The organism is Actinoplanes campanulatus (genome assembly GCF_014647795.1).
Taxonomy (GTDB): domain Bacteria; phylum Actinomycetota; class Actinomycetes; order Mycobacteriales; family Micromonosporaceae; genus Actinoplanes; species Actinoplanes campanulatus.
On record NZ_BMPW01000039.1, the window covers coordinates 1 to 55,056 of the forward strand.

The window sequence follows — 55,056 nt, forward strand, 5'->3', positions numbered from 1 at the left end:
CGGCCGCCTGAATCCGCTCGGCGTCACGCCATACCCGCGCCGCCTTCACCCGCCGCCACCGCAGGTGGCGCCACACCTTGGTCAGCATCATCGCCCTCCGGAGAGTCGGAGAGCGGCGGGCCCGACAGCCCCTCAAGCCTGTGGAGGGAGGCGTCTCACGACCTCGAAGCGCCCGCCGTCGCTTCATTCAGCGTCGCGATCACCCGGCAGGGTTGGAAGCCGAACCGCGTTGCCAGACGGGGCGGCGGCAGGTCGGCAACGTCGGCAACACTGGACGCACGTAAAGCACAGGGGGCACCTGTGGAAACGTTCGGATCGGCCCTACGCCTCCACCGTGAGGCCCGCGGCATGTCGCTGCGCGCCCTCGCCAAACTCGCGCTCATCGACGCCGGCCACCTCAGCCGCATCGAATCCGGCGACCGGCCGCCACCCGGCGCGCCCACGATCGCCATGCTCGACGACAAACTCGGCACCGGCGGCGCCCTGGCGGCCATGCTGCACCAGCCATGGATCCGCGACGGCGGCCGGTGGCGGCCCGAGGACAGCGAACGACTCGCGGAGGACCTGGGCGCCGTGAAGCCGACCGCCGAGAACGCGGCGCAGCTGGCCCACCAGTGGCTCATCGCTGAACCACCGCAGGTCACCGAGTCCCGTAATGGCCGGCGAATCGGCATGGGCATGGTCCGCCGGGTCCAGAAACGCGTGCGGCAACTTCGGCTCCTCGACGACCACGTCGGCGGCACTGACACGTACGCCATGGTCACCGCCGAACTCGCCGCCACCATCGGCCTGCTCCGTACCCGGTCGTACCCCGACGAGGTCGGCCGACTGCTACTCATCGCGGTCGGGGAATTGGCGCAGCTCGCCGGATGGACCAGCTCGGATGCCGGCCGGTACGCGGAGGCGGAACGGATCTACCTTCTCGGCGTACGGGCGGCGCACGCCGGCGGCGACACGGCGCTGGCCGCGAACAACCTCTCGTCGCTGGCCTATCAGGTCGCCAACGTCGGCGACCCGCGTCGGGCAGTCGACCTCGCCCGATCTTCCTATGCCGGTGCCCGCCACACCGCCACCCCGAGGACCCGCGCACTGCTTGCCGAGCGAGTGGCATGGGCGGCGGCCCGCGCGGGTGACGCCCAGGCCGCAGACAAGGCACTCTCCCGTGTCGAGAAGGACTACGACGGCCATCAGCCCGCAAACGAGGATCCGGATTGGGTGTACTGGCTGACGCCGGACGAGGTCGAGGTGATGGCCGGTCGGGTGTGGGCGGAGACTCGGCGCCCACTGCGGGCGGTGCCGATCCTGGAGCGGGCGATTGCCGGGTACGGGGAGGAAACCGGCCGGGAGACGGCGCTGTACCAGTCGTGGATGGCCGAGTCGCTGGAGCAGGCCAACGAGGCGGACCGGGCTGCGGCTGCGGCGACGAAGGCGTTGCGGTTGTCGCGTCAGGCCGGCTCGGTGCGGGCCGATGACCGGATCGGCCTACTCCGCCGAAAGCTGCGACGGCACCGCGGTAACGACCTGGTCGACGCGTTCCTTGAGGAATCCGCCTGACGGGTCAGCGCTGGGCAGGGCGCTTCAGGGTGTAGACGATGTTGCCGAAGCCCCAATAGGCCGACCCGTGTGCCGGGGTCTCGGCCGCCACGACCTCCCAGCCGTGGCGGCCGACCTGGTTGAGTGCCGCGATCGGGTGGTCGGCCTGCATCGGTTTCTCGCCTTCGGCGCCCATCCAGTTGATCGTCGACCGGTTCTTGACGATGATCGCGGCGTACTCCCAGACAACCATCGCGTGATGGTATTACCCGCGGTGGGCGAACACCCGGGCGAGGATCTCGTCGATGACGTCGTTCTTGGACAGGGTGTAGCCGTCCGGGTCGGCGGCGAGCCGGCGTTTGGTGATGGCATACAGATCGCGGTCGGCGGGATGGCTGCGCAGCCAGTCGCGCAGCAGGCGGTGGCGGATCGGCTCGGGGGCGTCCGGTGGCCACACGTGCAGGTGGACGTCCTCGGCCGCGCTGATCAGCATGCGGTGGCCGTGCCACCAGGGTTCGCGTAGCAGCAGGCGGTAGCCGGCCCGCTCCAGGGAGGGCACGTAGGCGCTCTCGTCGCCGGTGTCGGCCAGAAGCAGGTCGACGTCGATGATCGGCTTGGCGGCCAGGCCGGGCACCGAGGTGGAGCCGACGTGGTCGATGCTCAGGATCCGGTCGCCGAGGGCCTGCCGGATCCCGTCCCGGGCGGACGTGTAGCGGTCCACCCAGGACGGATCGTACTCCTCGATGACGATGGTCCGCCACCGCTGTGGTGGCTCGCCGATCAGGGCGGTGGCGGTCTGTTCGGGGGTGCCGTGGAAACGCTCGGTGATCTCTCGCGGGTACTCGGCCATCTCTACCTCCGTCGATAGCAAAGTCCGCCAGAATACGGCTACTCCTCGGGATCCCAGGCGAGGAGGAGGTCGAACACGCCGGCGTCGCCGTCGATTTTCAGCTCGGCCAGCGGGATCCGGCCGTAGAGGGCCAGCACCAGCTCGGAGGCCGTCGCCCGCAGGGAGGCACCGGCCGGGGCCTCATCCGGCTCGACAACACGGACGCCGTCGGCGGCCAGCGTGAGGCGCCAGGTGCGGCCCTCGGTGGCCTGGTAGTCGACTGCGACCGGCTGGTACGGCCACCGGTACGGCCCGGCGCAGCAGGTGGCCAGGAACTCGTCGACCCCGTCGAGCGCCACCTCGCCCGGCAGCGGCTGCGGGGCGCCGGCGGTGAGCTGCGCGTCGTACGTGTGCACCGCCACCTCCTGGAGCTGGTGCCGGGCGACCGCGCCGGCCGTCTGCGGTGACGCGGACACGTCCCACCACGTCCAGCAGCCCCGGTCCGGGCCGGCCTCCCGCAGCGCGTCCGCGAGAATGCGCTTCGAGTCGGCCAGCCAGGACAGCAGAGCCCCGCGCTCGCCGGGCGCCTCACTCTCCCAGACCGAGGCGTCCGGCGGGGTGTCGGCCGGTCCGGCGGCGACGGTCGCGGCCCAGCGGCGGCGCCCCTCCCCCACGTGGCGTGCCAGGTCGAACAGTGTCCACTCGGGGCAGGTCGGCACGGGGGCGCCGAGGTCGGGAGCGGCGGCGATGGCGGCCCGGAACGCCTCCGTGCGCTCGTCGAGCAGGCGGATCAGGTCGGGGAAATCCAAGATCTGGGACACGCCACTTTACTATCAGACGCGCCTCAAATCAGGGCACGCCGGTGGCCGACGGCGGCCGCGGCGAGCAGGAGCAGCCATGGAACGGCGGTGACCGCGAGGCCGTACACGATGGATCCCCCGCCGACCACCGCACCGGCCGCGACCGCCGTGACGTGGGTGAGGAAGTTGCACAGCGCGAGCGCCGCCACCGCGAGCGGAACCCGCGGATCGACGGCCGACCAGGCCAGACCGATCACGATCAGGACGAGCATGGCCTGCTGCTGGATGAAGAAGCTGGTCCACAGCACCGTGCCGGCCCCGGTCGGCAGGATGACGATCGCGAACGGCAGAAGGGCCATCCAGAGGTACGGGCTGGAGCGTTCCCGCCGCGGGCCGAGGTTGACGGCCAGCACCAGCAGCGCGGCGACCGGCGCCGCCCAGAACCCGTCGTTGAGGTAGGAGCCGCTGCGTTCCAGCGCGACGAGCGCGGGGCCGACGGCGAGCACCGAGGCCACGGCCGACAGCCGGTACGCGCCCCGGGCCAGGGCGAACAGCGCCGTCACGTGCAGCACGAGGGCGGCCAGGCCGGCCACCGCGTACTGGGCGAGGCCGAGCGGGGTGCCGACGATCGCGGGCACGTCCAGCGGCAGGGAGGTGAGCACGTCGACCGCGGCGGCGTAGAGCAGCACGGCGAGGGCGGCGAGGCGGATCGGCGAGCGGTCCAGACCGTACCCGGCGCGGGCCCGTAGCGCGCCGAGGACCAGGGCGGACGTCTCCCGCATGGTGGGCGGCTGGCCGGATTGCAGCAGGGTGTCGAGGATCTCGTCGCGGGGCGAGCGGGCCGGGTAGAGGCGGACCAGGCGGGCGTAGCGGCGTTCGATGTGGTTCATGCGGGGCGCACCACCGAACGGGTCAGGGGCACGATGCGGGCGGCTTCGGCGTACACCCGGGCTTGTTCGTGAAGGGCCGCCTGGCCGTCCGGGGTCAGCTCGTAGGACCGGCGGGCTCGCCCGTTGACGATTTCCTCGCTGGCCACCCGGATGTGGCCGGCGGTGGTGAGCCGGTCGAGGGCGGTGTAGAGGGTGCCGGTGGCGAGGCGGACCCGCCCACCGGACAGTTCGGACACCCGTTGGATGATCGCGTACCCGTGCAGCGGCCCGTGTTGCAGGGCGGCGAGGGTGAAGTACGTGGTCTCACGCATGCACGAGACTATACGTAGTTAGACGACATATGACGAGACCCGAAATCAGACGGCGATGGCGGGTAGGGACACCGGGACACGCTCACCGCTGTAGCCCTGCCAGGCCTGCGCCAGCGCGGAGACCGCGGCGGTGATGTCGGCGGGGGAAGCCACGAAGGGCAGTCGCAGCCGGTCGTGGCTGCCGCCGGTGGGGTCGAGCTGACCGCCGGGCAGGACGGCGACCCCGTGGCGGAGCGCGGCCTGTGCGTAGGCGGCGGCGTCACCGTACGGGAGGCGTACCCAGAGGGTCTGACCGCCGGAGGCGGGCTCGAACGTCCACGACGGAAGCCGTTCCCGCAGCTCGGCGCAGAGATGATCGTGGCGGTGGCGGAGCGTTCGGGCGCGGGCGGCGGCCAGCGTGGACAGATCGCCGACCAGATGGGACGCGGCCAGCTGATCCAGCACGCCGCTGCCCAGGTCGTGGACCGCCTTGAGCCGCGCCAGCCGGTTGATCAGCGGCGCCGGGGCTGCCGCCGGACCAGCCGGCCCTCGTCGCGCAGCAGGTCGTAGGCGGCGACCACGGTGGTGCGGCCCGCCGACAGCGCGGCGGCCAGCGCCCGGTCGGTGGGCAGGCCGGTGCCGGGCGGCAGTTCGCCGTCGTCGATCAGGGCGCGCAGCCGGGCGGCGAGCAGCAGGTAGAGCGGGCCGCGGCCGGCGGACCAGCGTCCGAGGCGGGCGGCCAGCTCGGTGACCGAGATTGGACTCATCGGCAAACCAATGTAGCGGCATTGGCTCTGGCCCGGGGACCCGCCCGGAGCACAGGATCGGGGCATGCATCCGGAAACCCGCCTCGTCCACGTCCACGCACCGGTTCCGGCCAGCACCCCGCTGTCGGTGCCGCTCTATCAGACGTCGTCGTTCGCGTTCGACGATCCCGGCCCGCTCGCCGACGGACTCCACCGGCCGGACGGCTCCTACGTCTACTCCCGGTTCGCCAACCCGACCGTACGGGCCCTCGAGGAGACCGTGGCCGACATCGAGGGCGGGGTGGCCGCGATCGCCACCGGCTCGGGGATGGGCGCGATCTCGACGGTGCTGCACGGGCTGCTGCGCACCGGCGACCACGTGATCGCCCAGCACACCCTCTACGGCGGCACGCTCGCCACGCTGCGTGACCTGTCCGACCGGTTCGGCATCGACGTCACCTACGTGACCGGGCACGACCCCGAGGAGGTTCGGGAGGCGATCACCCCGCGTACCCGGATCCTCTATCTGGAGACCGTCGCCAACCCGACCGGCCACGTCAGCGACCTGCCGAACCTGGCGCCGGTCGCCCGGGCCGCCGGGATCACCACGATCGTCGACAGCACGTTCGCCACCCCGATCCTGTGCCGGCCGATCGAGCACGGCGCCGACATCGTGATCCACTCGGTGACCAAGTTCCTGGGCGGCCACAGTGACGTGACCGGCGGCATCGCGGTCTTCGCCGACGACGAGCGCTACCGGACGGTGTGGGGGCACGGTGTCGAGTTCGGCTCGGTCGCCGACCCGTTCGCCGCCTGGCTGACCATCCGCGGCCTCCAGACGCTCGCCCTGCGGATGGCCCGGCACGAGGAGAACGTGACCCGGATCGCCGGGTTCCTCAGCGGACATCCGGCGGTCGAGCGGGTGCTGTGGACCGGCGCCGCGGACCATCCCAGCCACGCGATCGCCCGGACCTTCGTGCGCGGCTTCGCCGCACCCTTCTGCTTCGACCTCGCCGGCGGCTACGACGCGGGGTTGCGCTTCCAGCAGGGGGTACGGCTGGTGCGGCTGGCACCCTCACTCGGCGGTACGCAGACGCTCGTCCTGCATCCGGCCAGCAGTTCCCACCGGCAGCTCGACGAGAAGCAGCTGCGGGAGGCGTCGATCAGCCCCGGCACGATCCGGATCGCGGTCGGCATCGAGCACCCGGAGGACCTGATCGCCGACCTGGACCAGGCGCTCAGCGGATCCTGACCGTCCCGCCGATCCGGGTGGTGCGGCCGTCGGTGCTGGCCAGGACGGTGGACGGGCGGCCCAGGGCGTCACCCTGACGGACCTGGACGGTGTCGCCGCGGCCGGTGGCGTACAGGTGGGCGGCCAGGCAGCCGGAGCTGTTGGCGTTGGCGACGTCCTCGTCGACGCCGATCGCCGGGGCGAACATGCGGGCGGTCACCGCGCGGCCCGGCCCGAACGCCCAGACGAAGCAGCCGAGCAGGTCCCGCTCACGGCAGGCCGCCGCCAGCCGGGCGGACTCGGGCGTCATCGACGTCACGGCCGCCACGTCCGGTACCTCGACGAGCAGGCGCGGGGTGCCGGGCGACGCCACCGACAGCCCGATCACGGCCGGCGCGCCGAGGGCGGCCAGGACCCCGGCCGCCGCGTCCGGGGCCGACAACGACACGGCGCCCTGGTCGTACCACACCTCGATGCCGTCCGGCCGCCACGCCGCGTCGGCCACGTGCGGCCGGTCGCCGGTCCGGTGCCGCAGCCGCTGCTCCGGCAGGCCGCTGCGGGACAGCAGCACGGCGTGCGCCGCCAGGATCCCGTGGCCGCAGTTGCGCAGCTCACCCGTACCGGTGAAGAAGCGCATGTGCGGCACGGAGAGGAACGCGCCGTGCGAGGCCCCGCTGTCCCGGACGATCGCGCATCGGTCCTCGTCGCGCAGCGACGGATCATCGTCGACCACGACGGTCGGGCTGCCACCCGTGCCGTCGCGGGTGCAGGCGTCCACCATGGTGAGCATCCCGCAACGGTATCGATCCCTGGTGTTTCCATTCTGTCCCGATGGGCACAGAACGGGTGGCGGACATTCACGACCGTTTGAGGAGACCCCCCGATGGCAGGCAACGAGCACGAGGTCAACCGCAGCGCCAAGAGCGGGCGGTTCGTCAAGGAGAGCACCGCGAAGCGGCAGCCGGAGACCACCACCACCGAGACCGTGGGCGGCGGCGAGGACCGCGGCGAGCGCGAGGTCAACCGCAGCGCGAAGACCGGCAAGTTCGTGACGGACACGACCGCGGACCTGCACGCCTCCACGACGGAGACCCAGAAACTCTGAATCCTCCCCGGGACGACCGCCCTCCGCGACCTTTCGCGGAGGGCGGTCGTCGTTTGCACTTAGTGCAACGATGCACCTAGTGTAGGCGGCGTGACGAACGTGCCCATCGATCGCCGGGCCGCGCTGAAGGCACGCCACCGCCGCGCGATCCTCGATGCCGCCGACTCCCTGATCGGTGAGGGGGTCCGGTTCAGCGTCGACCAGCTGGCCGAACGCGCCGACGTCTCCCGGCGCACGATCTTCAACCACTTCTCGTCGATCGACGACGTGGTCACCACCGTGTGCACCGAGATGCTGGGCGTGGCGATCGGCCGGTTCCGCAGCACGGTCACGTCCGGGGAGCGGGCGTCGATGTTCGACGACGTGGCCGAGGCGCTGCGCGACACCGACGTGCCGGGCGTCATCGCCTACCTGTGGCGGGCCCTCGGCGGTTTCGCGCCCGGCGACCCACGGGCCAACCAGATCTTTCTCGCCACCTTCATGCGGGCCTCCGAGGAGATGGCCCGCGAGCTGGCCCACCGCTACCCGGACGTGGATCCGGTCGACGCGGCCATCCTGGTCAGCTCCCTGATGAACGGCACCGTCGTGATCGCCACCCACTGGATCGGCGTCACCTCCGCGGCGACCGACGACGAGTCCCGCGACCTGTGGTGCGACCTGCTCGAACGGCTCATCGCAACCGTCCGCACCGGCTATTAGAAGGAACGAAGCACATTGGCCGAGCTTCTCTACCGCCTGGGCAGGTTCTCCGCCCGGCGTGCCGGGATCGTCCTGGCGTCCTGGCTCGTGATCCTGGGGATCGCGGTGACCGGCTACCTCACGGCCGGCGGCGCCCTCTCCCCGATGGTCGACATCCCGGGCACCCCGACACAGAAGGTGAGCGACCGGCTCGCCGAACGGCTGCCGGCCGTCAGCGGCGGCAGCGGCCGCCTCGTCTTCCACACCCCGGACTCCTCGGCGCTCACCGAGGAGCAGCGGGCCGCGATCAGCGCGCTGCTGACATCGACCGCCGAACTGGACGGCGTCCGGTCCACGACCGACCCGTTCGCCATCGCGCAACAGATCGCCGACCGGCGGAAACAGGTCGCCGACGGGGTGCGGCAGATCGACGCCGGCCGGCAGCTGCTCGACGAGGGTCAGGGCCGGCTGAACGGGGCGAAGGGCGTCAAGCTCGACCCGGCCACTCAGGCGCAGGTCGACCAGCAGCAGGCCCTGCTCACCGAGAAGCGCGCCCAGCTGGAGATGGAGAGCGCCAAGCTGGACCGGGGCCGCAAGCTGCTGGCCATGTCGGCGCCGATCCGGACGGTGACGGCCGACGGCTCGACCGCGGTGGCGCAGGTGCTGTTCGAGAAGCCGCAGCTGGACGTCACGCCCGAGGTCAAGAACGGCCTCATCGAGCACGTCGGCGGCAATGTGCCGGCCGGGGTCGAGGTGGAGTTCTCCAACGAGATCACCCAGGAGGTGCCGCAGATCCTCGGCGTCGGCGAGGTGGCCGGCCTGGTGATCGCCGCGATCACGCTGCTGGTCATGCTGCGTACGCTGGTCGGCGCCGCCCTGCCCATCCTGTCCGCGCTGACCGGTGTCGGCATCGGCGTGACCGCGGCGCTGTCGCTGTCCGGTGTGGTGGAGATGCTGTCGATCACCCCGGTCCTCGGCGTGATGCTGGGCCTCGCGGTCGGCATCGACTACTCGCTGTTCATCCTGAACCGGCACCGCCGCCAGCTTCTCGCCGGTGTGGACTTCCACGAGTCGATCGGCCTGGCCAACGGCACGTCCGGAAACGCGGTCGTGTTCGCCGGCGCCACCGTGCTGGTCGCCCTGCTGGCGCTGAACGTGACCGGCATCCCGTTCCTCGGCCTGATGGGCACGGTCGGCGCGATCTGCGTGGCGGTCGCCGTGCTGCTCGCCGTCACCCTGACCCCGGCGCTGCTGTCGCTGATCGGCCGCCGCGTCCTCAACCGCGGGGCCCACGCGCAGGCCGCGTTCGACAACAGGCCGATGAGCACCGGCCGGGCGATCCTGACCGTGGTGGGCCTGACCGCCGCGCTGGTGGCGGTCGCGATCCCGGCGCTGTCCATGCGGCTGGGCCTGCCGGACGGCTCGTCGGAGGCCAGGGAGTCCACCCAGTACCAGGCCTACCACCTGACCGAGGAGCGGTTCGGCGCCGGCGTGAACGGCCCGATCCTGGTGGTCGCCGACCTTGCGGCCCCGCTGGCAGGCGACGCCCAGCAGGCCGAGCAGGTCCGCATCGGCACGCTGCTGCTGGCGCAGAACAACGTCACCGCGGTCGCCCCGATCGGCGCGTCGGCCGACAACACCACGCTCGCCTTCCAGGTGATCCCGGACGGCGGCCCGAACAGCTCGTCCACCGAGCAGCTGGTCCGCGACCTGCGCGGCCTGTCGCCGATCTCCGGTGACGTGACGTTCGGCGTGGCCGGCACCGCGAGCGGCAACATCGACATCTCGGAGAAGCTCGGCAAGGCGCTGCCCGGCTACCTGGGCCTGGTCGTCGGCCTCTCGCTGATCATCATGATCTTCGTGTTCCGGTCGATCCTGGTCCCGCTCACCGCGACGCTCGGCTTCATCCTGTCGCTGTTCGCCACGTTCGGCGGCGTCACCGCGATCTTCCAGTGGGGCTGGCTCGGCGCGATCTTCGGCGTCCACGACCCCGGCCCGGTGCTGAGCTTCCTGCCGACCATCCTGATCGGCATCCTGTTCGGCCTGGCCATGGACTACCAGCTGTTCCTGGTCTCCGGCATGCGCGAGGCGTTCGCCCACGGCGCTCCCGCCCGGGTCGCGGTCCGGCAGGGCGTCCACGCCGGTCGCACGGTCGTCACCGCGGCCGCGATCATCATGATCAGCGTCTTCGGCGGGTTCATCTTCTCCAACACGGCCATCATCCGGTCGCTCGGTTTCGGCCTCGCCTTCGGCGTGCTGGTCGACGCCTTCCTGGTCCGCATGCTCCTGATCCCGGCGATCATGCACCTGCTGGGCGACTCCGCCTGGTGGATCCCCCGCTGGCTGGACCGCATCCTGCCCGACGTGGACGTCGAGGGCGCCGCCCTGGAACGCTCCCACCCGGTCGTCCACCACGCGGAACCCACGGCCCCCTCGTCAGAGCCGGCCCTCCGCTGACCCACTCCCGCGACTTCCCCCTGTGCCGCCGGTCACGGCCGCCCGCTTACCGGTCACCCCGACCGGATGGTCGCCGGTTCCACGAGGGCGGGTGGCCGCACACGGTTACGACATCGGGTGCGCCCACCCGGCACATGGCCGTGGTGGCCGCGCACGCGACGTATTTCGTGTGCGGCCACCACGGCTTCGACCGCCCCGACGTGTGCTCCCACCCACGTTGAAGGCCGAACGTGTGCGCCCGCCCGCCGGGAAGGCCGACTTCGTGCGGGCGCCGGTCCTGGCGGACCGTGGAGCATGACCGGCGGCAGAGGGAGGGTGGTGGCGACCGGCCGGGCCCGCCCGACCACCGATCTGAGCCCGGTGGGCGTGGCAAGGGCGTGACCGGGTACGGCGCGATCCCGTTGCTGCTGACCTTCGTGGTCGTCCCGGTGGCGATCGGTGTGGCGATCGTCCGGTACGAGCTGTTCGACATCCGCCTGGTGGTCTCCCGGACCCTGGTCTACTCCGCGACGGTGCTGGTGCTGATCGGGGCGTACGCCGGCCTCGTCGCCGCCTGTCGCTGGTCATCGCGGAGCGGTCGCACCGCGGGGTTCCGGTCAGTGCCGCGCTGGTGGTGGCGTTCGTCGTCAACCCGGTCCGGCTGCGGATCCGGCGGCTGGTCGACCGGGCCTTCTACGGTGGCCGCGCCGATCCGGCCGGCACCGCCCGGCACGTGGCCGACGGGTTGCGGCGGTCGGACGAGCTGACCGGTGTGCTGGAGCGGGCGCGTGACGCGCTGCGGCTGCCGTGGATGGCGCTGTCGCGGGCCCCGGACGGCGCCCGGCTCGCCGAGGCCGGCGCCCGGGGCCGGGGAGCGACAGCCGCCGTCGACCTCGACTATCGCGGCGGGACGGTCGGTGTGCTGCACGTGGAGCTGCGGCGCGGGGAGACCGTCCTGCACGGCGCCGACCGGGGGACGCTCGAACTGATCCGCATCCCGCTGGCGATCGCGCTGCATGCCACGGCGCTGGCCGGCGAGGTGCGGCGGGCGCGGGCGGCGACCGTGGAGGCGGCGGTGGTGGAGCGGGTGCGGCTGCAACGGGAGCTGCACGACGGGCTGGGGCCGACGTTGACCAGCATCGCGTACCGGGCGGACGCGGCCGCGAACACGGTGCTGCGGGATCCGGCGTCGGCCGGCCGGTTGATGTCGGAGATCGGCGCGGAACTGCGCGGGGCGATCGCCGGGGTCCGCGACATCGTGTACGGGCTGCGGCCCATCGAACTGGACGACCACGGGCTGGTCGGGGCGATCCGGCAGCGGGTGGCGGCCGCCGAGGGGGTGACGATCACGGTGCAGGCCCCGGAGACGCTGCCCGAGCTGTCGCCGGCGGTGGAGCTGGCCGCGTACCGGATCGTCATGGAGGGCATCGCCAACGTGCGGCGGCACTCCACGGCCGGCGGTTGCGCGGTCACCGTGGCGGCGAACGGTCGGCTGGAGCTGACGGTCGCCGACGACGGCGTCCCGCCGGAGTCGTGGCGGCCCGGCGTCGGCATCCGGTCGCTGCGGGAGCGCGCGGAGGAGCTGGGCGGCACGGCGAGCGCCGGTCCGGTCGACGGCGGCTGGGCGGTGCGTGTCGTGCTGCCCTTGACAACATGCAGTCAACTGCCTGCATAATGCAGGTCATGGACCTGGTGTTCAAGGCACTCGCCGATCCGACGCGCCGTCGGCTGCTGGACAGCCTCCGGGAGGAGGACGGTCAGACCCTCGGGCGGCTGTGCTCGCGGCTGGCGATGACCCGGCAGTCGGTGACGCAGCATCTCGAGGTGCTGCGCGAGGCGAACCTGATCAGTGTCGTCCGGCGCGGCCGAGAGCGATGGCACTACCTGAACCCGGTTCCCATTCACGAGTTGCAACAGCGATGGATCGCCCCGTTCGAGCAGCCCCGGCTGGGTGTGCTCGAGGCGATCCGGCGACAGGCGGAGGAGACCCGGATGAAACCCGATTTCGTGTATGTGACCTACATCCACGCCACCCCGGAACGGGTGTGGGAGGCGCTGACCGATGCCGACCTGACCGGCGCCTACTGGGGGCACAGCAACGTGTCCGACTGGAGGCCCGGCTCGCCGTGGGAGCACCGGCGGGTCGACGGGTCGGGGGTGGCCGACGCCGGCGGTGTGGTGCTGGAGGTGGAGCCGCCTCGCCGGCTGGTGATGACGTTCGGGGAGGCGGGCGCGGCGGCCCGGCCGGATTCGTCGACCGTGACGTTCCTGGTGGAGCCCTATCACGACATCGTCCGGCTGACCGTCACCCACGTGAACCTGGCGACCGACGACGACCTGGCGGCCGTGTCGCTGGGCTGGCCGGCGGTCATGGCCAACCTGAAGTCGCTGCTGGAGACCGGCCGGGTGCTGCCGCAGGCGCCGTGGGAGGTGCCCGCGAGCCTTTAGCGCCGCCGTCCTCGCCGCTCACCCCGCCGGGTCTCACGGCCGGTTCCGCGCCTGGGTTCGCCGGGCTCCGCGCGCCACCTGGTGCCAGTAGGCCGCGTGGTCGCTGGTCTCCCGCACGATCACCTCGGGTGCGGGTGGCGCCGGCCACAGCGCCAGCAGATAGCGGTCCGGCCTCGGGTCGTCGTCGAACGCGCTGTTCCGTTCGGCGCCCTCGTCCATCCCCTCGGCGCAGAACCGGACCCGTAGGCTGTCCGCCCGGGGCAGCGTCAGGCGCACGAACTGCTCGAACGCGCACAGCGCGACCTCGGTGCCCGGCGGCTGGTAGGACACCTCCACCACGTCCTCCCACCATGGATCGACCGGTGGCTCGCTGTCATGCCAGTCCACCCGGAACGGAACCCGCCCGGTGTGCAGCCCGGTGATCATCGACAGGATGCCCGGCGCGGCCGCACCGAGGATGCCGTTGCGCTGCCCGGCCCGCGCGCTGATCAGCTCCGGCCAGTCCGACCCACCGACCAGCCAGAGGAACCGGTAGTGAACGCTGATCTCCCCGTCGAACAGCACCGCGGCACCGCTCACCCGATCCTCCCTCCAGAGCGACCCCACCGCATGATCTAGTGGCCCGGCCGCTTCGCCTCATGCTCGCGAACGAGGGCCTCGATCTCCTCCTCGGTCGGCTCCCGGAAGTAGTCGAACGGCGCCACCGACACGCCCTCGACCACGCTCCGCTCATCGTCATCGGACGCGGTCGGGTCGATGTCCCGGGCAGTCCGGGAACCCATCGAGAAGATCGCGAACCCGGGCACGAAGCTGAACCCGATGTCGAACGGCTCGGCGCGCAGCCCCCGCTCGGCCAGCTCGGCGACCACATCGTCCATGAACCGGCCGGTCAACTGGACGCCCTCGAAGAACACCTCCTCGCCGCCGTCGGCGATCTCCACCAGCTCGACGGTGTCGTCGGCGTGGTAGCTGATCACCAGCATCGGGTCGGTGTCGTAAACGGCCCGCCTGCCACGGCCCGGATGCACCGGTGGGCCGACCCGGCTCTCCACCACGTCACGGGTCTCGCCCACCTTGGCCAACGCCACGCCCTCACCCGGCAGAATCTCCATGCCGAGGATGATGGCACCCCCCTCTGACATTCTCGGTCCCGCCGACGCCTGCGCGTCCCCGCACCGGCAACGCCTATGACCCCGTCGGGCCAGCGGCACGGCCCGGAAGCCGTGATCCTGCGCCGAGAAAATCTGGTCTCCCGAGACTAGACATTCTCAGTGGGCCTGGGTAATGTTGCCCCCGTTGACGACAGGAATCGGTTGAAGACGCTGACGTGACACGCCGAGCGCCAAAGAAGGGCCCGGAATTTCTCGCGGCTCGCTCGGTGCAACCGCAGGCAGGGCCGATGCAGGTTCGGGCTCCGCCTGATGCAGCAAGGGATCCGCCGCACATGTGCGGGCCGTGAAGTCGCGTGTGGTTCCGACATCGGCGGATCTCACCGTTGGTAGTGAACGAAGAGGAAAGGGAGGGCTGGACGCCGTTGGATCGCCCGCCGTCAGGACGTAGTTCCAGTTCTGAGGTGGACACCGTTGTCCCATCGAATGTGAGGTGGTCTCCGGTCACGCTTATGCGATCCTCGCGCCCGACGTCGCCGATAGCGGCACGGTGCGGAAACGAGAACCCGACGAACCTGTCGGTAGATGGTGTGTTCAACCCGTAACCCTGGGCCCCGGCGCAAGTTGCGCCGGGGCCCTCGATCATGAAGAGGTATGTATGGCCCAATCCGACGACATGCTCAACGACGACGACTACCCCGCCTACACCATGGGCCGCGCCGCCGAGATCGTGGGCGCCTCGCAGGACTTCCTTCGCCGCCTCGACGAGGCGAAACTGATCATCCCGTTCCGCTCGGCCGGCGGACACCGCCGCTACTCCCGCTACCAGCTGCGCCTGGCCGCACGTGCCCGGGAGATGGTCGACCAGGGCACCGCCCTCGAAGCCGCCTGCCGGATCATCATCCTCGAGGACCAGCTCGAAGAAGCCCTCCAGCACAACCGCGACCACCAGTGCCGCCAGCAGGCCGGCACCGCCTGACCCACGCCGCACGGTCCTTCTCCACCATGAGAAGGGCCGTCTGTCACACCCGAAGACCCGGAGCCGCCATCCGTTCTGTGCTAGGGTCTCCTCGTTGCAGTTTTGATTTCCGTAGACGTTGCCGGCGCCTGATGGGGTTATCTGAACCCGCCCAGGCGCTTTTTCGTTTGTCGTGTCGGTTCCGGCGCGGGTGATCAACGCGGCGGCGTAAGAGTCCGTACACCGCGGTCTCCAACAGCCTTCGAAGGAGCAGATATGGCTACCGGTATCGTGAAGTGGTTCAACAGCGACAAGGGCTTCGGCTTCATCGCCCAGGACGGCGGCGGCCCCGACGTCTTCGCCCACTTCTCCGCGATCGCGTCGAGCGGCTTCCGCAGCCTCGACGAGAACCAGCGGGTGGAGTTCGACATCACCCAGGGTCAGAAGGGCCCGCAGGCGGAGAACATCCGCCCGCTCTGATCCCCGTTCTACGGACGCACCGGCCCGACTGGTTCAGCGGGCCGGTGCGTTTCGTTTTCAGCCGGTGGTAGGCCCGCTGATCTGCTCCCCGTGAGCGGGTCAGCGGGCCAGCCATCCCCCGTCGACCGGGATGACCGCGCCGTGGACGTAGCGGGCGGCGTCCGAGGCGAGGAAGACGACCGCCCCCTTGAGGTCGTCCGGGGTGCCCCAGCGCCCGGCCGGGATGCGGTCCAGGATGCCGGGCGCACGCTCCGGGTCGGCCCGGAGTTCGGCGGTGTTGTCGGTAGCCATGTAGCCGGGCGCGATCGCGTTGACGTTCACCCCCCGCCCGGCCCACTCGTTGGCGAGCGCCCTGGTCAGCCCGAGGATGGCGTGTTTCGACGCGGTGTAGGCCGGCACCCGGATGCCACCCTGGAAGGACAGCATCGACGCGATGTTGATGATCTTCCCGTGTCCCTGGGCGAGCATCACCCGCCCGGCCGCCTGGCTGAGGTGGAACGCCGCGTCCAGGTTGACGCTGAGCACCTCGTCCCAGTCCGCGCCGGTCACCTCGGCGGCCGGCGCCCGCCGGATGATCCCGGCGTTGTTCACCAGGATGTCCAGCCGCCCCAGCTCCGATACGTAGGAGTGCAGGTCCGCCGTACGAAGATCAAGGGTCTTGCTGTCGACGGCGACGACCGAGGCGCCCGCGGCGGTGAGGGCCTCCGCGCACGCCCGGCCGAGACCGCGGTTGCCGCCGGTGACGAGGGCGACCCGCCCGTCCAGCCGGAAGCTGTCCAGGACCATCAATGCCCCAGGTCACGCAGCATCGGCACGGTCTTGGTCACCCAGGACAGGTCGGTGTCCTCGTGGGCGCCCTGGGTGCGCTGTGTCCCGGCGAGGAACCACAGGTAGTAGGTGGTGTAGCCGGGCGCGCTGACCACGGTGTGGTATCCCTCGGGCATCATGTGGACGCCGTGGTCGCGGACGGTGAAGTTCTCCTCGTACCCCTCGTCGGTGTACATGCGGCAGATCCCGAAGCCGCCCGCCGGGGCGACCCGGAAGTAGTACATCTCCTCGTGTGCGGCCTCCGCGGGCAGGTTGTCGTTCTTGTGCCGGTGCGGCGGGTAGGTGCTCCAGTTCCCGGACGGGGTGAAGGTCTCCCCCACGATGAGCCGCCGCGCCGGCAGGGTGGGCTGGGCGATCTCGGTGAGGATCTGGTGGTAGCCGCGCCCGAAGTTGGCCGCGCCCCACCGTCCGGAGGCGACCTGGCCGGGTTCGATGACGTACGGCGCGGTGGCCAGGTCGCTGGGCGCGCTGGGCAGGGCGATTTCGACCGGTGCAACCGCTTCGATGGTGACGTCGCTGCCGTACGGGATGTAGACCGAATGGGGTTTGCCGGAGAACACGTTGGCCCGGCCCCCGACGGCGGCGAACTTCTCCCCGGCGACGGTGAAGTGTGCGGTGCCGCCGAGGATGACGGCGAGGATCTCCCGGCCGCCCGAGTGTCCCGACCAGGTCTCGCCGGCGCCCAGTCTGAGCAGCTGGAAGTCGAGCAGCGAGCACGGGTTGAACGGCAGCGAGTTCGCCCCGTTCTCGGCCGGGACGTAGCAGTGGTAGCGGTAGTCCATGAGAGAGGTGCTCCTTACCAGGGGTGGGTCCAGCCGGGACGGGTGGCGCGGGTGAGGGCTTCCAGGTAGAAGTAGTCGCCCCACAGGTTGCCCTCGTCGACGCCGACGTCCTTGGGCTTGTCGTAGACGCCGTGCAGCAGCAGCGCGTTGGAGTCGGGCCGGGTCAGGGTCGAGTAGCCGTCGATCAGCGACCGCAGGATGCGCCCGGCCTCGGCGCGGTAGCGGTCGGCCCGGTTCGGGACGGCGGCGGCGAGTTCGAGGAGCCCGTTGACCGCGATAGCGGCCGCGGAGCTGTCGCGTTCCTCGCCGGTGGCCGGGTCCTTCGAGAAGATCAGATCCCAGTGGGCGACGCCGTCGGCGGGCAGGTGGGCGAGAAAGTAGTCGGCGCAGCGGACCGCGGCCGCCAGCAGGGTGGGGTCGCCGGTGTACTGGTGGTTGAGGGTGAAGCCGTAGATGCCCCACGCCTGCCCGCGCGCCCAGCAGGACTCGTCGGCGCTGCCCTGTTCGGTCTCGCCGCGCAGGGGTTCGCCGGTGGCCGGATCCCAGTAGAAGGTGTGGTAGGTGGTGTCGTCCGGGCGCAGGATGTGATCCCGCAGCTGGGCGGTGTGCCGGCGGGCGGCGGCCGCGTAGCGCGGGTCGCCGGTGGTGCGGCTGGCCCAGAACAGCAGAGGGGTGTTCATCAGGCTGTCGACGATGGTGCGGCCCTGCTGTCGTGGGTCGGCGAGGTCGCCCCACGCCTGGATGATGCCGGCCGACGGCAGCACCCGGCTGAGCAGGTGGTCGGCGGCGGCCAGCGCGGCCCGCTTGGCCTCCGGGTCACGGCCGCGCCGCCAGGCGGTGACGCACGACAGCGTGTAGAGGAAGCCGAGGTCGTGGGTGTCGAGGTCGACGCCGCGGTCGATCCGGTCGGTGAAGCCGCGCACGTGGGCGGCCGCCGCCTTCCGGTAGGTGTCGTCGCCGGTCAGGTCGTGGGCGAGCCACAGCATGCCGGGCCAGAAGCTGGTGGTCCACCCGGTGTTCGCCGGCCGCGGACTGTACCGGCCGTTCTCGGTGGTGTCACCCGGGTAGCGGTCGCCGAAAGCGGCGAGGTTGGCGTCGATGGTGCGCAGGGCGGCGGTCACGGCAGTTCCGGTCTGGTCGGCGATCGCCGTCATGGTGTCCTTCCGTTCGGTGGCTCATGCGGTCAGGGCGGGGGCCAGCGTGAATCGACTGTTGGCCCAGACGACGTACAGCAGTGGGGCGGCCGCGACACCGATGGCGAGCGCCGGGCGGGCCGCCAGCAATGCCTCGAAGACGGCCAGCACGGTGAGTGAGAAGAGACTCAGATACCAGCGGCGCACCGCGAGGTAGACGCCGACGCGGGCGGCGTCGCGCAGCCGGACGGCTGGTCGTTCAGCGAGCAGGACCAGCACGAGCAGTGCGGTGACGGCGATCAGCGTCATGGCGACGACGATCAGCGGCAGCACTACCGCGCCGATCGGCCTCCCCCAGGCCCACCGGGCGTCCACGCCGAGGACCAGCAGCGCGGCCGTGGCGACACCTCCGGCGGTCAGCGCGCGCCGCGCCGACCCGCGCCAGGCCCGCCAGAATCCCAGGACCACACCATCGGGGTACGCCCTGAGCACGGTGAACGTGGCTACCAGCGCGGGAGCTCCGAGCGGCGCGAGCAGCACCAGCAGCGGCCACGTACGCCCGGGGTCGCTGGCCAGCAGCACCGCGAGCAGCGGCGAGCAGGCCACCGCGAGCAGCAGGTTCGTCGTCAGCGCGAGGTGGGCGCCCCGCAGGATCCGGGCGGCGGTCATCCTTTCAGCCCCGTGGTCGCGATGCCCTCGACGAAGTAGCGCTGCCCGGCCAGGAAGATCACCAGGATCGGCAGGACGGACAGCACCGAGCCCGTCATGATCAGCGCGTACTCGGCGTTGTACTGGTTGATGAACGACTTGAGGCCGAGCTGGATCGTCCACAGGTCGGGGCTGCGCAGGTAGAGCAGCGGCCCGAGGTAGTCGTTCCAGGTGGTGACCAGCGTGATGAGGGTGAGGCTGGCCAGCGCCGGAACCGACAGCGGCAGCATGATCCGGCGGTAGATGCCGTACTCGCTCATGCCGTCTATGCGGGCCGCGTCGATCAGCTCGTCCGGGACGGTCTCGTAGAACTGTTTCATCAGGAACACGCCGAGCGCGCCGAACGCCTGGAGGGCCACGATCGCCCACAGGGTGTCGGTGAGCTGGAGTTTCGACATCATCACGAACTGCGGAACCATGTACGACTGCCAGGGCACGGCGAGGGTGCCGATGTAGGCGAGGAACAGCACGTCCCGGCCGGGGAAGCGGACCTTGGCGAAGCCGTAGGCCGCGAAGCTGCCGGTGAACACCTGGAGCAGGGTGACCACCGCGGACAGCAGGACGGTGTTGCCCAGCCACGTCGTCATGTCGGACTTGGACCAGATGTCGAGGTAGTTGCTCCACACCGGATCGGTGGCGATCCACTGGACCGGGACGGTGAAGACGTCGTTGTTGCTCTTCAACGACGACATGACCATCCAGTAGAACGGCAGCAGCACCACGACGGCGGCCACGCCGAGGGTGAGGTAGCCGAGGACCCGCCGGCCTCCGGACAGCCGCCGGACCGGCTGGAGCTCGTCGTCGGCGACCCGGGACGGCGGGGTTTGCAGCAGGGTGGTCATCAGGCGCTCCGGCGTTTGTTGACGACGAACTGGACGACCGTCACCACGAAGCAGATGGCGAACAGCACGACCGAGACCGCGGACGCGTAGCCGAACTGGTTCTCCTCGAAGCCCTTCTGGAAGATGTACTGCGACAGCACCAGGGTGGACTGGCCGGGGCCGCCGTCGGTCATCACCAGGATCAGGTCGAGGACCTTGAAGCTCTCGATGGTGAGCAGCACGGTGATGAAGAAGGTGGTGTGCCGCAGCCCGGGCAGGGTGACCGCCCGGAACCGCTGCCAGGCGCCGGCGCCGTCGACGAGCGCCGCCTCGTACAGCTGGGCCGGGATGGTCTGCAACCCGGCGAGGAACAGCAGCATGTAGTAGCCCATGTAGCGCCAGGTGCCGACCACGATGACGGCCGGCATCGAAGCGTCCGCCGAGGTGGTCCAGCCGGGCGGATCGTCCACGCCGATCCACCGCAGCACCTCGTTGACCGGCCCGAACCCGGGGCTGAACAGCATGTTCCAGATCTGGGCGATGGCCACGATCGAGGTGATGTAGGGGAAGAAGGCGACCGTCCGGAAGAAGGCCACCCCGCGCAGCCTCCGGTTGAGCAGCAGCGCCAGCCCGAGGGAGACGCCGAGGGTGAGCGGGATGTGGAAGGCCGCGTAGTAGAGGGTGTTGCGCAGCGCCGTCCAGAAGCTGGCGTCCCGGGCCAGCTGCCGGAAGTTCTCCAGCCCGGTCCAGGTGGCGCCGCCGAACACGTCCCACTCGGTGAACGCGTAATAGAACAGCAGCGCCACCGGCACCATCGTGAGGATCACGAAGCCGGCGAAGTTCGGCAGCAGGAAGGACCAGCCCACCGCGGTGTTGCGCGCGACGACCCGGCCGCGCCGGCGGCGGGTATCGGCGATCGTCGTCATAGGTGTCGGCTCCCGTTGTCGGACCGTGGGCCCGGCGCGTGTGCCGGGCCCACGGGAGGATCACTTGCTCAGGACCTCGTTCTTGGCCCGGTCCTGTGCCTCGGTGATGGCCGCGTCGATCGGCTTGCTGCCGGACAGCACGGCGGTGTGCAGATCCTTCAGGACGTTCTGCAGCGGCGCGGTGTACTTGGAGACCGGGTTCTCCGGCTTGGTGTCGTGGGTGGTGAAGGTGAACTTCGACAGGTCGTCGGTGGGCGCGCCCTTGAGCGTGAAGATGGTGTCCACGGCGGTGGCGGTGTCGGCGGGGGTGACGCCGATGCCGGCGAGCGCCTTGGCCGCGTCGGCCGACGCCGCGTAGGCCAGGAAGCTCTTGGCCGCCTCGATCCTGCTTTCGCTGATCTTCGGGTTGATGCCGAGGCCGGTCGGGTCGGCGAAGGTGACCGGGGTGGCCGACGTGCCGGTGGTCGACTTCGTGGCCTGCGGGGCCGGGGCGATGCCCCACTCGAAGGTGTCGGCGTCGCCCTTGGCCTGCTGGCTGAGCAGGGTGGCGATGTACCAGGTGCCCATCGGCATCATGGCGGCCGACTGCTTACCGAACTGGGCCTGGTAGGTGAGGCTGTTGGTGGTGGCGTCGCCGAAGCTGACCTGCGCTCCGGCGGCCTGGAGGGCGAGGGCCTTCTCGTAGTAGGGCTTGAGGAACCCGAAGTCGCCGCTCTGCAGGTCGGCGCCGGCGGTCTGGCCCAGCGCGAAGCCCTGCGAGGTGGACTGCCAGGTGTGCTGGTAGGTGCCGAGCGCCTTGTCGCCGGCCGCCTTCAGCTTGGTGGTGAGCTCCTTGGCCACGGTCCCGTAGTCGTCCCAGGTCCAGGAGCCGTCCGGGTGCTTGACGCCGGCCTTGTCGAACAGCGCCTTGTTGTAGAACAGCACCCACGAGTCCTGCCGGTAAGGGATGGCCCACGTCTTGCCGTCGACCTGGTAGGAGCTGAGGCCGCCGACGCCGGAGCCGAGCTTGCCGGCCACGTCGGACACGTCCAGCAGCTGCTTGCCGTTCTGGTAGGTGTAGAAGTTCTTCAGGTTCTTCTGCACGTAGATGTCGGGCGCCTTGCCGGCGGCCAGGTCCGCGATCATCTGGGTGTCGTAGTTGGCGGCGTCGTACTCCTTGAGCTCGACCGCGATGTCCGGGTGGGCGGCGCGGAAGCCGTCGGCGAGTGTCTTGAACTCCGGGGTCGTGGCCAGGCTCCACCCGGCCAGGGTGAGGGTGACCGGGCCGGACTCCTCGGCGTCGTCTCCGCCGCACGCGGAGGCGGAGAGGGCCAGCAGGAGCGCTGAGAGGGCGGCGAGGGAGCGCTTCATTCCTACTCCTCTATGTCGATACGGGTGTGTGTGAGGACGGCGTCGGGCCAGACGGCCCGCACCTGTTTTCCGTGGATCTCGACGCGGCAGGAGGTCTCGTGCCGCTCGCCGCTGAGCTCGACCAGGACGGCGATCCAGGTGCCCGGTCCGGGGACCGGGAGGTCGAGCCACGGCACCCGGACCGGATCACCGAGCGGCCCGGCGTCGTGGTGCTCGCTGATGCCGGCGATCGCGTCGTCGCCGGTCAGTGGGGTGAGCCGGGAGATCAGGGTGCCGCCGGTGACCGGCCAGCCGCCGATCCGAAGCCGCACGGCCGCGGGCTCGGCGTCGTCCACGTGGACGAGCCGGATCTCCCACGGCCCACGGACCAGGGAGAACGTCGTGATCCGGCCGGCCCGGCGCAGCTTGCCGGGGCGGCCGCCACCGTGGTCACGGCCGGGCGGATCCGGATCCAGCCAGTGCGCCTCGGCCACCGACCCGGCAACCCCCAGACCCTCTTCGATCCGTACGCCGAGCGTGCGCATCCCGGTGCGGTGTGACCGGCGGCCGGCCGGGTCGGCCAGGACGACCGACTGGTCCTCCGGGTCGGTCCAGCCGCTCTCGTCGAGCACCGGGGCGGTCGCCGTCGAGTAGCCGAGCCGGGCGTACAGCGGTGAGTCGCCGCCGGGCACGCCCGGCTCACCGTGGTCGGTGCCGTGGTTGACGACGCGGACGATGCCGTCGGCGCGGGTGCCGGCGATCAGCCAGCCCGGGGCGCGGACGGCGTGCAGGACGTCGCCGGTGTCGATCGGCAGCGGCTCCGCGGGCGCGGCCCACACCGGATGGTCGGCCGGGAGGGCGACGCCGAGCAGGCCTTTGCTCGCCCAGTACGGCGAGCCGGGGCCGGAGTAGGACTGGGCCAGCCGGGGCCACGGCCGGCGCCAGCCGAGGGTGAGCAGGTCGCCGTCGCCGGTGAAGTGCCCGACGACGCGGCCGGCGGCGTGCCGCAGCCGCCCCGGCGCGTGGGACGGCACCCCGGCCAGGACACCGGCCCAGAACGGGGCGGCGGCCGCGAACCGGTAGATCAGGCTGCGGCCCTGCAGCAGCGGGGAGCCGTCGCCGCCGGTCAGGGCCAGCGCGTCGGTGAGGAACCGGTCGAGACGGGCCACGTCCTGCGGGCGGGGGCCGTCGACGCCGGCCATCCGCGACCACAGCACCGGATAGAGGTGCAGCGCCCAGCCGGCGTAATGGTCGAACGCCCGCGAGGAGCCGTCGGAGAGCCAGCCGTCCGCGCGCCGGAACGTGTCGTGGGTGGCGAGGTCCTCCTCCATCTCCGCCGTCGAGTGCGGCCCGCCGACCGACCGCAGGAACGTCTGGACGACCAGGCGGAACCAGACCCAGTTGATGCGCGGATAGGTGTCGTCGCCGACCGCGGGTGACAGGTAGTCGACGATCCGCTCCTGGACCGCGTTGTCCAGCCGGTCCCAGATCCAGGGGCGGGTCATGTCCAGGATCAGGGCGATCGAGGCCGCCTCCACCTTGGCCTGCCCGTGTTCGTCCAGGCGGACCCATCGCTCGGTGGGCGGCGACGCCGGATCGGTCCCGGCGGCCAGGCCCTCGGCGTAGCGCTCGGCCAGGTCGCCGAGCCCGCGGCCGTTCTCCCCGGCCAGGCGGAACCCGGCCAGCAGGAAGGTGCGGGCGAAACCCTCCAGGCCGTCGATCGCGCGACCGTATCCGCCCTCGGCTCCGGGCAGGGTGATCAGCGCGTTCCGCGGCGAGGAGTGCCGGGAGGCGGCGGCGAGGAGGCGGTCGGCGAACCCGGTCCAGTCGGAACGGGTGACGAGGGCAGCGGTCGAGGGTGGCACGTCACGCTCCGAAGTCGGTCGGACGGAACCTGTGATCGGTTTCCGGGAAGTAAAACGCTCACAAACGAGCATGTCAATGAGTTCTTCGCTCACCGATCGCCAAAAGTGATCGGACATGACCCTGACCTGCGCTTATCCGCAAAGTGGCGGCGCTCATCGTCCACCGGGAACGCGAGGACGGTCACGGCGGGACCGCCGAAGTGATCTGATACGATCGCGTTCGATCACAGGGGAGGTCAGATGCGCGTTCCGTCAGCCGACGATCGCGACGCCTGGACGGCGGTGGACGCGGCCACCCTCCAGGCGCTCACCGAGCGCGCCCGGGCCACCCTCGGCACGCCATGGCCCACTCCCCTGGCCCACGACTTCGCCCGGTTCTATCGCGACGGCGACCGCGACACCTACGAGCAGGCCGTCTGGGCGCGGCACGAGCGACTGGCCCGCGCCACCGCCCTGGCCGCCGTCACGCTCGATCCGGTGTGGCTGGACGAGGTCACCGACGGCGTCGTCCTGTTCTGCGAGCAGAGCACCTGGTGCTGGCCGGGCCACGACGACATGCACGCACGGCACGGCTCGGTCCTTCCGGTCGTGACCGATCCGTGCGTCGATCTCGGCGCCGGTGAGGTCGCCGCCGATCTGGCGTGGATCGACCACGTGCTGGGCGGACACCTCGACGGGCACGTGCCGGGCCTGCGCGCCCGGATCCGGCACGAGGTGGACCGTCGCGTCCTGACCCCGTTCACCGAGCGGCGCGACTGGCACTGGCTGGGCCTCGACGGCCGCGTGCACAACTGGAACCCGTGGATCCACAGCAACGTCCTGATCGCCACGCTCGCCCTGGTCGACGACCCGGCCCGCCGGCAGCGGCTGATCGGCCTGATCACCGAGGGCCTCGACCGGTTCGGCGCGGCGCTGCCCGCCGACGGCGCGATCGACGAGGGCGTCCACTACTGGTGGTATGGCGCCTGCCGCTACCTGGAAGCCCTGGAGATGCTCGGCGCCACCACGGCGAGACCCGGCGTCGTCGCCTTCCCGCACCGGGTCCACCTGGGCGGGCCGTGGTATGTCAACCATGCCGACGGTCCGGCCCGCCCGTCGTACGAGCAACCGTGGCACGTCCTGCACCGGCTGGCCCGGCTCCATGGCGACAAGGAGGCCGAGGCGCACGCCGCCGCGCATCGCCGCCCCGGCGAGCCGGTCGCCCACGAGGGCCCGGGCCTCGGCTATCTGCTGCTGGCGCTCACCGACCGCGACTGGGCGGCGGTCCGGCCCGGCGGGTCGCCGCTGCCCCGCGACGTCTGGTTCCCGTCCACGCAGGTGCTGGTCGCCCGGTCCGAGGCGGGCAGCCCGGCCGGGCTCACCCTCGCCGTCAAGGGCGGCCACAACGACGAGAACCACAACCACAACGACGTCGGCAGCTTCATCGTGGCCCGGGACGGGGCGCCGGTGCTGGTCGACCCGGGGCGGCCCACCTACACGGCGCAGACGTTCGGGCCGCACCGCTACGAGATCTGGACCATGCGATCCACCTGGCACAACACACCCACTATCCGGGGTGTGGAGCAGGCCGCGGGCCGTGCGTTCGCGGCGCGGGCCGTGGTCGCCGGCGACGCGTCGCTGACCATGGACCTCGCGGCCGCCTACCCCCGCGACGACATCCGTTCCTGGATCCGGGTCGCCCGGCTGGACCGCGCGGCCGGCACGGTCACCATCCGGGACTCCTGGGAGCTGGCGCCCGGCTCCGCCGATCCCACCGTGATCCACCTGGTGGTGGCCGGAGACGTGACCGTGTCGGAGGGCCGTGCCGAGGCCGGCGGCGTGCTCATCACCTGGGCGTCCGTCGAGGCAGACGATTCCGGCGCGATGCCGCCGAACGCGGCTGCCGGCCCGGCCAACACCGACCGAAGGCCGGAAAGAGCGGAAGCTGACCCCGCGAACACCGACCTGAGGCCGGCAAGGGCGGACGCCGACCCCGCGAATACGCACACGGAGCCGGCAAGAGCGGACGCTGACCCGGTTGATGCGGGCACGGGGCCGGTTGATCCGGACGTGCGTCGCGGCGGATCATCGCCCGGTCTACCGTGCACCATCGTTGTGCGGGAGCTGGACGACCCGGTGCTGTCCGACGTGTGGGGCGACCGGCTGACACGCCTGGACATCGACGTCACCGCGCTCGGCCCCGTCGGTACTCTCGAACTGACCGTCAAGGAGACGCGGTGAGCACTTCTGACAAACGCGGGCCGTTGCAGGTGGCCCGGCGGGCGCGGCTGCTGGAGCAGTTGCAGCGCGACGGCGTGCTGCGCGTCTCCGACCTCACCGACGCGCTCGGCGCCTCCACCGTGACGATCCGCCGCGACATCGCCCAGCTCGCCTCGGAGGGCCTGGTCCGGCGGGTGCACGGTGGTGTCGCCCTGCCCAGCGCCGACGACCTGCGCGACCCGGAGCTGGACGGGCCGTCCGGCGGCAGCGTCGGCATGCTGGTGCCGTCACTCGACTACTACTGGCCGCATGTGGCCCGCGGCGCCGAGGGGGCGGCCCGCGAGCTGGATCTGAAGATCGTGCTGCGCGGGTCGTCGTACCAGACGGAGGACGACCGCCCCCAGCTCAACCGGCTGGTCGACCAGGGTGTCGACGCGCTGATCGTGGCCCCGCGGATGGACGTGCCGACCGCCCGGCTCACCATCGAGTGGCTGGCCGGCACCGGCCTTCCGGTCGTCCTGCTGGAGCGCACCGCCCACGCCGGGCCGCATCACGCCTTCCTCGAGTCGGTCGTCACCGATCACGCGCAGGGCGCCGGCATGGCGGTCCGGCACCTGACCGGCCTCGGCCACGAGAAGGTGGGCGTGGTCCTGGCCCAGCCGAGCCCCACCCGCCCGCACGTGCGCCGCGGCTGGCTGGAGGCGGCCGACGACTGCGGCCTCGACGTGACCGGCACGGTCGACATGCTGGTCCCGGACGCCCAGTCCCCCGACTGCCGGGCCGCCCTGGACCGGGTGATCGACCGCTGCCTGGAAACCGGCACGACCGCCCTGCTGGTGCACGCCGACGCCGAGGCGATCGCCCTGGTCGAACGCTGCGAGGAGCGGCACCTCTCGGTGCCCGGTGACCTGTCCGTGATCGCCTACGACGACGAGGTGGCCGGTCTGTTCAGTCCAGCCCTGACCGCCGTGCGACCACCCAGGGGGTCGATCGGCGTGGCCGCCGTCCGGCTGGCCGCCGATCGGCTCGCCGACCCGCGCCGCCCGGTCCACCGCGTCATGATCAGCCCATCGCTCCAGGTGCGCGATTCGGTCGCTGCATTGCGCCGGCCACCGGCCAAGTGACCGCAGCCGGCCTACCAGCTGCGCGATCGGTCGCCACGCCACGCCACGCCACGCCACGCCACGCCACGCCACGCCACGCCACGCCACGCCACGCCACGCCGACCATGTGACCACAACCGGCCCACCAGGTGCGCGATTCTTTCGCCGCGCTACGCCGGGCACCGGCCAGGTGACCGCAACCGACCTACCCGTCGCGACGCGCGCACCGAACGCCGGTGCAGGGGTGAGGCGTGGACCGTGGACGGCGTTCGTTGCGCGCAAGCCTGGACGCACCGGCCGAACGGCGCGAAGCCGCAGGTCTGAGGTCGCGTCGCCGACGAGCTGCGCCGGCTTCTGCCGTCACACCGGTTGGTGGCGGGATCAGCGATCCGGATGGACTGATCCGGCCAGGAGGCGGTCGCCCAGGTCGGAGCGGCGGTACAGGACCGAACGGCCGTGACGGGCACTGACCAGGAGCCCGCCGGCGCGGAGAGCGCGTAGGTGCTGGTTCACCGCGGTGGTGGTGACGCCCAGGCGGGTCGCGAGTTCGGTGGAGGACGCGGGTGTGCCGAGGCGGGCGAGCAGCCCGGCCCGGTGGACGCCGAGGAGGGCGGCCAGGGCTCCCGGGGCGGGCAGGGGTTCGGGTTGCCACAGGGTGCCGCTGCCCCGGGCCAGGTAGATGATCGTCGGCGGCTCCTCGGGGGAGATCGGGGCCGCCACCGCGGGGGTCCACATCGTCGGGACCAGAGTGAGGCCGCCCAGGGTCGGGCGGGTGTAGTGGACGTTGGAGTGCAGCCGTACCTCCACGGTGTCGCCGGTCATGGCGACCCGGTCGGACAGGCCCGCGAACATCGTGGCCAGACCGTGCTGGGCCATCTCCCGGCCGCGGTAGGTGACGTCGCCTTCCAGCAGGGCCCGCATCCGGGGCCAGTGGGCGGCGAAACACAGATCCCAGTAGCCGGCCAGTGCGGCGACGATCCGGGTGAGCGCGTCCGGGGCGCGTAACGGTGGCGGGAGACGCTCGCCGACACGGTAGAGCAGCCGCAGGTCCCGGTCGACGACGTCGGACGGGGTGGCCGCGACGGTGGCGAGTTCGTCCTCGATGCGGGTCAGCGGTGAGCGTGGCCGTGGGGTCAGGAAGTCCGGGGTCCACCGCCGTTCGTCGATGAGGGCCAGCAGCATCTCGGTGTCGAGAGCGTCGCGGGCCTGCCGCATGCGGCGGATCCACGGCAGGTGGATCGGGTAACGGCCCGGATCGCGCCAGCTGCGCAGCGACAGGACCAGCTCGTTGAGGGGTGAGACGGCGAACCGGACGCTCGCCAGGTCGGGACCGACCAGCTGGTATCGCACCGGCATGAAGCAGAACGCTACATCAATCGTTTCCTCCGGCCGGAACCGGTGAACTCCTGCCGTGTCTGTGAAACAAGTCCTCATCTGGGCCACTGTGGCCACCTCGACGGCCAAAGGGGTGATGTTCAGCGTCAGCGCGCTGTTCTTCACCACAGCGGTCGGGATCAGCCCGGCGACCGTCGGGACGGGCCTCACCGTCGCCGGGGCCTGGGGAGTGGTGACGGCGTTCGCGGCCGGGCGGCTCTGCGACCGGTTCGGGCCGCGGCGGGTGCTGCTCGTCGCGGCCACGGCGCAGGGCGGGGCGCTCGCGGCCTATTGCCTGACCCGGGGCGCCGGCATGTTCGTGCTGGTCGCCTGCGTGGCGGTCGGCGCCGAGAACGTACAGCGGACCGCGCGCGTCGCGCTGCTGGCCCGGACGTTCACCGGTCCGGACCGGATCGGGGTGCGGGCCCGGCTACGGGTCGTGGACAACGTGTCCATCGCGGCCGGAACCGGGTTCGCCGCCGTGGCGCTGGCGGTGGGCAGCCGGTCAGCCTATGTGACGGCGGTGCTGGCGGCCGCCGTACTCACGCTTGTGGCTCTGGTGCCTCTGCGGGCTCTGCCCGCTCTCCTGGAAGGCGGCGGTGACCGGCCGGCGCGGGGCGTCCGGTCACCGCTGAAGGATCGCCGGTATCTGACCGCGACCGCGCTGCACGCCGTGGTGAGTATGCAGTTCCTGTTGCTCACCGTCGGGATGCCGCTGTGGGTGACCGGCCACACCGCCGCACCGGACGTGACCGTCGCGTTGCTGTTGTTGCTGAACACCGGCCTGGTCTCGGTCCTCCAGGTCTGGTCGACCCGGCTGGTCGGCGACGTGCCGTCGGCCGGCCGTGCGGTCTTGCACGGTACGGTCCTGCTGCTGGCGGCCTGTCTCTGCTACGCGGCCGCCGGATACCCCAGCGGTGCCGGGTTCGCCGTCGCGCTGCTGGTGGCGGCGGTCGTGGCGCACAGTCTCGGCGAGATCGTCTCCGAGACCGGCGGATGGGAACTGGCCTTCGAATGGGCCCACCCGGCCGACTCCGGCGCCTACCAGGGCGTCAGCCAGGCCGGTGTGGCCATCGGCCGGGCCGTGGCCCCGGTCGTCGTCACGTCGACGGCCATCGGGCTCGGGCTGCCCGGCTGGCTGCTGCTCGGCGGCGTGTTCCTGGCCGCCGGCGCCGGAACCCGGGCACTGAGCGCTCGGCGGCAGGTGTCGCAGCCCACGCTGAGCGCTCGGCAGGCGCCGCGTACCACGCCGAGCGCACGGACGATGGTCGGCCCACGCCGGCGGTGAGGGGTCAGGCTCGGACGCGCCGGGCCAGGGAGGACTGGCGGACCACCAGTTCGGGGGCTACCAGGACGCCCTGGACCGGGCGGCGATCGCCGTCGATGAGGCGGGAGACCATCAGTTCCACGGCGGTTCGGCCCACGTGGTTCTTCGACGGGCGGATCGCTGTCAGTGGCGGGGAGGCGAGGTGGGCCACCTCGTCGTCGTACGAGACGATGGCCAGGTCGTCGGGGACCCGGATGCCCTGTTCGGCGCAGGCCTGGGCGACCGCGATGGCCTGCGGGTCGCTGTGCACGATCAGCGCGGTCAGGCCCGAGCCGACGGTGTAGCGGGGGTTCACCGCGTCGTCGGGGATGCCCAGGTCGGCGCAGGCCCGGTGCCAGCCGCGCAGCAGGTAGGCCGACGTGGGGCTGCCTCCGGACAGGACCAGGCCGATCCGGCGGTGGCCCTGGTCGTACAGGTGATTGACGGCGATCTCCAGCCCGAGAGAGTGATCGCTGCGCACCCATTCGACCTGCCGCGGAGCGGCGGTCCATCGTCTCGGCTGGCGTTCGACGAGGATGGTCGGGACCGGCAGGCGGGTGATCCAGCCGATCATCCGGTCGGCGTCCTCACCGTCCAGGCTGGGCGCGAGCAGCAGGCCCTGCACCTGCCCGGCGTCGACGAGCCGGGCGATCTGCCGCCGGTCCTCCTCCGGGTCGTAGCTGGAGCCGCGCAGCTGCACGTTGACGCCGAGCGCCGCGCCGGCCGCGCGGGCGCCGGCGACGATCGGCGGCCAGTAGAAGTCGAGTGACGGCACCACCATGCCGATCGTGAACGTGGCCGGGCGGGTGGCCCGCGGTGGCAGCGGGCGGGTCGCGGCGGGCAGCGTGGCGCCGCCGTGCACCCGATGGACCAGGTTGCGGGCGGCCAGGGCGGCGATGTCCCGGCGGATGGTCAGTTCGCTGACGCCCAGGTCACGGGCCAGATCACTGACCCGTACGGCGCCGCTGCGCCGCAGTTCGGTGAGCAGGTGCTCGTGCCGCTGCACCGAGAACAGCGTTGTTCGATTGGTTGCGTTTCCGACCGAGCGGGATCGCACCATGGCCTCACCGTTTCCGACCGTTTACGAAGACGTTACGCACATTCTTACGCATCGATCGGAGAGTCGGATGAGATTGTTCGCCGCGGTCATGGCGGCACTGGTGGCGCTGCTGTTGATGCCACCCGCGCCGGCACAGGCAGCACCGGTCACCATCACGAACGGCGTCCAGTTCACCGACACCAGCGGCGCCGGGGTGCACGCCCACGGCGGCGGGATGATCAAGGTGGGGTCGTACTGGTACTGGTTCGGCGAGAACCGCAACGCCGACGACACGTTCCGGGCCGTCTCGGTCTACCGCTCCTCGGATCTGCGGACCTGGGAGTTCCGCAACAACGTGCTCACCTCGTCGTCGGCGGCCGAGCTGGGCAGCTCCAAGATCGAGCGGCCGAAGGTCATCTACAACGCGTCCACCGGACGGTACGTGATGTGGATGCACAAGGAGAACGGCACCGACTACGGCGAGGCGCGGGCCGCGGTGGCGTCCTCGGCGACGGTCGACGGCGCCTACACCTATCACGGCAGCTTCCGGCCACTGAACCAGTACATGTCCCGGGACATCACCATCTGGGAGGACGGCGGCACCGCCTACATGATCTCGGCGGCCGACGAGAACCGGGACCTCCAGATCTACCGGCTCACCGCCGACTACCTCCAGATCGCCGCGCTGGTCGGCAATTTCTGGGACAACGCGACCCGTGAGGCGCCGGCCATGTTCAAACGCAACGGCGTCTATTTCCTGATCACCTCGGGCACGTCCGGCTGGAATCCGAACCAGGCGAAATACGCCACCGCCACCAGCATCAGCGGGCCGTGGTCCGGTTGGACGAACGTCGGCGATTCGACCACCTACGGATCGCAGCCCGCCTATGTCCTCCCTGTTCAGGGCACCTCCGGAACCAGCTATCTCTATCTCGGCGACCGGTGGGCCGGCGCCTGGGGCGGGCCGGTCAACGATTCCCGTTACGTCTGGCTGCCGATCGGCTTCCCGTCGAACACGTCGATGTCGCTCTCCTGGTATCCGACGATCACCGTCGACGCCGCCGCCGGAACGGTCACCGGGAACGCGGCCACCTATTACCGGATCACGAACCGCAACAGCGGCAAGGTCATGGACGTGGTGAGCGCCTCGATGGCCAACAGCGCCGAGATCAAGCAGTACACCTGGAACAGCGGCGGAAACCAGAGATTCGAATTCCGTGACGCCGGGAACGGCTACTTCCAGATCGTCGCCCAGCACAGCGGGAAATGCCTCGACGTGGCGTCGTCGTCCACCGCCGACGGGGCCAACATCATCCAGTACACCTGCGGAACCGGCACCAACCAGCAGTGGCAGTGGGCCGCGACCGGCAGCTATTACCAGATCAAGGCCCGGCACAGCGGAAAATGCCTGGACGTCGTCTCGTCGAACACCGCCGACGGCGCCGACATCCAGCAGTACACGTGCGGTTCCGGCAACAACCAGCAATGGTCGAGGACAACTTCATAAAGCCTTTCACCGTACGGGTAGGGCCGTCCCGCCACCTCCGCGACCGATTGCCCGGTCCCGGCCGTAGCGCCCGCTGCGGCCGGGACGCGCCGGCGTGGGGTGAGGGTGAGTGGGCAGCTCAGCCCGGCGGGCGCGGCAAGAAATTGCCGAACCCGGCCGGAATCACCCCGATCGAGTGGTCAATCCAGGATCCCGGCTTCGTGGGCGATGATCGCGGCCTGCACCCGGTTGCCGACGCCGAGCCGGGTGAGAATAGCGCTCACATGCCCTTTCACGGTGCCTTCGACCAGGTGGAGGCGCCGCGCGATCTGCGCGTTCGAGAGGCCGGCCCCGACCAGGGCGAGCACTTCCCGTTCCCGTCCGGTGAGTTCCTCCACCCGCGCCCGCGCTTCCGAAACCGGATGCAGACCATTGAGACGATCAATCATTCGTACGGTCAGGGCAGGCGAAAGGAACGCCCCACCCGCCGCGATCGCGTGCACCCCGGCGAGCAGTTCCCGCGGATTCCCCGATTTGAGCAGGAACCCCCGCGCCCCGAAGGACAGCGCCCGGCTCAGGTATTCGTCCTCCCCGAAGGTGGTCAGAACGGCCACCCCGGTCGACGGAACCGCCCGCAGGATCTCCGCACCCGCGGACAATCCGTCGAGCCGGGGCATCCGGATGTCGACCAGCGCCACATCCGGCCGATGCGCCAGCGCCAGATCCACGGCTTCCCGCCCGTCCCCCGCCTCAGCGATCACGGTCAATTCCGGATCGGTGTCGAGAATGGCGCGAACCCCTGCCCGGATGAGCATCTCGTCGTCGGCCAGCAGAATCCGGATCACCGCGCCTCCGTGTGCGGCAGCCGCGCTTCGACCTCGAAATCGTCGCCGTTCGGGCCGGCCCGCAGCGTGCCGCCGGCCAGCCGGGCCCGCTCCCGTAGCCCGGTCAGCCCGGCCCGCGCGCCGGGCGCCTTCCGTCCCCGCACCCCACAGCGATTACTCACGGTCACCGTGGTGACCCCGTCCGCGGTGCGCAGACACACCCGGACCGGCGCTCCCGGCGCGTGCTTGACCGCATTGGTGAGGGCCTCCTGGACGATCCGGTGCGCGGCCGTCCCGGCCATCGGCGGCAATGCGCGGCTGCCGTGCCACTCCAGGGTGACCGGCGCGCCCGCCCGGGCCGCGCGCTCGACGAGATCCTCGATGCTGTCCGGTTCCAGCGGCGCCGGCTCGCCGTCACGCAGCACGGTGACGATCCCGGCCAGCCGCGCGATCGCCGTGGCCGCCCGTTCCCGCAGGTCGGCGGCCGCCTCACGGTACGGTTCGGCGACGGTCAGCTCAAGGGCGCCGGCGCGCAGCGCGAGCAGGCTCAATTCGTGTCCCAGGGTGTCGTGCATGTCGCGGGCGATGCGGTTGCGCTCGTGCAGGCGGGCCTGTTCGATGCCGGCGGCGGCCAGCCGGGCCTGCTGGCACAGCGAGCGGCCGGCCGTCCACGGCAGGACCACGGTTACGGTGAGTAGCAGGGCGCCGGTGGCCGGTTCCACGAAGAGGCTCGCGACCAGGGCGACCGCGAAGACGGCCAGCGCGGGCCGGGCGTGCGGCATCCGCTGCCCGGCGAGCACGCTGATCACCACGGTCGCCGCGCCGAGCGCGGCGGTCCACAACGGCACCGCGGTGGTCAGGGCGAGCGGCAGGGTCACACTCGCTGCCGCTCCCAGGATCAAGGACACGAGAGGGTACGCCCGAAGCACGGCAGAACTCACCACCGGCCCGAGCAGCGCACCGCTCGCGACCGGCCACGGCAGCACCCCGAACCCGGTGGCGACGGCGACCAGCAGCACGGCGAGCAGGCCGATCACCCAGGCGGGCGCTGGACCCCGCCAATCCCGCCACACACGCGTCATGCTTTCACGTTCTCCTCGGCCCGGGCCACCCGGCGCCGGCGGAACACGGCCGCACCCCTGGCGACGATCGTGGCGGCGTTCATGCCGGCGGCCGCCGCGCTCCACAGCACCAGCATCGGGACCACGTACACCACCTGGAGGAACGTGATGTCCCGCCCGCCGCCGACACCGGCTCCCAGGATGTACGGCAGGCTCACGAACAGGGCCACCGGCAGTGCTCGCGGCACCAGGCGCAGCAGGGGCAGGCGACGGTCCGGCCAGGTGGCGGCACCGCGCAGGCGGCGGATCCCGAGCAGCACGGTCCCGGTGGTGAGGGCGAGCAGCACCAGGTCGGTGATCAGCCGGGTCGGCGCGGGGGTGCCCGGATCGCCGCCTTCGAGCAGCCGGGCCAGGTCGCGGGCGAGGGCCGGGGTGCCCCCGGTGGCCAGGCTGAACCCGCTGTCTCCCAGGACCGCGACCCCGTACCCGGACGGCCTGATCAGGGCACTGGCCGTGTAGGTGAACCAGATGCCGTCGTGCTTGATCGTGCCGTCGTCGTCGGTGTTCCAGCCCATCGCGTACGAGTGGTCCGGCCCGGACGGCGTGCGCATCGCCGCCATTCCGGTCGCCGACAGCACCCGCGTCCCGTGCTGGGCGGCCAGCCACCGCCCCATGTCACGTGCTGTGGTGATCACGCCGTCCGATCCGCCGACGAACCGGGTCGGCTCGACCGCGCGCATTGACACGCCCACGGCGTACACATGTCCTGTCTTGACTTGATTCGGCAAGTCACGCGGCGTCTGATCAATGTTGATGGTGTCGGTCATGTCAAGTGGTGTGAACACGTTGCGTGTCAGGTGGTCGCCGAACCGCTCCCCCGTGACGACCTCCACGAGGCGGGCCAGGAGGTGGTAGTTCGTGTTCGTGTACGAGTAGTCGCTACCCGGCTCGCTCGCCGGCGTCGCGGCTTTCGCCCGCTCCGCGGCCCCGGCCGGCGACGACGGCTGCGGCAGGCTCTTCTCCCGCAGCGTGCGGTCGGTGATCCCGGACGTCTGATGCAACAGATGACGTACGGTGATGCGCTCCGGAAGCCCGGGAAGGTGCTCGCGGATCGGCGTGTCCAGGGTGAGCCGCCCCGCCTCCACCAGCCGCATGACGGCGAGGGCGGTGAACGACTTGCTCAGCGAGGCGATCGGCATCAGGGTCCGGTCGGTGACGTCCCCGTAGCCGGCCGTGTGCAGCACCCGGTCACCCTTCGTGATGGCAACCGCCACACCCGGGTAGCCGGACCGGGCCGCGAACCCGGTCACGAGCCGTTCCACCGCACCGGTGTCGAGGTCCGGGACGGCCGAGGCCGGTGCCGCGGGGACGGCCAGCGTGACGGCGGTGATGACGAGGATTCTGTTCAGCCACATGCCGGTAGACGCTAGGAATCCGGGCGGTCCGGCACAGGACCCGATCGACACCTACGCACCCCTGACCTTCGTCAGGTCCACCGCCGAGGCCGGCGCTAGATCATGCGGCGCCGGACCCGCCACACCACCACGCCGATCAGGACCGCCGCGACGGCGGCGAACAGGGCCGCCTCGATGAGCTGGAACGTCCAGAACCGGTCGGCCGGGTGGTAGACCGAGAACTGCTGGATGCCCCGCGCGTGCAGGAACTGGTTGAGGTGCGTGCCGGCCCGGTCGGCGGCGGCATCCAGCTCGTAGTACTCGGTCCAGCTCAGCCTGCGCCCGGTGGCGTCTGCGTAGCCGTGTTCGATCATCCAGTCAGCGAAGCCGGCCACCGCCTGGTCCTTCGCGCCGCCGACAGGGACCGGCTCCATGGTGGTGAGCGGCGTGGCGTACGCGGGACGGGCCAACAGCGCCACCGACATCCGGGCGGCGAGGAACGCCCCGAACGCGACACCGAACGCGGGCAGGCTGCGGCGCAGGATCGCCCCGGCGGCGGTGGCGACGCCGAACGCGAACAGCGCGTACGCCACCGGGACAAGGCCCTCCAGGTCGAAGGCGTCGTACTGGAACCGCCCTTCCCACGCGTCGAACGGCTGACGGAACCAGGTGAGCACCGCGGTGAACAGCGCGGTGAGCGTGACGGTGACGCCGGCCAGTGCCCCGAGCTTGGCGGCCAGCCAGCGCATCCGCGGCACGGCCTGCGTCCAGGCGAGCTGCCAGGTGCCGTCCTCCAGTTCGCGCGCGAGCAGTGGCGCACCGAGGAACGCACCGATGACGACGGGGACCAGGTAGAAGCCCGCCAGGAGGTTCTCGACGTACCCGTACTCCTCGTCGAGCCGGCGGAAGGAGGCCACGCAGGCCTCGTTGACACCGGCCTCCCCCGCACACCGGGCGGGACCGCCGGGGAACAGGTCGTGGGCCTGCGTCCCGAGCACGAGCAGGGCGATGCCGAACACGCCGACGAGCAGACCCAGGACGCAGACCTCGGTCCGGTGCTGGCGCCAGATCAACCACGTCATGCCGCCACCCCCGACGTGACCGCGGCGCTCGGCTCGAACGGCCGGCGCAGGTACGCCAGCACCAGGTCCTCCAGCGCGACCGGCTGGGCCTGCCAGCCGGGTGCGGCCGGGAGCGCGCCGTCGCGTACCAGCAAGGTCGTGTGCCGGTCGCTGTGGACGGCCTCCACGACGGTGCCGGCCCGGTCGAGGTCGGTGGCCGTGCGCGGGCCGACGAGCAGCCGGTGCTCGGCGAGGAGAGTGTCGATGTCACCGGCGAGCGTGACCCGGCCGTGGTTGAGCACGATCAGGTGGTCGCAGACGCGCTCCAGCTCGTGCACGAGGTGGGAGGAGAACAGGACGGTCACCCCGCCTTCGGCGACCGCGCCCATGAGGACCTGGAGGAACTCGTGCCGGGCCAGCGGGTCGAGACTGGCCACCGGCTCGTCGAGGACGAGCAGGTCCGGCCGCTTCGCCAGGGCCAGGGCCAACGCGACCTGGGCCTGCTGCCCGCCGGAGAGCGTGCCGGCCCTGCGGTCGAGCGGGATGCCCAGCTTCGCCAGCCGGCGCTCGGCCAGCCCCTGGTCGAACCGCAGGTTGCAGGCCCGGCCGAAGCGGAGCATCTCGGCGACGGTGAAGCGCTTGTACAGCGGGTGGTCCTGGGCCAGGAACCCGACCCGGGACAGAGTCTGCGGGGTGCTGGCGGTGACGTCGTGGCCGAGGACCTCCACCGTGCCGGTGCTCGGCGCCAGCAACCCGACGACCATGCGCAGCAGCGTGGTCTTGCCCGCGCCGTTCGGCCCGACCAGGGCGATCACGCCGCCCGACGGCAGGGCCAGGGTGCAGTCGCGCAGCGCCCAGCCCTTCCGGTACCGCTTACCCACACCGTCGGTGCGCAGCGCGAACTCGGTCGCTGTCACGCCACTTCCTCATTCCTCGTCTGCTGGTGGACGGAGGTAAAAAGCGCGTCGACCGCCTGCTCGTCGAGGCCGGCCGCGTAGGCGCGGCGCAGCCAGGTCGTCAGGCCGCGGCGCAGCGACGTGTACGTCGAGGCCGACATCACGGCCGACTGCTGTTCGTTGACGAACGTGCCCTGGCCGGGCCGGCCGGTGACCAGGTTCTCCTGCTCCATCTGCCGGTACGCCTTGGCGACGGTGTTCGGATTGATCGCCAGGTCCTCGACCACCTCGCGGATGAGCGGGAGACGGTCACCGGGTTGGAGAAAGCCCAGCAGCACCGCCTGGCGGACCTGCTGGACGAGTTGCAGGTACGGCGGCACGCCGGAATGGGTGTCGAGCCGGAAGACGAACACGGAAGCCCCTTACTGCTTTGCTAGTACCCTAGTAAAGCAGTAAGTCGCCGGTCAAGAGCGCTGCCGTGGCACTGGGCCGGGGTGACCGAGGGCAGGGGTGCGGGCCGCGCACGAGTGGACCCGGAGGCACTCTGCGCGAATCCGGGTCGCGGGCGGCCGGGCGGGATGACGATGGGGGTATGGACGAACCAAGGCCCCAAGGGGAATCACTCAAGATTCACGGGGACAAGCTGGCCGGGGCGTTCCGGCGGGAGAAGCCGGCCGACGCCGAGCGGGAGGTGACCCGGATGCCACGGCACCCGGCGAGCCGGGCGCGCGGCTCGATGGACACCGCCGCCGGACGGAGCTGACCACCGGGTGAGTGGGCAGCTCAGCCCGGCGGCGGCCCGCGGGCCGGACCCGGCAGAAAGGCCGTGCGGTAGGGCGGGACTGATCAGTCACGTACGAAAATAGGTGTTGAGAACGCGCAACCGACCAGGCCGGACGACCGGCCGGGGATCCGCCGCCGGGTGGCCGCCCGGGCGGTGCCGCCACCGTGTCCGGTTCCGCCCGCCGCCCGAGGATCATTCACAAATCCTGAAACCCCCTTTCTCGTACGTGGTGGGCGGAGGAGCCGCCGGACACCGCGAGCCGAGCGCGCCGGCACGGCCGTGCCGCGCCCGCCGGGCGTGAGCGCGCCGTCGCGCTCACGGCGTTTACAGTGGAGCTCCGCTTGCCGCCGCACGACGGGAGGGCCTGTGAGCGTACTGACCGATCTTGCCCGGAAGCTGCTTCCCCGGCTGGGCCTCCTGGTGGACCATGCCGAGGCCACCCGGCTGACCGACGCCATCGAGCAGCTCCTGCGCGAGCACGACAAGGGGGTGGACGTCGACACCCGCCTGGCCGAGTTGTTCTCGTCCGTGCCGGCGATCGAGCGCCACGTCTCCGACGCGCTCTCCGACCCGCGCATCCCGCAGAAGACGCCCTACGAGCCGCTCGCCGGTGACGGAGCCGGATCGTCCCTCCAGCGGTACGAGTGCCCGTACGGCCCGCATTCGACCTGGTTCCGCAGCTCGCTCTCGCAAGAGGTGCCGCTCTGTGCCGAGCACCAGATCCCGCTGCGGCTGGTCCCCGGCCGATGATCGACGCGATCGGCGAGGCCGTGGCCGGGCACGTGGTCGAGCGGGCGCTGACCAGAATCGGTCCCGCCCTGATCTTCTGGACCGGCGGGGCTCTGGCCTGGCTGTCCACCAACGGCGGCTGGGAGAGGCTGCTCGCCCTCGGCGCCGACGCCGCCGAGCTGCCCGTCCTGGCCGTGCTGGCCGTGGTGGCGCTGGTGCTGGCCGGCGCCTACGCCTCCACCGCGCTGGTCACCCTGCTGACCCGCCCGGTCCTGCGCCTGCTGGAGGGTTACTGGCCCCAGCCGCTGCGCCGGTCCCTGGTCAACCGCAAGGTGAAGCGCCACGAGGCTCTCACCGACCGGCTGAGCGAACTGGAGGCCAAGCGGCAGGACCCGCCGGCCGCCGGCACCGACCTCGATCAGGTCCACGCCGACTACGCCCGCTGCGAGCAGCGGCTGCGGCGGCTGCCCAGTCCCCGGTGGATGATGCCGACCCGGCTCGGCAACATGCTGCGGGCCGCCGAGACCCGGCCGTACGAGAAGTACCGCCTGGACACCCCCGCCGTCTGGCCGCACCTGTGGCTGGTGCTGCCGGAGACGGCCCGCACGGACATCGGCGCCGCCCGTACCGGCCTGGACCGGGCCGTCGCGGCCGCCGTCTGGTCGCTGGCGTTCGTGTCGTTCACCGGCTGGAGCATCTGGGCGCTGCCGATCGGCCTGGCCCTGACGGCCTGGGCGGTCCTGCTGTGGGCGCCGTACCGTGCCGCCCGCTACGCCGACCTGCTGGAGGCGGCCTTCGACCTGCACCGCACCACCCTCTACCAGCGGTTGCGCTGGCCGCTGCCGACCAACCCCGACGACGAACGGAAGACCGGCGCGGCCGTGACCAACTACCTGGTCCGCGGCCTGGACGGCCCGCAGCCCACCTTCACGGCGGCCGCCCCATGACCGAGATCGACAAGATCGCCTGGATCCACCTGGTCGACGGCCGGGTGCTGAGCACCCGCTCCCGCGGCAGGGACGTGTACTACCTGCCCGGCGGCAAACGCGACCCCGGCGAGACCGACATGGACACCCTGGTCCGCGAGATCCGGGAGGAGCTGAGCGTCACGATCGACCCGGCCACCGCCCGCCACCTGGGCACCTTCCGGGCCCAGGCGCACGGGCACGCGGCCGGCGTCACCGTCCGGATGACCTGCTACACCGCCCGCCACGAGGGCGCCCTGCACCCCGACAACGAGATCGAGGAGATCGTCTGGCTGGCCCACGACGACCGCCCCCGAGTCTCCCCGGTCGACCGGCTGATCCTCGACCACCTGCACACCGAGGGCCTGCTCCCGTAGCGGTGAATTCGGTGTCGCCGCCGCTCGCTGTCGCGTATGAAGGGGCGGTGAGCGAAACGGAACTGCGCGGTGGGAACACCGTCGGGGCGGCACGGATCGGCGACGTGGTGCACAAGCGGGCGGCACCGTGGACACCGACGGTGCACGCGGTGCTGCGCCATCTGGAGGCCGCCGGCTTCGACGGCGCCCCGCGGGCCACCGAGGTCGAGTCCCTCCCCACCGACTTCTGGCGCCCGGCACCGCACCCGGGAGCTCGCTGACGGGCGCCTCGCTCACCCGCGCCCGGCTCGACCTTGGACGTTCGACCACCGAAGGCGGTGGGCGAACGTCCAAGATCTGGGGACGCGGCGGCGGACGGTGACCCGCCAGCCGTCGCGGAGGAGGTGGCGGGCGACGGCACGGCCGATCAGGCCGGTGCCGCCGATGACGAGAGCGGTTCGCACCGTTTAGGTTGTACCGGTGACCGATCACGTCGCGCCACGTTGGGGATCCTCGGCCCTCGTCGTCATCGACATGCAGGCCGACTTCGCCGCGATCGGCGGCACGGTCGAGGTGGCGCCCCGGGTGGACGAGCTGGCGGCCGCGTTCCGGCGAACCGGGCGGCCGATCGTGCACATCGTGCGGCTGTACCCGCCCGGTTCGTCCGATGTCGATCTGCCCCGCCGCGGGACGACCACGATCGTGGCGCCGGGCACGCCGGGCGCCGGGCTGCTCGCCGGACCGGCCGCACCGGTGGGCCTGGACACCGGGCTGCTGCTGAGCGGACGGCCGCAGGAGATCGGCGATCACGAGATCGTGCTGTTCAAGCCACGATGGGGCGCCTTCTACCGGACCGTTCTCGAGCAGTGGCTGCGCGACCGCGGGGCGGACACGCTGGTGGTGTGCGGTTGCAATCTGCCGAACTGCCCGCGGGCGACGCTGTTCGAGGCGAGCGAGCGCGACTTCCGTACCGTTCTCGCCACCGACGCGGTGTCGCAGACCAGCGCCGAACGCCTCGCCGACCTGGCCGGGATCGGCGTCACCCTGACCACCACCGCGGAGATCACCGAACGGCTGAGCGCGACCTGAGCGCGGCTCAGGCCGATCACAGCGCCTTCCCCGAGGATCGAGAGACAACGATCCCTTTGGTACGGAGGAAGCGATACCCCGGCCCCAAAGAGCCCCGGCCGCCGGAACATTGCCGGTGCTTTGCCTGCCGACCGCACCGGCGCCGAACCCGAGTCGCACGTCTTCCGTCTGCACGGCTCAGCGCCGGACGACGTGGTCCGCTTCACGGGGGGACGCCATGCTCTGGTGACGTAGGTGGTCGGCGACACCGGCGGACAGGACGGCCGGAATCGCGCTGCTCCGGCGTACCGAAAAGGTCGATGAGCGCGGATCGGAAAATGATTTGACGTCGCCGATATTCTGATCCTCCGTGCTTGCGGTAGGTGAGCCGGGAGGGGCCCTGCCCTTCTCGACACACAGGAGCCGCAATGCGCCGGGCGCCCGCCCTCTCCTTCCTGCTCGTCACCGTCTTCCTCGACATGCTCGGCCTCGGCCTGGTCGTGCCGATCCTGCCCGCCCTGATGACGGCCGTCGCCGCCGACGTGACGGCGGCCGCGTTCTGGTCCGGGCTGCTCGGCTCGGTGTACGGGCTGCTCCAGTTCGTCCTGTCGCCGCTGCTGGGGCGGCTCTCCGACCGGTACGGGCGACGCCCGGTCCTGCTCGTCTCGCTGGCCTGTCTCGGCGCGGACTGGCTGGTCCACGCCGTCGCGCTGAGCCCGTGGCCGTTGCTGCTGTGCCACGCGCTGGCCGGGGCATTCGCCGGAACGAACACCGTTGTCAACGCGTACATCGCCGATGTCACACCGCCGGATGAGCGGGCCCGGGCGTACGGGCTGATCGGCTCCGCCTTCGGTCTCGGCTTCGTGGCCGGGCCGGTGCTCGGCGGGCTGCTCGGCGCGGTCGACGTGCGCCTGCCGTTCTTCGCGGCGGCCGCCCTGTCGCTGGCGAACGTCGCCTACGGCTGGTTCGTGCTGCCCGAGTCACGGCCCGGCGACCGCACCACCGCGCTGACGCTGCGGGCGAGCAACCCGGTCGGGGCGATCGCCGTGGTGCTGCGGCGGCCGGTGCTGGGACGGCTCGCCTACGCACGGCTCTGCTCGGACGTCTCCCGCATGATCTTCCAGTCGGTGTGGGCGTTCTTCCTCACCTACCGGTTCAGCTGGAGCACCGCGCACGTCGGCACGGTGATGGCGGCGTCCGCGCTGGCCGGGGCGCTCTTCCAAGCCCGGGCCGTCGGCCCCGTCGTCCGGCGGCTCGGCGACAAACGCGCCGCGGTGGGTGGCGGCCTCGTCAGTGCCACAACCCTTCTGGGTACGGCGTTCGCCGCCGAACCGTGGCAGCTCTACACGATCCTGGCCGTCGGGGTGCTCGGCTCGGTCGGCGGGGCGGCCGCCCAGTCGTGGATCTCCCGCACCGTGGGCGACGACGAGCAGGGCACCGTGCAGGGCGCGCTGACCGGCATCGGGGCGGCCGCCGAGACGGTGGTGCCGGTGGTGGCGGGAGTCGTTTTCGGATCGTCACTGGCGTACGGATCAGCGGGTTTGATCTTCGTGGTGGCCGCCGCGTTCGCGGCCTGGTCCGTGCTGATCACCGCACGTTGCTGATCATTTTCTGCAGCACCCGCAGCGTGGTCACGTAGTCGGCGTCGTCGATGCCCTCGTGGATCCGGGCGCGGATCGCGGGGGCGTGGCTCTTCATCCCGACGCGTGCCGCCTCGCCCGCACCCGTGATCCACCAGCGGCCGTCGCCGTCGACAGTGAGATGGCCGCGGTCGCGCAGCACCTCCGCTTCGGCGGCGAGATCGTCCTCGGGCCGTAGGTAGTCGCTCATCGCCTGCCGCAGCTCGGGGACGGTCCGGCCGCGCCCGTCCGGGGACAGATCGTTGACGGACAGGTTGCGCAGGAGCCAGAACTGCGGCTGGGTGAATCCGGCCTCGGCCTGCCGGGCCCGGGTGAAGGCGATCAGCGCCTCGTAGGCGACACCGGTCCAGTAGGCGGCGGGCTGAGCGGCCAGTTCGGCATCGGTGCGGTACATGTTGACGACGCTATGACCTCAACCATGATTCAAGTCAACGCTCGTGCATGATTCATACATGGATCTTCCCCTGCACGATCCGCTGTTCTGGGCGCGGTACACGTTCGCCTACGAGGACGAGGACCGCATCGGCGAGCTGGCAGATCAGATCGACGGCAGCCCCGACCTCGATGACGACGACGAGGACATCGAGGGTGTCGAGGTGGTCTTCGACGTCGGTGGCGGCTGCCGCCTGATCCTCGACGTGGCCCTCGAACTCGACTCCCACTCGCTGGAGCTGATCGTGCCCGGCCTCACCAAGCCCGCCGAGCTGGGCTGGGACGACACGGCACAGTGGCATCCGCACGCGCTGCGCTGGTCCGAGCTCGACCTGATCTGCCGCGCCGTCGACCCGGAGCCCGGCCCGGCGCTGGCGCTGCTGTGCCGGTTCGCCGCGGTGTTCGAGGACGACGACGTGGACGCCGCCGCGGCCGCGGTCGACGCCGCCTACGCGTCGCTGCGGCCGGAGGGCTGGACCGGCTACTGGCCGAGCGCCGCCGAGTGGCTGGAGCGCAACGACCTGCGCGGGCAGGCGGTGACCTGGCACACCGACGGGCAGGGCCGGCACTGGGCCCGGCAGAAGGACTGGAACCAGGAGAAGGACTTCTACAGCATCCGGCAGGGGCCGGACAGGTTCCCGCACGACGAACTGCGGACCCTGCTCGAGGCGGCCCGCCGGTGATCCGGGCCGTCATCATCGACGTCGACGACACGCTGTGCATGACCGAGGCGGCGTCGTTCGTACTGGAAAACGAGGTCCTGGCGGCCATGGGCCGTCCGCCGATGACCCGCGAGCTGCACCTGGCCACCTGGGGTGACCCGCTGCTGGAGGCCATGCCGAAACGCTCCCCCGGCCTCGACCTGGACGTGTTCGGCCCGCTGTTCCAGACCACCATGGAGCGGTATGTGGCCGAGGGCCGCCTCGACGTCATCCCGGAGGAGAACCTGCGGGCGCTGGACGCGCTGATCGAGGCCGACCGGTCGGTGCTGCTGCTCACCTCCCGGGCCGAGTCCGAGGTCCGGCACATGCTGGAGCCCGGCCACGCCGTCGCGAGCCGGGTGTCCGGCGCCTACCACCGGGGCAACACCCGGTACGGCAAACCCGACCCGCGCGCCTTCGACGAGTTACTGGCGCACACCGGGCTGTCGCCGGCGCAGTGTGTCTACGTCGGCGACTCGCCCGGTGACGCGGTGGCGGCCGGTGGCGCCGGGATGGCGTTCATCGCCTGCATGCAGAGCGGGGTGCGCCGCCTCGAGGACTTCGACGACCGTCATGTGACCGCGGCGATCGACGCGTTCCCCGAGGTGGTGCCGGTGGTGGAGCGGCTCAGCCGAACTCCAGGCTGACCCGATGCCCGCTGGACGGCCAGGCAGGCACGCTCAGCCGGGTCCGCCCGGCGCCGCGCTCCTGCGTGACCACCTCCACGGTCCTTCCCGCATGCGCCCTTCCCGCCCTCCCGGCCTCCGTTCCCGCCCGCCCGGTGTACGCCGGGATGAACAGGTCGACGCCGGAGATGAACGGCTGGGCGATGAACTCCGGCAGCGGCGCGGTCAGGTCGGTGACGCCGTCGCTGTCGTCGTCGAAGGCGAAGACGCCGATCACCCGCCGGTTGTGCGGGGCGGTCGCCGGGTTGAGGATGTCCTGCCCGTTGATCCACAGGTGGTCGCCCTCGCCGCCCCACCACTCCTTCTGCCGCTGGAACGTCAGCGCGGTGTGCCGGTCGCTGGTGTCGACCAGGGCGCCCAGGCCCTCGCCGGGCCGGCTGGTGAGCAGGCGGACGAACGTGTCCGTACGGCGGAACGGCTCGAAATAGAAGTGGTGCACCGACTGCCCGGCCCGGAGCAGGGCGAACTCGTACCGGGCGTGCGGGTCGAGCGGCACCGGGCCGAACGCTCCCCCGGCGCCGACCGCGATCCGCGCCACCGGCCGTCCGCGGAGTCGCCGCCCGGTCGCGTGGTGGACCGGGTAGATCTCCAGCTCGGCGTCGGCGACCCCGGCGTTGCTGGGGAACAGTACGGCGCGGCCGGAGACGTACGCGGTCCGGGTGGATCGGACCTCGGTGATACGGGGATCGCAGCCCCGCAGGAAACGGTGGATCGCCGTGAAGGACTCGGCCGACGACACGGTCTGGGTGTGTGACTGCTCCGGGAAGGAGACGTTGGTGGCGCCGGCCACGGTACGGGCGGGGTCGCCCTCGCCCCAGATGGCCAGCGTCGGCACCCCGCCGGGCAGCGCCGCCGCGGGCCGTCCGTCCAGGTTGACGTAGTGCGCGACGCGGGCGGCCCGCTCGGGTGAGCTGTTGAGATAGCCCTGGGTGACGTAGGTGCCGAGCGAGTGGGCGAGCAGGTCCACCCGGTCGGCGCCGCTGGCGGCGAGCAGGCGGTCGATACGGGCGTCGAGCCCGGCCCACACGTCGGCGAGGATGGCGACGATGTTCGGGGAGTCGTACTCGTGCGCCTCGATGATCCCCGCCGGGTAGCCGTTGCCGGCCAGACGTTTGGCCTGCACCCGGAACTGCATCGCGGAACCGGCGCTGCCGTGGATGAAGACGACCGGCCGTGGTGCGGCCGGGTGCGCGGGCGCGCCCGCTCCGGCGGCGGCATGTGCGGGCGTACCTGTTCCGGCGGCGGCGGGCGCGGGCGTGCCCGCTCTGGCGGTCGCGTACGCCGGTGTGCCTGCTCCGGCGGCGAGCGCGGCTCCGGCGGGCAGCGCGATCAGCGTTCGGCGAGTAATCCCCATCGACTCTCCAGATAGACAGCGGTGATTATTGCACTGTGAGTGCGATTATTGCCGCTGTCTATCGGTCACGCCAGAGCAGGGGCTCCGGAATCGCAGCTCACCGTCATCGTGACCCGCCGGTTGCCGTGCTTGAAGGTGACCGATGGGGCCGCCGCCGGGCCGGGATCGGTGGACTGCACCTTGTACGAGCCGGCCGCCTTCCAGGAAAGGATCTCCGCATCCCCGCCGGGGTGGCAGGTGGCCACCACGGTGCCGCCCGCCGACGACAGGGTGCGCTGCACCGGCGCCGCCGTGGTGGTCGTGGTGGTGACCTCGACGGTCGGCGTCGGAGCGGCGGTGGTGGTCGTGGCCGTGGGCAGCGCCGTCGGCGGGGCCGTCACCGTCGGGGCGACTCCGGCCGGCGGCGCCGGTTGCGGGGTCCCGGCGCCCGGCGTCACCTCCCGGGTCGAGATGGTCCGCGTGCCGGTCGCGGTGGTGTGGGGTACACGGCTGTCGCCGGGGTTCACCGCAGACGGTTGCGCGGCATCGGCGGATTCCGCCGCGACCACGGTTCCGGCTCCACCGTCCGCGCCGCCCTCTCGCAGAAACAGCCAGCCCCCGGCCCCCGCGGCGATGAGCAGCACCGCCGCGGCCGCCCAGCGGGTCACCCGAGCGCGGTCGCGGGGCGCCGGCTTCTCAGCTTGCGATTCCGGTGCAGGCGGTCCGGCCAGGCCACCCTCCCCCGGATCCACCACCGCCCTGAACGGCTTGAGCGAGTGGGCCGGGTCGACCAAACCAACCGCATCGACTGCATCGACTGGGTCGACTGCATTGACTGCATTGACTGCATTGACTGGGCTGACCGGGCTGACCGGGTTGACCGGGTCGAGGGCATTGACTCGGCTGACCGGGTTGACTGCATCGATCGGGCCGACCGGGTTGATCGGGAACACCGGACGATCTTCCGGCAACGGCCGCAATCCGGCGCTCTGCGAGAGGACCGCGGCCGCCTCCTCGGCGCTGGGCCGCTCGGCCGGGTCCTTCGCGAGACACCGGTTGCACAGGTCGACCACCCGGTCCGGCACCCCGTCCACCGGCGGCAACGGCAGCGGCGGCACGTAGAGATGCGCCTCCAGCATCTGCCGGGTGTTCTCGCTGTTCCACGGCGACCGCCCGGACAGCATGAGATAGAGGACGACACCGAGCGCGTAGACGTCCGAGGCCGGCACCACGGCGTCGCCGACGAGCCGCTCGGGCGCCAGATAGGCGGGCGTCCCCAGCAGCTCACCCAGGGCGCCGTCATCCGCCTCGTCCCCCGCCCCGGACGGCGCCGGCCACTCGGCCCGCGCCGCCGCGGCGATCCCGAAGTCGACCACCTTCGCCCCGGTCGGCGACAGGATCACGTTGCCCGGCTTGATGTCGCGGTGCACCAGTCCCTCGCCGTGTGCCGCCGCCAGCGCCGCCGCGATCTCCGCCCCGACGCGCATGGCGAACCCCGCCACCACCGGCCCGGCGGACAGGCGCTGAAGTAGCGTCCCGCCGGTGACCAACTCCATCACCACGTAGGGAAGCACCTGCCCGGCGATCTCGACCTCGCCGTAGTCGTGCACGTGGGCGATGTTCGGATGCGACAGCGCCCCGGCGGCCCGAGCCTCGAGACGGATCCGTTCCCGCGACCGGACGTCCGCAGCTTGTCCTGGTTTGACCATCTTCACGGCGACGGACCGGGCCAGCACCGAGTCGCGCGCCTGCCAGACCACCGCCATCCCACCGGTCCCGATCGGCGCCAGCAGACGGTACCGTCCGCCCAGCACCAGTCCTGCTCGCGCACCGTTCTCCGATGCACCGCCGGGATCTTCCATCAGAGTCCTTCCGTGGACAGCGGGCTGTGAAGCAGAAAACCGGCGGGCGACCGCCGGAGTCCCCATCCTTCAGGACGGGGAGATGTCAACCCCGGCATCCTGCCGTGATCCGCGCCGATTCGCATCCCACGTCGAGACAGCCCTTGGCCGTACGGCCGCTGTTGGCATTGATCGGGCGGTTTCCGGATCGTCCGGGCACCGGCAGGCAGAAGCGGCCACGGCGCAGCATAGCGATGGCGATCAGTGCGTCCACGAAGTGGTGCCGGAGTCATGCCGACCGGTTCGCCGGCCGGAATTCTCGGTTCGGGTGCGCCGGCCTATCGCAGGGTTGCCACCGTGGCGGCGGCGTTGTCGGATGGCGGCATGGCGTCGACGTGGAGGATCTTCGATCGGGTGGCGGCCGACTACGACAGCGTGGTGCCGTTCTTCGCGGAGTACGGCGCGGCCATCGTCGACGTGCTCGGCCCGGCCGCGGGCAGCCGGTTCCTCGATCTCGGCGCCGGCCGGGGCGCTCTCACCGCGGCCGCGCTCGCCCGGGGATGCGTGGTGACCGCCGTCGACGCGGCGCCCACCATGGTCGCGCTGCTGGCCACCGACCACCCGGAGGTGGACGCCCGGGTGATGGACGCGGAGGCCCTGACCCTGCCGGACGGCTGTTTCGACGAGGTCGCGGCGTCCTTCGTGATCCATGTGCTGGACTCGCCACCGGCCGGGGTGGCCGAGGCGTTCCGGGTGCTGCGCCCGGGCGGCCGGTTCTCACTGACCGGCGGCAGCGCACGCCACCACGACGCCGAACCGGCGGTCTGGTCGTCCCCACTGGCCGACCGGGTGGATTCGCTGTTCCTGGAGTTCGCGCCACACATCCCGCCCGGTGGCAGCATGGGCTCCCCGATCGACGCGGCCGACCTGCTGGACGGGGCCGGTTTCGTGGACCTGCACGAGGAACACGCCACGGTGGAGATCGTCTTCGAGGACACCGCGCAACTGTGGGCGTGGGCACTCTCGCACGGCTACCGCGCCTTCATCGAGGACCTGCCGGACGCCCACCGCCCCGATTTCCGCGAGCGGCTGCTGACCCTGCCCCTCTCCGACGGCCTGCTGCGCCGCCGGACCTGCGTCTGGTCCGGCCGCCGCCCGCCACCCTGACCGTCGCACGGCCCCCACCGGCCCACGACAACGTCCGCCAACCGCCGACTCCCCCACCAGCCCACGAGAGTCTGTGCTCCGGTGAGAACGCCACCGAGGAGGCCACCCGGTCCCCGGTCACGCCGCCGGCCACCACGGCCACGGCCAGCCAGAGCGGGTGCGGCGAACCGGCCGCGGACAGGGCGCTCAACCCGATCACCACGGCCTCGGACGGCACGACGGGCAGGAATCCGTCGATCGCCACGGCCAGGAAGACGATCACATACAGCCATGGCGAGCAGATCAGCGGCATCAGATGGGCCGCCATGGTTTCTCCTCCCCGTCGGTGTGCTGCCATCGACCGTACGAATCGGAGAGACTCTGATCCATGGGGTACACCTCCCCATGGAGGTAGTGCTGGCACCACCAGGAGACGGGGAGACATGGTGACCGAATTCGCCGAACAGGACCTGCGGGGCGCCCGGTTCGAACGCTCGACGCTGGCCGGCGCCGTGATGCGCGGCGTCGACGTCCGCGGGCTGGACATCGACGCGCCGTGGCTGGCCGACGGCCCGCTGCTCGTCAACGGCGTGGACGTCGCGCCGCTGGTCGAGGCCGAGCTGAACCGCCGGTTCCCGGGCCGTGACCTGCGCACGGCGACCGATCCGGACGGGTTGCGGGCGGCGTGGACGGCGGTCGAGGCGGCTTGGCGGTCCGCGGTCGACCGGGTCGAGGCGATGCCGCCCGGCGCCGCGGACGTGCCGGTCGACGGCGAGTGGTCGTTCGCACAGACGCTGCGTCACCTGGCGTTCGCCACCGACGCATGGCTCGGCAAGGGCATCCTGCGACGTCCCGAGCCGTTCCACCGGTTCGGCCAGCCCCACGTGGAGTACGAATCGGACGGCTACGACCTGTCCATCTTCGTGAAGGAGCCGCCGACCTACCCGGAAACCCTCGCCTTCCGCGCCGAACGCCAGGCGATGGTCCGCGACTTCCTCGCCACCGCCACCGCGGACCTGCTCGCCGAGCCCCGCGTCGTCCCCTGGTCCCCCGACCACGAGGAGCCGGTCCTGCACTGCCTGCACGTGATCCTCGCCGAGGAGTGGGAACATCTCCGCTTTGCCCTACGGGACCTGGACCGTGTGTAGCACGTCCGACATGGACGATACGACATCTCACCCCCGGCGGATGAGGATCGGCCCACCCGGGCGGCCGACCATGGGTGCATGCGGTTCATGGCGAACTCCCGTCCGGCGGACGGCATCACGGCGGGCCAGCTCGCCGAATTCTTCGACGAGCACGGATTCTCGGCGGCAGCCTGGAACCTGGTGCGTCACCGTGTGGTGACCGAATATGCCCTCAAGGTGGGCGACGTCCCCGGCGTCGTGCTGTTCCTGGAGACGGAGTCGGCCGACGAGGCCACCGCCGTCCTGGCCGGCCTCACCGCCGTCCAGCAGGGCCTCATCACGTTCGATCTCGACCCGATCGGCAAGACCATGAGCCTAGGCGTCGGCTCTTGAAACCAGACTATTCCGGTACGCCCGACGCCGTCCCGAATCCTTTGGACCGTTCCGCCCTGCCACGCGATCTCCCTGCCCACTCTCGCCTTTGCCGCCCCCGCCGGGCATAGATCGGTGGCCGGGCAGGCCGGCCCGGGTGCCCACACCGGCCGCTGCCGCCGCTCCCCGAAAACCACCACCGGCCCCGGCTGGCCCTGGGAGCTGTTTCGTGACCCTTGAGACAGCCCCGAGATCCAGCCGGACCCAGTGACCCGTGCGGCGCCAGCCGCCCGGTCAGGCTGGACCACCGAGCTCAGCCCGGCGGGCGCGGCAAAGGCGGGAGTGGGCAGGGAGATCGCGTGGCAGGGCGGGACTGTCCTGATGCGGTTGGGGGCGGCGTCACCCGTACAAGAGAGGTCAGATTTTGATCTTGTAGGTCCTGGTGTTGCCGGCCCTGTCGGTCGCGGTGACGGTGACCGGGAAGGTGCCGCGGCGGCCGGCCGTCTTCCACTTCATCGTCCACGGGCTCTTCGACGAGGTCAGTGTGTACCGCTTCGAGCCGGCCGTGATGACCGCCTTCACCTGCTTCAGGCCGAGGGCGTCCTTGATCGTCGGCCGAATCGTGACGGCGGTCCGGGTTTTCGACAGTTTGACCTTGGAGATGGCCGGCGCGGTGTTGTCGAAGAGCAGCGCGCGGCTCGCCGATCGGGTGTGGCCGGCCGGGCCGGTGGCGCGCAGGGTGAGCGTGTGCGTGCCGTTGAGCCCGGCGCTGTTGACCGTGAACGACCATGGCGCCCTGGTGTCCGTGCCGATCACCTTCCCGGCGCGGATCAGTTCGACCCGGGTGGCGCCGGTGGCGGTCGCGGTGACCGTGACCGTCCCGCGGCGCGGGGTCCTGGAGGTCGCGGGCGCGGTCCAGGCGATGGTGGGACCGCTGGTCAGCGCCTTGACGGTGGCCTCGGCGTCGATCCGGCCGGCCGCCACCCAGGAACCGGCCGGGCGGGCGGCCGCCTCGATGGCGGCGCGGACCTGCGCGGCCGTGACGCCGCTCTTGGCGGAGAGGCCGAGCGCGGCCACCCCGGCGACCACGGGCGCGGCCGACGACGTGCCGGTGAACCACCAGTAGTCGCCGTCGTCGGCCTGTGCCGGGTTGTCGCCGGGGGCCGCGACGTCGACCCAGCTGCCGCTGTAGTTGGACCAGTCGTAGCGGCCGTCGGTGGCGGTCGATCCGGCCACCGCGATCGCCTTCGGATAGGCGGCCGGGTAGACCGGGGTGGTGACGCCCTCGTTCCCGGCGGCCGCCACCACGACGACGCCGTGCCCGGCCGCGTAGGTGACCGCCTCGGACAGGATCGTCGAGCCCTCCGGCCCGCCGAGCGACAGGTTGATGATGTCGGCGCCCTGGTCGACGGCGTAGACGATGCCCTCGGCGATGTCGTCGTGGCCGCCGCTGCCGTCCGCGCCGAGGACCTTGACCGGAAGGATCCGGCAGGTCCAGCAGAGCCCGGCGATTCCGGTGCCGTCGTCGCCGGCGGCGGCGATCACGGTCGCGGCCATGGTGCCGTGGCCGTGGTCGTCGGCGGGGTCGGCGTCGTCGTTGACGAAGTCGTAACCGGGCAGGACGCGGCCGGCGATCTCGCTGACCGCGGTGACGCCGGTGTCGACGACGGCGACCGTGACGTCCGGGCTTCCGGTGGTGACGTTCCAGGCGGCGGGTGCCTTCACGACGCCGGCGCCCCACTGCTGGGGGTACAGCGGGTCGTTCGGGGTGAGCAGCGCCGACGCGGTGGGGGTCGGCTCGACGTAGGTGACGTCCGGGTTGCCGGCGAGCGCGCGGGCCGCGTCACCGGTGACGGTCACGGTGACCGCGCCGAGCTGTGGGGTGGCGTCGCTGTCGATGACCCGGACACCCGGGGTGGCGTCGAGGTCCCGGATCGCGTCGGCGGCGGTGGCGCCCGGGCGCAGGCCGATGGTGACGGTGCTGGGGTTCGTCGCGGCCTGGGCGGGACTCGCCCCGGAGAGGGTGCCCGCGACGAGAGCGACGGTCAGAGCTCGATACCACATACGTACAAAAGGTACGTATGTTCGATCCTTTCGACCGTCGGCCGCATGCCCGGAAAAGTCCGGCTACCGCACGCCACTTGAGCAGATTTCGGTCAGACCCTTACCCGCCGCGGTGGTGCTTCTTCACGAAGGTGTAGCCCGGTTCCAGCGTGAACCCGTCGATCTCCTCGGTCTCCATGGCCTGCTGATGCAAATTGAGCTGCTTCTTCGACGCGTGGGCGCCGGCCGGCAGCCGCCGGACGAACCCGCTGACCCAGTGTGCCCGGTGCTCGCCCCCGGTGCCGTCGCCGTGCTCGCCGGACTCCCCCGGCAGCGATGCCGGCTCCACCAGCGGCGCGTAGAAGAGCAGGTCGAGGGTCTGCTCACCGTCGACGGCCGGGTAGTTGAGCTCCCCGTCCGGCCCGGTGCTGCCGGTCACCCGGGTGACGTAGCCCTCCCGCAGCAGTTGGTCGACGGCGTTACGGAGCAGGAACTGCCCCTTCTTGCCGCGCCCCAGCCCGCAGTGCGCCGGCAGGTCGACCTCGGCGAAGACGGCGCTGCCGTCCTCGAAGACCCGGCCGAGCCGCCGCACCGCGTTGAGCACCTGACCGCGATTGGACACTCCCGGGTCGAACTCGCGGGTGATCACCCGAGGGTCGTACTCATGGAAGTAGTCGACCCCGTCCACCCGCATCGGCTCGTCCAGCGTGACCGTCCGCAGATGCACCTGCCGGTCCTTCACGCTGATGGTGACCAGCACCCCGGCGTGCAGGTCGGCGGGCCAGGCGATCCCGGTGAGCCGCCACCCCGGGTCCTGGACGACCCCGGCCTCGAACGTCTCCCGGCCGGATGTCATCCCCAGCGCCCGATGGTCGAGCACCACGGCGACCGTCTCCGGCAACGCCTCGCCGAGATCGTCGGGCAGCGGGCAAACGGCCTGATCGAGGTCGGCCCGCACCAGGGGAAACCTGCGCGTTCTCACGCAGAGAAAGATACCTCCCACCTGGTCAGGGCAGCCCGTCCGCGTCGTGGCGCCGGTCGCCGAGCAGCCCCCATCGCCGGCACCGGGAACACCTCGCACACCGCCCTGGCGACCCGGCTGTTCGCGAGCGCCCGCATCGGTCCCGCCAGGAGACCGCCGGGGTGGACCCAGTCGGCGTAACGGCCGTGGGCGGTCCGCGGCCGGCGGCGGCGCAGCCGGATCTCGGCCAGGCCCACCCCGGCGGCCACCATCGTCACGGCGGCCACCATCGTCACGCGCGAATCCACCAGAGGATTGTCCTCCAGCGCCGAAACAGGGCAGGATGACCAGAAGTAGAACGCGTTCTACCTCGAGGGGTGCACCATGACCATCCGTGACCTGGCACGACGATCGCAGGCGGCGGCCGGCGTGAAGGACCGCGAGGGCTGGCTCGGGCTGTTCGCCGACGATGCGATCGTCGAGGACCCGGTCGGGCCGTCGCCGCTCTGCCCGGACGGCCGCGGGCACCGTGGCGCCGAGGCCATCGCCCGGTTCTACGACACCGTGATCGGGATGGTCGACGGGATGCGCTTCGAGATCGAGCGGTCCTACCTGTGCGGCGAGGAGGTCGCCGATGTCGGCAGCATCCACATCACCCTGCCCGGCGGTCAGGCCGCCCGGGTGAACGGCGTCTTCACCTACCGGAGCGACGGCGCGGGCCGGATCGCGGCACTGCGGGCCTACTGGGAGTTCTGACCCGCTACTCGACGGACTGGGCGAGCTGCGTGGTGACCAGGCCCCAGCCCTCGAAGAAGCCGAGCTTCTCGTGCTGCTCGCGGGCGGACGGGTCGCCGTGCCGGACCACGACCCGGTAGTCGGTGCCCTCCGGATGGTCGGCCAGCACGATCTCGGCGGTCATCGGCACCGGCGCGGGCAGGGCGGGGCGCCAGGCGCTGTCGATCGCATTGGTGAAGACGATCCGCTCCGGGTCGTCGACGACCAGGAAGATCGCGTCGACGTGCGGGACGAACGCCACGCCGTCCTCGCTCATCCGGGTCACCAGGGCGCCGCCGGGGCGCGCCTCCAGCCGGTCGACGCGGCAGACCATGGGCGCCGGAATGAACCACTTCGCGAAGCGGTCCGGGTCGGTCCAGGCGGCCCACACGGCGGCGCGCGGGGCGCGGATGGTCCGTTGCAGGGTCAG

59 protein-coding genes and 1 pseudogene (1 of these 60 only partly in view) are annotated in these 55,056 nt (G+C 71.4%); 26 read left to right on the plus strand and 34 right to left on the minus strand.

Annotation, left to right across the window (positions count from 1 at the left end; genetic code table 11):
- Positions 1 to 300 precede the first annotated feature (300 nt).
- The gene (locus IEZ13_RS43555; RefSeq protein WP_183227551.1) at positions 301 to 1,554 is read left to right on the plus strand and encodes a helix-turn-helix domain-containing protein; all 1,254 of its coding nucleotides are present in this window, start codon (positions 301 to 303) and stop codon (positions 1,552 to 1,554) included.
- Between the two features lie 4 nt (positions 1,555 to 1,558).
- On the opposite strand, the gene IEZ13_RS43560 is transcribed toward IEZ13_RS43555, so the two are convergent.
- From IEZ13_RS43560 to IEZ13_RS47300, 7 genes are read right to left on the minus strand one after another with little or no spacing between them, the layout of a single operon-like run.
- Positions 1,559 to 1,786 carry a DUF4177 domain-containing protein gene (locus IEZ13_RS43560; RefSeq protein ID WP_183227550.1) on the minus strand — a complete coding sequence of 76 codons (228 nt, stop codon included), beginning with the start codon at positions 1,784 to 1,786 and terminating at the stop codon, positions 1,559 to 1,561.
- A gap of 12 nt (positions 1,787 to 1,798) precedes the next feature.
- On the minus strand, positions 1,799 to 2,383 hold the full coding sequence (locus IEZ13_RS43565; RefSeq protein WP_183227548.1) for a GrpB family protein: 585 nt from the start codon (positions 2,381 to 2,383) through the stop codon (positions 1,799 to 1,801).
- Between the two features lie 38 nt (positions 2,384 to 2,421).
- Positions 2,422 to 3,183 (minus strand): maleylpyruvate isomerase family mycothiol-dependent enzyme, encoded by a 762-nt coding sequence (locus tag IEZ13_RS43570; protein ID WP_183227546.1) that lies wholly within the window; start codon positions 3,181 to 3,183, stop codon positions 2,422 to 2,424.
- Positions 3,184 to 3,206: 23 nt separating this feature from the next.
- Positions 3,207 to 4,052 carry a hypothetical protein gene (locus IEZ13_RS43575; RefSeq protein WP_183227544.1) on the minus strand — a complete coding sequence of 282 codons (846 nt, stop codon included), beginning with the start codon at positions 4,050 to 4,052 and terminating at the stop codon, positions 3,207 to 3,209.
- The gene (locus IEZ13_RS43580) at positions 4,049 to 4,363 is read right to left on the minus strand and encodes a PadR family transcriptional regulator (protein WP_183227543.1); all 315 of its coding nucleotides are present in this window, start codon (positions 4,361 to 4,363) and stop codon (positions 4,049 to 4,051) included. Before IEZ13_RS43580 ends, IEZ13_RS43575 begins: the two co-directional genes overlap by 4 nt.
- Before the next feature lie 45 nt (positions 4,364 to 4,408).
- Positions 4,409 to 4,807 carry an aminotransferase-like domain-containing protein gene (locus IEZ13_RS47295; RefSeq protein ID WP_229795754.1) on the minus strand — a complete coding sequence of 133 codons (399 nt, stop codon included), beginning with the start codon at positions 4,805 to 4,807 and terminating at the stop codon, positions 4,409 to 4,411.
- A 47-nt stretch (positions 4,808 to 4,854) separates the two neighbouring features.
- A complete protein-coding gene (locus IEZ13_RS47300) occupies positions 4,855 to 5,109 on the minus strand; it encodes a GntR family transcriptional regulator (protein ID WP_229795755.1) in 255 nt (84 codons plus the stop codon).
- Between the two features lie 64 nt (positions 5,110 to 5,173).
- Between IEZ13_RS47300 and IEZ13_RS43590 the strand changes: the two genes are divergently transcribed.
- A complete protein-coding gene (locus tag IEZ13_RS43590; protein ID WP_183227541.1) occupies positions 5,174 to 6,340 on the plus strand; it encodes a trans-sulfuration enzyme family protein in 1,167 nt (388 codons plus the stop codon).
- On the opposite strand, the gene IEZ13_RS43595 is transcribed toward IEZ13_RS43590, so the two are convergent.
- Positions 6,327 to 7,109, minus strand: a complete 783-nt coding sequence (locus IEZ13_RS43595) for a PhzF family phenazine biosynthesis protein (protein ID WP_183227539.1) — start codon at positions 7,107 to 7,109, stop codon at positions 6,327 to 6,329. The two genes, IEZ13_RS43590 and IEZ13_RS43595, sit on opposite strands and share 14 nt — an antisense overlap.
- A gap of 93 nt (positions 7,110 to 7,202) precedes the next feature.
- On the opposite strand from IEZ13_RS43595, the gene IEZ13_RS43600 reads away from it, so the two are divergent.
- The 5 genes from IEZ13_RS43600 (at position 7,203) to IEZ13_RS43620 (ending at position 12,986) form a co-directional block, all read left to right on the plus strand.
- Positions 7,203 to 7,424 carry a hypothetical protein gene (locus tag IEZ13_RS43600; RefSeq protein ID WP_183227537.1) on the plus strand — a complete coding sequence of 74 codons (222 nt, stop codon included), beginning with the start codon at positions 7,203 to 7,205 and terminating at the stop codon, positions 7,422 to 7,424.
- 90 nt (positions 7,425 to 7,514) lie between these two features.
- Entirely contained in the window at positions 7,515 to 8,123 is a 609-nt protein-coding gene (locus IEZ13_RS43605) for a TetR/AcrR family transcriptional regulator (protein ID WP_183227535.1), read from the plus strand.
- 15 nt (positions 8,124 to 8,138) lie between these two features.
- Positions 8,139 to 10,559 carry an MMPL family transporter gene (locus tag IEZ13_RS43610; RefSeq protein ID WP_183227534.1) on the plus strand — a complete coding sequence of 807 codons (2,421 nt, stop codon included), beginning with the start codon at positions 8,139 to 8,141 and terminating at the stop codon, positions 10,557 to 10,559.
- 610 nt (positions 10,560 to 11,169) lie between these two features.
- The gene (locus IEZ13_RS43615; protein ID WP_183227532.1) at positions 11,170 to 12,213 is read left to right on the plus strand and encodes a sensor histidine kinase; all 1,044 of its coding nucleotides are present in this window, start codon (positions 11,170 to 11,172) and stop codon (positions 12,211 to 12,213) included.
- A gap of 8 nt (positions 12,214 to 12,221) precedes the next feature.
- A complete protein-coding gene (locus tag IEZ13_RS43620; RefSeq protein ID WP_183227530.1) occupies positions 12,222 to 12,986 on the plus strand; it encodes an ArsR/SmtB family transcription factor in 765 nt (254 codons plus the stop codon).
- Positions 12,987 to 13,019: 33 nt separating this feature from the next.
- On the opposite strand, the gene IEZ13_RS43625 is transcribed toward IEZ13_RS43620, so the two are convergent.
- Entirely contained in the window at positions 13,020 to 13,565 is a 546-nt protein-coding gene (locus IEZ13_RS43625) for a hypothetical protein (RefSeq protein WP_183227528.1), read from the minus strand.
- Between the two features lie 35 nt (positions 13,566 to 13,600).
- The gene (locus tag IEZ13_RS43630) at positions 13,601 to 14,098 is read right to left on the minus strand and encodes a hypothetical protein (protein ID WP_183227526.1); all 498 of its coding nucleotides are present in this window, start codon (positions 14,096 to 14,098) and stop codon (positions 13,601 to 13,603) included.
- Positions 14,099 to 14,753: 655 nt separating this feature from the next.
- On the opposite strand from IEZ13_RS43630, the gene IEZ13_RS43635 reads away from it, so the two are divergent.
- The gene (locus tag IEZ13_RS43635) at positions 14,754 to 15,074 is read left to right on the plus strand and encodes a MerR family transcriptional regulator (RefSeq protein ID WP_183227524.1); all 321 of its coding nucleotides are present in this window, start codon (positions 14,754 to 14,756) and stop codon (positions 15,072 to 15,074) included.
- A gap of 255 nt (positions 15,075 to 15,329) precedes the next feature.
- Positions 15,330 to 15,533, plus strand: a complete 204-nt coding sequence (locus IEZ13_RS43640) for a cold-shock protein (RefSeq protein WP_183227523.1) — start codon at positions 15,330 to 15,332, stop codon at positions 15,531 to 15,533.
- Between the two features lie 99 nt (positions 15,534 to 15,632).
- Here IEZ13_RS43640 and IEZ13_RS43645 read toward each other — a convergent pair whose 3' ends face one another.
- From IEZ13_RS43645 to IEZ13_RS43680, 8 genes are read right to left on the minus strand one after another with little or no spacing between them, the layout of a single operon-like run.
- The gene (locus IEZ13_RS43645; RefSeq protein WP_183227521.1) at positions 15,633 to 16,319 is read right to left on the minus strand and encodes an SDR family oxidoreductase; all 687 of its coding nucleotides are present in this window, start codon (positions 16,317 to 16,319) and stop codon (positions 15,633 to 15,635) included.
- Positions 16,319 to 17,143 carry a 5-deoxy-glucuronate isomerase gene (gene iolB, locus IEZ13_RS43650; RefSeq protein WP_183227519.1) on the minus strand — a complete coding sequence of 275 codons (825 nt, stop codon included), beginning with the start codon at positions 17,141 to 17,143 and terminating at the stop codon, positions 16,319 to 16,321. Before iolB ends, IEZ13_RS43645 begins: the two co-directional genes overlap by 1 nt.
- A 14-nt stretch (positions 17,144 to 17,157) precedes the next feature.
- A complete protein-coding gene (locus tag IEZ13_RS43655) occupies positions 17,158 to 18,297 on the minus strand; it encodes a glycoside hydrolase family 88 protein (protein WP_183227517.1) in 1,140 nt (379 codons plus the stop codon).
- Positions 18,298 to 18,318: 21 nt separating this feature from the next.
- Entirely contained in the window at positions 18,319 to 18,945 is a 627-nt protein-coding gene (locus tag IEZ13_RS43660; RefSeq protein WP_183227515.1) for a ferredoxin-NADPH reductase, read from the minus strand.
- On the minus strand, positions 18,942 to 19,826 hold the full coding sequence (locus IEZ13_RS43665; RefSeq protein ID WP_183227513.1) for a carbohydrate ABC transporter permease: 885 nt from the start codon (positions 19,824 to 19,826) through the stop codon (positions 18,942 to 18,944). Before IEZ13_RS43665 ends, IEZ13_RS43660 begins: the two co-directional genes overlap by 4 nt.
- Positions 19,826 to 20,731 carry a carbohydrate ABC transporter permease gene (locus IEZ13_RS43670; protein ID WP_183227511.1) on the minus strand — a complete coding sequence of 302 codons (906 nt, stop codon included), beginning with the start codon at positions 20,729 to 20,731 and terminating at the stop codon, positions 19,826 to 19,828. The genes IEZ13_RS43665 and IEZ13_RS43670 overlap by 1 nt, the downstream gene beginning before the upstream one ends.
- Before the next feature lie 60 nt (positions 20,732 to 20,791).
- Entirely contained in the window at positions 20,792 to 22,081 is a 1,290-nt protein-coding gene (locus tag IEZ13_RS43675; protein WP_183227509.1) for an ABC transporter substrate-binding protein, read from the minus strand.
- A 2-nt stretch (positions 22,082 to 22,083) separates the two neighbouring features.
- The gene (locus IEZ13_RS43680) at positions 22,084 to 23,925 is read right to left on the minus strand and encodes a DUF2264 domain-containing protein (protein ID WP_229795757.1); all 1,842 of its coding nucleotides are present in this window, start codon (positions 23,923 to 23,925) and stop codon (positions 22,084 to 22,086) included.
- 240 nt (positions 23,926 to 24,165) lie between these two features.
- On the opposite strand from IEZ13_RS43680, the gene IEZ13_RS43685 reads away from it, so the two are divergent.
- Both IEZ13_RS43685 and IEZ13_RS43690 read left to right on the plus strand, forming a co-directional pair.
- A complete protein-coding gene (locus tag IEZ13_RS43685) occupies positions 24,166 to 26,145 on the plus strand; it encodes a heparinase II/III domain-containing protein (RefSeq protein WP_183227505.1) in 1,980 nt (659 codons plus the stop codon).
- A complete protein-coding gene (locus tag IEZ13_RS43690) occupies positions 26,142 to 27,248 on the plus strand; it encodes a substrate-binding domain-containing protein (protein ID WP_183227503.1) in 1,107 nt (368 codons plus the stop codon). The genes IEZ13_RS43685 and IEZ13_RS43690 overlap by 4 nt, the downstream gene beginning before the upstream one ends.
- Positions 27,249 to 27,608: 360 nt before the next feature.
- Here IEZ13_RS43690 and IEZ13_RS43695 read toward each other — a convergent pair whose 3' ends face one another.
- Positions 27,609 to 28,583, minus strand: a complete 975-nt coding sequence (locus IEZ13_RS43695; protein ID WP_183227501.1) for an ArsR/SmtB family transcription factor — start codon at positions 28,581 to 28,583, stop codon at positions 27,609 to 27,611.
- A gap of 55 nt (positions 28,584 to 28,638) precedes the next feature.
- On the opposite strand from IEZ13_RS43695, the gene IEZ13_RS43700 reads away from it, so the two are divergent.
- Positions 28,639 to 29,889: an MFS transporter gene (locus IEZ13_RS43700; RefSeq protein WP_229795759.1), complete on the plus strand. Its 1,251-nt coding sequence runs from the start codon at positions 28,639 to 28,641 to the stop codon at positions 29,887 to 29,889.
- Between the two features lie 4 nt (positions 29,890 to 29,893).
- On the opposite strand, the gene IEZ13_RS43705 is transcribed toward IEZ13_RS43700, so the two are convergent.
- Positions 29,894 to 30,913, minus strand: coding sequence for a substrate-binding domain-containing protein (locus IEZ13_RS43705; RefSeq protein ID WP_229795760.1), 1,020 nt, complete (start codon positions 30,911 to 30,913; stop codon positions 29,894 to 29,896).
- A 121-nt stretch (positions 30,914 to 31,034) separates the two neighbouring features.
- Here IEZ13_RS43705 and IEZ13_RS43710 point away from each other — a divergent pair, with 121 nt between their 5' ends.
- Positions 31,035 to 32,453, plus strand: a complete 1,419-nt coding sequence (locus tag IEZ13_RS43710; protein WP_203834129.1) for an RICIN domain-containing protein — start codon at positions 31,035 to 31,037, stop codon at positions 32,451 to 32,453.
- A gap of 179 nt (positions 32,454 to 32,632) precedes the next feature.
- Here the strand turns inward: IEZ13_RS43710 and IEZ13_RS43715 are convergent, their stop codons facing one another.
- The 6 genes from IEZ13_RS43715 to IEZ13_RS43740 all read right to left on the minus strand — a co-directional run bounded on the left by IEZ13_RS43715 (position 32,633) and on the right by IEZ13_RS43740 (position 38,081).
- Positions 32,633 to 33,277: a response regulator gene (locus tag IEZ13_RS43715; RefSeq protein ID WP_183227497.1), complete on the minus strand. Its 645-nt coding sequence runs from the start codon at positions 33,275 to 33,277 to the stop codon at positions 32,633 to 32,635.
- Positions 33,274 to 34,338, minus strand: a complete 1,065-nt coding sequence (locus IEZ13_RS43720; protein ID WP_183227496.1) for a sensor histidine kinase — start codon at positions 34,336 to 34,338, stop codon at positions 33,274 to 33,276. Before IEZ13_RS43720 ends, IEZ13_RS43715 begins: the two co-directional genes overlap by 4 nt.
- Positions 34,335 to 35,732: a serine hydrolase domain-containing protein gene (locus IEZ13_RS43725; protein WP_183227494.1), complete on the minus strand. Its 1,398-nt coding sequence runs from the start codon at positions 35,730 to 35,732 to the stop codon at positions 34,335 to 34,337. The genes IEZ13_RS43720 and IEZ13_RS43725 overlap by 4 nt, the downstream gene beginning before the upstream one ends.
- 95 nt (positions 35,733 to 35,827) lie before the next feature.
- Positions 35,828 to 36,793: an ABC transporter permease subunit gene (locus tag IEZ13_RS43730; protein WP_183227492.1), complete on the minus strand. Its 966-nt coding sequence runs from the start codon at positions 36,791 to 36,793 to the stop codon at positions 35,828 to 35,830.
- Positions 36,790 to 37,689 (minus strand): ABC transporter ATP-binding protein, encoded by a 900-nt coding sequence (locus IEZ13_RS43735; RefSeq protein WP_183227490.1) that lies wholly within the window; start codon positions 37,687 to 37,689, stop codon positions 36,790 to 36,792. The genes IEZ13_RS43730 and IEZ13_RS43735 overlap by 4 nt, the downstream gene beginning before the upstream one ends.
- Positions 37,686 to 38,081: a GntR family transcriptional regulator gene (locus IEZ13_RS43740; protein ID WP_183227488.1), complete on the minus strand. Its 396-nt coding sequence runs from the start codon at positions 38,079 to 38,081 to the stop codon at positions 37,686 to 37,688. The genes IEZ13_RS43735 and IEZ13_RS43740 overlap by 4 nt, the downstream gene beginning before the upstream one ends.
- A gap of 179 nt (positions 38,082 to 38,260) precedes the next feature.
- On the opposite strand from IEZ13_RS43740, the gene IEZ13_RS43745 reads away from it, so the two are divergent.
- From IEZ13_RS43745 to IEZ13_RS43765, 5 genes and pseudogenes are all read left to right on the plus strand, one after another.
- Entirely contained in the window at positions 38,261 to 38,431 is a 171-nt protein-coding gene (locus IEZ13_RS43745) for a hypothetical protein (protein WP_183227486.1), read from the plus strand.
- 387 nt (positions 38,432 to 38,818) lie between these two features.
- Positions 38,819 to 39,202 (plus strand): hypothetical protein, encoded by a 384-nt coding sequence (locus tag IEZ13_RS43750; RefSeq protein WP_183227484.1) that lies wholly within the window; start codon positions 38,819 to 38,821, stop codon positions 39,200 to 39,202.
- Positions 39,199 to 40,128, plus strand: coding sequence for a hypothetical protein (locus tag IEZ13_RS43755; protein ID WP_183227482.1), 930 nt, complete (start codon positions 39,199 to 39,201; stop codon positions 40,126 to 40,128). Before IEZ13_RS43750 ends, IEZ13_RS43755 begins: the two co-directional genes overlap by 4 nt.
- Positions 40,125 to 40,523, plus strand: coding sequence for an NUDIX hydrolase (locus IEZ13_RS43760; RefSeq protein ID WP_183227480.1), 399 nt, complete (start codon positions 40,125 to 40,127; stop codon positions 40,521 to 40,523). The genes IEZ13_RS43755 and IEZ13_RS43760 overlap by 4 nt, the downstream gene beginning before the upstream one ends.
- 47 nt (positions 40,524 to 40,570) lie before the next feature.
- Positions 40,571 to 40,720 (plus strand): annotated as a pseudogene (locus tag IEZ13_RS43765) (aminoglycoside phosphotransferase family protein); the annotation flags it as partial.
- A gap of 75 nt (positions 40,721 to 40,795) precedes the next feature.
- On the opposite strand, the gene IEZ13_RS48105 reads toward IEZ13_RS43765, so the two are convergent.
- Positions 40,796 to 40,966, minus strand: coding sequence for an NAD-dependent epimerase/dehydratase family protein (locus IEZ13_RS48105; RefSeq protein WP_183227478.1), 171 nt, complete (start codon positions 40,964 to 40,966; stop codon positions 40,796 to 40,798).
- Between the two features lie 16 nt (positions 40,967 to 40,982).
- On the opposite strand from IEZ13_RS48105, the gene IEZ13_RS43775 reads away from it, so the two are divergent.
- Positions 40,983 to 41,591 carry a cysteine hydrolase family protein gene (locus IEZ13_RS43775; protein ID WP_183227476.1) on the plus strand — a complete coding sequence of 203 codons (609 nt, stop codon included), beginning with the start codon at positions 40,983 to 40,985 and terminating at the stop codon, positions 41,589 to 41,591.
- 407 nt (positions 41,592 to 41,998) lie between these two features.
- Positions 41,999 to 43,174 carry an MFS transporter gene (locus IEZ13_RS43780; RefSeq protein WP_183227474.1) on the plus strand — a complete coding sequence of 392 codons (1,176 nt, stop codon included), beginning with the start codon at positions 41,999 to 42,001 and terminating at the stop codon, positions 43,172 to 43,174.
- On the opposite strand, the gene IEZ13_RS43785 is transcribed toward IEZ13_RS43780, so the two are convergent.
- Positions 43,158 to 43,604, minus strand: coding sequence for a MarR family transcriptional regulator (locus IEZ13_RS43785; RefSeq protein WP_183227472.1), 447 nt, complete (start codon positions 43,602 to 43,604; stop codon positions 43,158 to 43,160). The genes IEZ13_RS43780 and IEZ13_RS43785 overlap by 17 nt on opposite strands.
- Before the next feature lie 58 nt (positions 43,605 to 43,662).
- Between IEZ13_RS43785 and IEZ13_RS43790 the strand changes: the two genes are divergently transcribed.
- The gene (locus tag IEZ13_RS43790) at positions 43,663 to 44,325 is read left to right on the plus strand and encodes a hypothetical protein (RefSeq protein ID WP_183227470.1); all 663 of its coding nucleotides are present in this window, start codon (positions 43,663 to 43,665) and stop codon (positions 44,323 to 44,325) included.
- A complete protein-coding gene (locus IEZ13_RS43795) occupies positions 44,322 to 44,990 on the plus strand; it encodes an HAD family hydrolase (RefSeq protein WP_229795762.1) in 669 nt (222 codons plus the stop codon). Before IEZ13_RS43790 ends, IEZ13_RS43795 begins: the two co-directional genes overlap by 4 nt.
- Here IEZ13_RS43795 and IEZ13_RS43800 read toward each other — a convergent pair.
- Positions 44,971 to 46,383, minus strand: coding sequence for an alpha/beta hydrolase (locus tag IEZ13_RS43800; protein WP_183227468.1), 1,413 nt, complete (start codon positions 46,381 to 46,383; stop codon positions 44,971 to 44,973). The two genes, IEZ13_RS43795 and IEZ13_RS43800, sit on opposite strands and share 20 nt — an antisense overlap.
- 65 nt (positions 46,384 to 46,448) lie before the next feature.
- Positions 46,449 to 48,176 carry a serine/threonine-protein kinase gene (locus IEZ13_RS43805; protein WP_229795763.1) on the minus strand — a complete coding sequence of 576 codons (1,728 nt, stop codon included), beginning with the start codon at positions 48,174 to 48,176 and terminating at the stop codon, positions 46,449 to 46,451.
- Between the two features lie 411 nt (positions 48,177 to 48,587).
- Here IEZ13_RS43805 and IEZ13_RS43810 point away from each other — a divergent pair, with 411 nt between their 5' ends.
- From IEZ13_RS43810 to IEZ13_RS43820, 3 genes are all read left to right on the plus strand, one after another.
- Positions 48,588 to 49,370, plus strand: coding sequence for a class I SAM-dependent methyltransferase (locus IEZ13_RS43810; protein WP_183227464.1), 783 nt, complete (start codon positions 48,588 to 48,590; stop codon positions 49,368 to 49,370).
- A 422-nt stretch (positions 49,371 to 49,792) separates the two neighbouring features.
- Entirely contained in the window at positions 49,793 to 50,497 is a 705-nt protein-coding gene (locus IEZ13_RS43815; RefSeq protein ID WP_183227462.1) for a DinB family protein, read from the plus strand.
- 78 nt (positions 50,498 to 50,575) lie between these two features.
- The gene (locus IEZ13_RS43820) at positions 50,576 to 50,869 is read left to right on the plus strand and encodes a hypothetical protein (RefSeq protein ID WP_183227460.1); all 294 of its coding nucleotides are present in this window, start codon (positions 50,576 to 50,578) and stop codon (positions 50,867 to 50,869) included.
- A gap of 396 nt (positions 50,870 to 51,265) precedes the next feature.
- Here the strand turns inward: IEZ13_RS43820 and IEZ13_RS43825 are convergent, their stop codons facing one another.
- The 3 genes from IEZ13_RS43825 to IEZ13_RS43835 form a co-directional block, all read right to left on the minus strand.
- Positions 51,266 to 52,912: a S8 family serine peptidase gene (locus tag IEZ13_RS43825; protein ID WP_183227458.1), complete on the minus strand. Its 1,647-nt coding sequence runs from the start codon at positions 52,910 to 52,912 to the stop codon at positions 51,266 to 51,268.
- A gap of 100 nt (positions 52,913 to 53,012) precedes the next feature.
- Entirely contained in the window at positions 53,013 to 53,873 is an 861-nt protein-coding gene (locus tag IEZ13_RS43830) for a hypothetical protein (RefSeq protein ID WP_183227456.1), read from the minus strand.
- The gene (locus IEZ13_RS43835; protein WP_183227454.1) at positions 53,870 to 54,160 is read right to left on the minus strand and encodes a hypothetical protein; all 291 of its coding nucleotides are present in this window, start codon (positions 54,158 to 54,160) and stop codon (positions 53,870 to 53,872) included. The genes IEZ13_RS43830 and IEZ13_RS43835 overlap by 4 nt, the downstream gene beginning before the upstream one ends.
- A gap of 76 nt (positions 54,161 to 54,236) precedes the next feature.
- Here IEZ13_RS43835 and IEZ13_RS43840 point away from each other — a divergent pair, with 76 nt between their 5' ends.
- The gene (locus IEZ13_RS43840) at positions 54,237 to 54,608 is read left to right on the plus strand and encodes a nuclear transport factor 2 family protein (protein ID WP_183227452.1); all 372 of its coding nucleotides are present in this window, start codon (positions 54,237 to 54,239) and stop codon (positions 54,606 to 54,608) included.
- 4 nt (positions 54,609 to 54,612) lie between these two features.
- On the opposite strand, the gene IEZ13_RS43845 is transcribed toward IEZ13_RS43840, so the two are convergent.
- Positions 54,613 to 55,056 carry the 3' portion of an SRPBCC domain-containing protein gene (locus tag IEZ13_RS43845; RefSeq protein ID WP_183227450.1) on the minus strand. It continues 18 nt past the right edge of the window, so 444 of the gene's 462 nt are visible here — the last part of the coding sequence; its start codon lies off the right edge, out of view; it ends in the stop codon at positions 54,613 to 54,615.

Coding starts and splice junctions, on each gene's coding strand:
- IEZ13_RS43560 (WP_183227550.1), bottom strand. CDS start 1,786: ATGGTTGTCTGGGAGTACGCCGCGATCATCGTCAAGAACCGGTCGACG.
- IEZ13_RS43565 (WP_183227548.1), bottom strand. CDS start 2,383: ATGGCCGAGTACCCGCGAGAGATCACCGAGCGTTTCCACGGCACCCCC.
- IEZ13_RS43575 (WP_183227544.1), bottom strand. CDS start 4,052: ATGAACCACATCGAACGCCGCTACGCCCGCCTGGTCCGCCTCTACCCG.
- IEZ13_RS43580 (WP_183227543.1), bottom strand. CDS start 4,363: ATGCGTGAGACCACGTACTTCACCCTCGCCGCCCTGCAACACGGGCCG.
- IEZ13_RS47300 (WP_229795755.1), bottom strand. CDS start 5,109: ATGAGTCCAATCTCGGTCACCGAGCTGGCCGCCCGCCTCGGACGCTGG.
- IEZ13_RS43590 (WP_183227541.1), top strand. CDS start 5,174: ATGCATCCGGAAACCCGCCTCGTCCACGTCCACGCACCGGTTCCGGCC.
- IEZ13_RS43595 (WP_183227539.1), bottom strand. CDS start 7,109: ATGCTCACCATGGTGGACGCCTGCACCCGCGACGGCACGGGTGGCAGC.
- IEZ13_RS43600 (WP_183227537.1), top strand. CDS start 7,203: ATGGCAGGCAACGAGCACGAGGTCAACCGCAGCGCCAAGAGCGGGCGG.
- IEZ13_RS43620 (WP_183227530.1), top strand. CDS start 12,222: ATGGACCTGGTGTTCAAGGCACTCGCCGATCCGACGCGCCGTCGGCTG.
- IEZ13_RS43630 (WP_183227526.1), bottom strand. CDS start 14,098: ATGGAGATTCTGCCGGGTGAGGGCGTGGCGTTGGCCAAGGTGGGCGAG.
- IEZ13_RS43635 (WP_183227524.1), top strand. CDS start 14,754: ATGGCCCAATCCGACGACATGCTCAACGACGACGACTACCCCGCCTAC.
- IEZ13_RS43640 (WP_183227523.1), top strand. CDS start 15,330: ATGGCTACCGGTATCGTGAAGTGGTTCAACAGCGACAAGGGCTTCGGC.
- IEZ13_RS43645 (WP_183227521.1), bottom strand. CDS start 16,319: ATGGTCCTGGACAGCTTCCGGCTGGACGGGCGGGTCGCCCTCGTCACC.
- iolB (WP_183227519.1), bottom strand. CDS start 17,143: ATGGACTACCGCTACCACTGCTACGTCCCGGCCGAGAACGGGGCGAAC.
- IEZ13_RS43655 (WP_183227517.1), bottom strand. CDS start 18,297: ATGACGGCGATCGCCGACCAGACCGGAACTGCCGTGACCGCCGCCCTG.
- IEZ13_RS43660 (WP_183227515.1), bottom strand. CDS start 18,945: ATGACCGCCGCCCGGATCCTGCGGGGCGCCCACCTCGCGCTGACGACG.
- IEZ13_RS43665 (WP_183227513.1), bottom strand. CDS start 19,826: ATGACCACCCTGCTGCAAACCCCGCCGTCCCGGGTCGCCGACGACGAG.
- IEZ13_RS43670 (WP_183227511.1), bottom strand. CDS start 20,731: ATGACGACGATCGCCGATACCCGCCGCCGGCGCGGCCGGGTCGTCGCG.
- IEZ13_RS43675 (WP_183227509.1), bottom strand. CDS start 22,081: ATGAAGCGCTCCCTCGCCGCCCTCTCAGCGCTCCTGCTGGCCCTCTCC.
- IEZ13_RS43685 (WP_183227505.1), top strand. CDS start 24,166: ATGCGCGTTCCGTCAGCCGACGATCGCGACGCCTGGACGGCGGTGGAC.
- IEZ13_RS43695 (WP_183227501.1), bottom strand. CDS start 28,583: ATGCCGGTGCGATACCAGCTGGTCGGTCCCGACCTGGCGAGCGTCCGG.
- IEZ13_RS43710 (WP_203834129.1), top strand. CDS start 31,035: ATGAGATTGTTCGCCGCGGTCATGGCGGCACTGGTGGCGCTGCTGTTG.
- IEZ13_RS43720 (WP_183227496.1), bottom strand. CDS start 34,338: ATGACGCGTGTGTGGCGGGATTGGCGGGGTCCAGCGCCCGCCTGGGTG.
- IEZ13_RS43725 (WP_183227494.1), bottom strand. CDS start 35,732: ATGTGGCTGAACAGAATCCTCGTCATCACCGCCGTCACGCTGGCCGTC.
- IEZ13_RS43730 (WP_183227492.1), bottom strand. CDS start 36,793: ATGACGTGGTTGATCTGGCGCCAGCACCGGACCGAGGTCTGCGTCCTG.
- IEZ13_RS43745 (WP_183227486.1), top strand. CDS start 38,261: ATGGACGAACCAAGGCCCCAAGGGGAATCACTCAAGATTCACGGGGAC.
- IEZ13_RS43755 (WP_183227482.1), top strand. CDS start 39,199: ATGATCGACGCGATCGGCGAGGCCGTGGCCGGGCACGTGGTCGAGCGG.
- IEZ13_RS43760 (WP_183227480.1), top strand. CDS start 40,125: ATGACCGAGATCGACAAGATCGCCTGGATCCACCTGGTCGACGGCCGG.
- IEZ13_RS43780 (WP_183227474.1), top strand. CDS start 41,999: ATGCGCCGGGCGCCCGCCCTCTCCTTCCTGCTCGTCACCGTCTTCCTC.
- IEZ13_RS43785 (WP_183227472.1), bottom strand. CDS start 43,604: ATGTACCGCACCGATGCCGAACTGGCCGCTCAGCCCGCCGCCTACTGG.
- IEZ13_RS43790 (WP_183227470.1), top strand. CDS start 43,663: ATGGATCTTCCCCTGCACGATCCGCTGTTCTGGGCGCGGTACACGTTC.
- IEZ13_RS43800 (WP_183227468.1), bottom strand. CDS start 46,383: ATGGGGATTACTCGCCGAACGCTGATCGCGCTGCCCGCCGGAGCCGCG.
- IEZ13_RS43810 (WP_183227464.1), top strand. CDS start 48,588: ATGGCGTCGACGTGGAGGATCTTCGATCGGGTGGCGGCCGACTACGAC.
- IEZ13_RS43815 (WP_183227462.1), top strand. CDS start 49,793: ATGGTGACCGAATTCGCCGAACAGGACCTGCGGGGCGCCCGGTTCGAA.
- IEZ13_RS43820 (WP_183227460.1), top strand. CDS start 50,576: ATGCGGTTCATGGCGAACTCCCGTCCGGCGGACGGCATCACGGCGGGC.
- IEZ13_RS43825 (WP_183227458.1), bottom strand. CDS start 52,912: ATGTGGTATCGAGCTCTGACCGTCGCTCTCGTCGCGGGCACCCTCTCC.
- IEZ13_RS43840 (WP_183227452.1), top strand. CDS start 54,237: ATGACCATCCGTGACCTGGCACGACGATCGCAGGCGGCGGCCGGCGTG.